Source organism: Oleiphilus sp. HI0067, from assembly GCF_001635735.1.
This window is the reverse complement of record NZ_LWFI01001487.1, coordinates 1-44,684: the sequence shown is the minus strand read 5'-3', so window position 1 is coordinate 44,684 and position 44,684 is coordinate 1. Positions and strand designations below refer to the sequence as shown.

Sequence of the window (44,684 nt, the reverse complement as noted above, 5' to 3'; positions counted from 1 at the left end):
TCCACGGGGTGCTTGGTATGGCTGAATGAATTCGACCGTCCAACTAAGAGAACTCGCCATGCATAGCTTTTTCATCATAGGCAGGGTTGTTGGGGGCCACGCATCAATCAAACCTAATAAATGCGCTTCACTCACGGATTCTGGCTCTTCAGAAAAACGAACATAGCCTTCGAGAGAGGTTTCATCTGAGCCCGCGAATGGAAATTTAGTCAAATACCTAAAATCAAAGTGCTTTGTAAATTCGGGAATCATGTCTTTGATATACGAAAGCTTCTGTGTCTGATCAACACCCCCTGTCAACACTAAAGGCTCTGCGGCGACATGAATTGCAGACTCTCTTGAGGCACCAAAGCTCCCTTGAATAAGGACCTTCACCTGACCATCCTGCACGCCTTTTCCAACGACATGCGACACGCTCTTACCTTCACGCAGAACTTCGGCAGAAACCTCTAGCGGACTGCTATCAACTGGTCCAACAAATGAAATTTGCAAACACCTCACCGGCACAGGTTGTGACAATTGCTTGCGCATTGATTCAAAGACCAATGCCGCAACGATTCCGCCGAACCCAGCTCTTCCTTGCATCCAATCTGGAATCAACTCTACAACGCTAGGTTCTTTATTTATCTGCGCCAAATACTTATCAAAATTCACCGACATACCTCTTATGGTTTCTTGACAGAGAAACGCATCTTAAACACTTATACCTAGGGCGCAAATATACGCACTGAAAAAGCCCGTTTCATAAATGGACTAAGTCAGAAAGTGGCACATATTTAGTGAACGACAATAACGCCGGCATGCAGAATTTATGTACGACTACCACTTAGTAACTAAAATCGTGGATATAGGAGAAACACTCCATAGCGCCGGTTGCCCGCCCTACAAGCTTGAAAAGTATGTTGAGCACTACGCGAGGAATAGGGGCATTGCAGTTACCATAATGGCATATGCGAACTTCATTAATTTTCAATTTCATGATGAAACGAATAGCGTCATCATGAAACGTCTAAAAACTCCGACTCTCGAGTTCACGCTCGTTGCACAAACAATAAACCGGATTGTGCGCGATGATGAATCCATTCTAATTGACAGCAAACCGCCCGGCAGATTTATGGAGTTTTTGTCATGCGTACTTGTACCACCTGCCTACCTGTTACTCGTTGGTAGCTCTTTAGAAGCACTAGCATTCAGCCCTCTTTTTGGCATAGTTGTATGGCTGTGCATGCAAGAGCTAACAGGCAGGCGCGCCGTCGCCATTGAGTTTTTCTCAACATTTTTCGTCGCAATCATCGCCGAGTATCTTAACTCTATTGGCTTTCATATCTCGGTCTGGACGATGGGTATCGCGGCTGTTCTGCTGTTTGTACCAGGCCTCTCGATATCCAACGCTTTAGAATGCTTCGCTTTCAACGATCTTGTATCGGGGATGAGCTTTTTAGGGCAAGCCATCTTGTCCGTCATTAAACTCCTCTTCGGCATATTTATCGGCATTAGTTTTGGCGATGCTCTGCTTAATACGAGTGCGGTGCCCTACACCAACGAATTACCTTTTTATAGCTCCGCCATCGGCGCAGTATTACTGGCAACAAGCATAGGTATTCTCTTTAACATTCGACCTAAAGATATTTGGCGAGGTGTTCCAGCAATCGCCCTAGGCACGTGGGGTCCCACTCTATTCAGCTTCGATCATGGCTGGGTCGCAGCAACATGGATCACTGCCACATTGATCACCTTGTATTCGACATAGGTGGCGAAGAACTTAAAACTCATTGGAAATATATACATGGTCCAGGGCATCATTTTGATGGTACCTGGCAGCCGTATATTAGTGAGCGCTGGGTAAAACTTTTATGAGGCGACAGTACTGCCGATATCAAGTGTTGGTGAGTCGGCAGCCCTCATATTTTCAGCAATTGTGGTGGGCCAAATTACTGCTCATGCAATTTATGCGCAAAAGATTGAACGGTAGACAATTGCTTAAACTAAGAACCCAGCTGACGACGATAAGGTGGCAAAGCATCAAGCAACAAGCTGCCGTAACGCTTGGTGATTAATCGTTGATCGAGAATCGTAATTTGCCCTGAATCTTGCTCTGTTCTGATCAAACGGCCACATGCCTGAATCAGTCGCAAACTTGCTTCAGGAACAGAGATCTCCATAAAGGGATTACGCCCCTGACTTTCAATCCACTCAGCAATCGCTTGCTCTAAAGGATCATTCGGCACAGCAAACGGCACTTTGGCAATAACAACATGCGTCAGATACTTACCTGGCAAATCGATGCCCTCGGCAAGTGACGCCAGACCAAACAAAATACTGCGCTTACCCTGATCTATTTTTTTCTTATGCAGCTGAATCAATTCCTGCTTACCCATATCGTCTTGGGTCAACATATCTTCACGCAAGTCACGATCGACTCCGTAAAACACGTCATTCATCTGCTTGCGCGAACTGAACAACACAAGCACTGCTTTATGATCTTCGATCCAATCTTCAAGATCATCGATCAACTCTTGCGTATGCGCCTGTGCTTGATTCGGCAATGAACGCATCGGCGGTACTCTTAATAGACCCGCTTGCTGAAAATCAAATGGACTTGGTACGCGATGATACACCGAGCCTTGAGGAAGCCCTGCCTTGTGTCGTAAATGATCAAACTTTCCGAGTGCAGTGAGTGTTGCAGAAGTCAACACGGCGCCGTAAGCACGCTTCCAAAGCGCAACATTTAATAAGCCTCCTGCACTCAGTGGGCTGCCAAACAAATAGATGTCTGAACCATTTTCATAGTCACGCAAGGTCGCCCATCGCGCATCTGGCTGATCATCGGGCTTAGAATCTTTTGAATAGAACTGCCACAAAGCATAGTGCCCATCGGCACGGTTAAAGTGCGAACCGATCACTGGGTACCATTGCTCTGCCTCTTCTTTATTCAAACCACAGTCAGATTTCTCGTCCACACTACGATTTAGTTCAGCACGAATCTCATCGAGATAACGACATAGCGATGCAAAATCTAGTTTGATGTTATAGGCCTGTTCTTTCACCTCATTGGGCAATATTCCATCTGTAAACCGATATCGACTTTCTGATGCGCCCTCTTCCTGATCCCAATCTAAACCTTCCGCCAAGTTCATATAAAAGGCATCAATCTTTTGCTGCAGAGCAATGCTCAAGGGAGAAATCTGTTCGATATTAGAGGCAACAAAATGACCGGCTTGAATGGCCGGCAGCATCTCTGCCAAAGATTTACTCAAACTCTTCAACCAAGACTGCGATGCTTTTAAACCACTTGTCACCATAAAGTGCCCAAGCGCTTTATCGGGTAGATGGTGCGCCTCATCAAACACATAAATACTTTGCTCAGGCGCTGGCAATATAACACCGCCGCCTAAGGCTAAATCTGATAGCAATAAATCATGATTAGCGATGAGAACATCCGCTTCGTCCCAACGATTTCGCGCTTCGTAGTAAGGGCAACTACTAAAATAGCTGCAACGTCTGTTAGAGCATTGCTGATTATCTGCGGTCAGCATCGACCAAGCACGCGAGTCGATCTGCTCTTCAAGCGTGTCTCGATCACCGTCCCATGCACCTGAGGCATAACGGCTAAAAAATCCCTGTAACTGCTCTTCTGATAATTCCTCGTCATTGCCCTGATCAAGCAAGAAAAGCGGGATAGTGGCATCGTTTGGATCGGCCGAGAACGACTCAATGCGTTGCTCTAGTTTGCTCAAGCACACATAGCGACCTCTACCCTTTGCTAAAGCATACGAAAAATCGATCCCAGAGTGTTTGGCGAGTTCAGGCAAATCTTTACTCAAAATTTGATCTTGAAGCGCTGTCGTTGCCGTAGATACAACGAGTTTTTTACCGAGTTCAATCGCGATAGGCAGAGTTGCCATGCAATAGCCAAGTGTTTTTCCAGTACCGGTGCCAGCTTCAACGACGCAAGTGGTCGGCGCGCTATTTCTTAAGCCTTCGGCATTACTTTTAATTGAGCCCAAATACTTAGCGATTTCAGCGATCATCAATCGCTGGCCATAGCGCGGACGAAAACCATCTCGGCCGGTGAACTTGCTATAACTGGATTGAATTAAGGCTTTTTGTTCTTGGCTTAACATACAACGGGGTCTTCAACGGTGCCTGTAGAGAAAAAAGAAAACTTGAATAACTCGGACACAAGTATAGAAATGCTGAGGCAGCAGCCCCTATAATCATGGCGCAGCGCAGTTTATCAGAGTTTGAATGCTCGCTGTATCAAGCGACAGACAAAACGAATAATAAATTACGTCGTACAAAAACAAGCATAAAAACGAAAGCAGTATGGAGCAACGCATGCATTTTGAACTAAGTCCCGATCAAACCGCATTCCAAGACACCGCACGTAAATTCGCTGAAAATCATCTTGCTCCCAATGCAAAACAGTGGGACGAAGAAGCCATTTTTCCGAAGGATGCTTTTATCGAAGCCGGCAAGCTTGGCTTCATGGCAATGTATGTGCCTGAGGAACATTTTGGTATTGGTCTGAGTCGCTTAGATGCCTGTTTAATTATGGAGCAGCTTGCGACTGGCTGTACCACAACGGCTGCTTTTATCAGCATTCATAATATGGCCTTTAAAATGCTCAGCACCTACGGCCAAGAGAGCTTAATAAATGACTGGGCTGAACCCTTAGCGAGCGGTGAGAAACTCGCAAGTTATTGTCTTACTGAGCCTGGTGCAGGTTCTGATGCAGCATCACTCACTACAAGCGCAGTCAAAGATGGCGATGACTACATCATATCGGGCAGTAAGGTATTTATCTCTGGCGCGGGGTCTACCGACTTACTGATCACCATGGTTCGTACCGGCGAGCAAGGTGCATCAGGCGTGAGTTGTATTGCGATTCCTGCCGATAGCGAAGGCATTAGCTACGGAAAAAAAGAAGACAAACTAGGCTGGAATGCGCAGCCAACGCGTCAAATAAATTTTGATCAAGTACGTGTTCCACAATCTCATCGCCTAGCAGAAGAAGGCCAAGGTTTTAAGTTGGCGATGGAAGGCTTGGACGGCGGGAGAATTAATATTGCCGCATGCTCAACCGGCACAGCAATCTCAGCACTAAGCGCCGCCACCAACTATGCAAAAGAGAGAGAACAGTTCGGTCAATCGCTCGCACAATTCCAAAGTACTCAAAACAAGCTAGCTGACATGCTGACGGATCTGACCGCAGCCAAGCAAATGATTCGCCTTGCAGCCTACAAACTAGATCAAAAAGACTCTGAACGAACCACATACTGTGCGATGGCTAAACGCTTCGCAACGGATGTCTGCTTTACACTATGTGATGAAGCCCTGCAAATTCATGGCGGTTACGGCTACATCAAAGAGTACCCCTTAGAACGTCACTTTAGAGATTGCCGCGTGCATAGAATTCTCGAAGGCACGAATGAAATCATGCGCGTCATTATTGCCCGCAAACTACTCAACGATCCAAACCTAGCCCTGATTCAGATGTAAGCTCGAGCATGAACCTAGGCATAAGTGTTTTATAATAAATCAAGTTAGGAGTGAACATGAGCATCAACAGCCCCACACCTCTTATTGCAACAGAGCAACAAGGCTCTGTTTTAGTCATCACAATCAACAACCCACCTGCAAATACCTGGACTATTGAAAGCTTAAACGGTCTGAAATCAGTCGTAGAACAAGCTGAAGAGTCTGGCGAAATCGTCGCCATTGTTGTGTATGGTCAAGGTGAAAAATTCTTCTCTGCAGGTGCAGATTTGAAGCAATTTTCCGGTGGCGACAAAGCTTATTCAAAAGAAGTGGCCGAAGCATTCGGTGAAGCCTTTGAGGCTCTCGCTTCGTTTAGCGGGGTGACTATCGCGGCGATTAATGGCTATGCGATGGGTGGCGGGCTCGAGTGCGCCCTAGCTTGCGACATTCGTATCGCAGAAGAACACGCACAGCTTGCACTCCCAGAGGCGAAAGTAGGACTACTCCCTTGTGCAGGCGGCACACAACGTTTGTCGTGGTTAGTTGGCGAAGCGTGGGCAAGTCGCATTATTCTTTTGGGTGAACGCATCGATGCAGAGCGCGCGTTAACAATTGGCCTAACCCAAGAAACCACTGCCAAAGGTGCGGCAACAGCGCGCGCAATAGAACTAGCGAAACAAACCGCAGAGCAAAGCCCCGATGCCATTCGCGCCTGTAAACGTTTAATGACTGCTCCTCGCGAAAAGGCGATTGCTCAAGGGCTAATTGATGAACGCAGCGAATTCATTGATCTAATTGGCGAAGCGAATCAGCTCGAAGGTACCAATGCCTTCCTAGAAAAACGTAGCCCATCGTGGTCGTAACTAAATATCATTTGAATACATAATAATAAGGGTTTTGGAATGTCATCTCCGCTAGTCATTGTTGAAGAAATTGAAGCCAAAAAAGGACGTATTGGCCGTCTTATTCTGAATCAAGAAAAAGCACTCAACAGCTTAAATCTTGAAATGATTCGCCTCTTGCGTGAGCAGCTTGATACATGGCGTGAAGACAAAACAATTGCCTGTATCATTCTGTCAGGCAGCGGAGAAAAAGCATTCTGTGCCGGCGGAGATGTGCAGGCTCTGTATGAATCTTCCCTTAACCCTAAAGATGGCGTGTGCGAATACGCTGAAACCTTCTTCTTAGAAGAGTACCAACTCAATTATTTAATCCACACCTATGAAAAACCAATCATCTGTTTAGGCAAAGGCATTGTCATGGGCGGTGGACTTGGGTTGATGGCTGGAGCCAGTCATCGTGTGATCACGGAAACTTCTCGCATCGCAATGCCCGAAATTACCATTGGTTTGTTTCCTGACGTAGGTGGTACTTATTTCTTGAGTCGAATGCCACGTGGTTTGGGAATATTCTTTGCGCTAACAGGAGCAAGTATTAATGCAACGGACGCGCTGACACTTGGCATCGCAGATCATTTCATTGCAAACGAAAAACTCGAAAGCTTACAAAGCGCTTTGGCTGCTGCATCATGGAAAACCAAAGATAACCATGCGCTTGTTAGCCAAATCATCGACGAACTTGGCTGCGAAAACTCAGTTGATTCGAACTTATCGCACCATGAGAGTTTACTCGAGGGCATATGCCAAACAGGAGGGCTTGGCGATATTGTTCATGACCTAAATAGCATCAAAGACGCAAGCCCTTGGTTGAGCAAAGCGATTGCCACGATGAATGCAGGCTCACCACAATCTATGTTAGTGATCTTCGAGCAACTCAGACGTTTCCGATACGCAAGTTTGAAAGAAGTATTCAGCTCTGAGTTAATACTTGCAACCAACCTTGTGCGCCACCCAGAGTTTGCTGAAGGCGTTAGAGCGCTTTTGATCGATAAAGACAAAAAGCCAGTATGGCAACACGCACACTTTAGTGCTGTAAGTGCCTCGGAAATGGAAGCCCTGTATACTCCCCCTTGGTCTTCCAACCCTATTACCGACTTACTTTAAGCATCTTAAAAGGACCTAAGGCTCAAACTATGGCAAACACTCTTTTCATTCTTTTGAGCCTTCTATTACTGAGCCAATACGCGCACAGTGAATCCGAAGCTCCTAAGCCAACAATCATTTCAGGGCATGCGCTTTCTCTCTATGGTTCTGCAAAATACGATGAAGGCTTTACACATTTTGACTGGGTAAACCCTAACGCACCAAAAGGCGGAACTTTACGTCTAATGGGCTTCGGCACTTTTGACTCACTCAACCCCTACACACTTAAAGGTACAAGCCCGTTCAATACGCCAGGTTTGTTTATGTATGAGTTTTCTGAGCTGAATGAACCGCTCATGGCAGGAACAGGCAGCTACGCCTCTTCTGCCGATGAAGTTCAAACCGCTTACGGATTAATCGCGCAAACCATTCGCTACCCCGACAACTATGCTTGGGTCGAATATGACATTCGAAACGAAGCGCGTTTTCATGATGGGCACCCTATCGATGCTGAAGACGTGGTTTATTCTTTCTACACACTCATTGAGAAAGGCCACCCACGCTACCAACAAAGCTTATTAGATGTAGAAAGCGTGGCTGCGATCGACACCGACACCGTACGTTTCACTTTAAAAAGCGGCGCAGCCAAACAAGCAATTTTCAGAACAGGCGAGCTCCCTGTTTTGCCAAAGCACTTTTGGGAAAGCAAAGATTTTGAGACCTCATCAGAAGTTACTCCCCTGCTGAGCGGCCCTTATAAAATAGGAAAGGTCGATATCGGATCAAGCATTACCTTAGAACGCGTACCAGACTTTTGGGGTAAGGACTTAAACGTTTACCAAGGCCGGTTTAACTTCGATCAAGTGCGCTTTGATTTTTACCGTGATCAATCCATCGCATTCGAAGCGTTTAAGTCAGACGAGTTTGATATCTTCTATGACTACACCGCAAAAAACTGGGCACAGGGGTATGACTTCCCTGCTCTCAATAGCGGCAAAGTCATCAAAGAAGCCATCCCGCACTCGATTCCATCAGGAACACAAGGCTTCTTTTTTAACACGCGTCGTGATTTATTCTCTGATAGACGCGTGCGCCAAGCGCTTTCACACCTGTTTGATTTCGAATGGACCAACGCAGCCCTTTTCCATAATGCCTACACGCGCAATCTGAGCTACTTCCCGAACTCACGATATGCAAGTTCAGGACTTCCCTCTGAAGCAGAACTTGCCTTACTTGAGCCATTTAAAACCCAACTTCCAGCGAGCGTGTTTAATAAGGAATTTGGCTTCGAGCAAAGCAAAGGCGACGGCAATATACGCAAGAAGATGCGTGCAGCAATGAATCTACTGAAAGAAGCAGGCTGGAAATTAGATGGTAAGCAACTGATTCATACCGAAACAGATAAGCCCTTCGAATTTGAATTCATTTATCGTCAAGCAGGACTAAAACGTATCATTCTGCCCTTCATTAAGAACCTCGAGCGTGTTGGCATTAAAGCTAACCCACGCCTAGTGGAAAGCGCGCAGTACAAAGCCAGACTCGATAATTTCGATTTCGACATGATGACCTTTGTGCTTAGCCAAGGTAATGCACCAAGCTACGAACAACGCGACTACTACCATAGCGATCTGGTCGATGTAGAAGGCAGCTTTAACTACGCAGGCATTAATAACCCAGCAATCGACGCGCTAATCGCTCAACTTCTCCAGGTAACTTCCGAACGAGAAGTTATTACCATCATGCATGCTCTAGATCGCGTATTGCTCAATGAGCATTACATCGTGCCTAACTGGCATATTGGAGTACACCGCGTTGCATATTGGGACCGATTTGAGCGTTTAACCGAACCACTCCCCTACAAATTAGGCGTTGAAAATTGGTGGGCAAAATAAGGGGTAGAACATTGTCTACCCCCCCCTTTATTTTACTCGTAGTCTGAAGCATAAGTATCTTCATAAGAGTGTGAATAGAACTCGAACAAGTTACCGAAGGGATCTTCCAAGTAAACCATCTGCGCTTGTTTTAGCTCGTCTTTAGGGTGGTAACGCATAATATCCATACGCACTTTTCCACCGTATTCTTCTACGCGTTTAATCGCTGTATCAAACTGCTCTTTTGGCAGCTGAAGGCAGAAGTGAAAAATGCCAAGACGAGAGAAATCTACGTTATGACGCTCCTCGCGATCAACCATCTCAAACAACTCAACACCAATACCATCATTTGTAACAAGATGAGCAATATTGAAGCCTTTAAATCCTTCCCCAAATACCGCAATACACATACGACCAATCGCAGACTCTCGCTCTTCGATGACCTTCGTATTGTTCATAACCACTCTAAGACCTAGCGCTTTGGTGTAAAACTCAACCGCTTGATCCATGTCGCCAACCATAATCCCAACATGATTCATTTTCATCACTGAATCCTAACTCTCTCTGACCCGTTTAATGTAGTTGATAAGAGAATGATAGAAAGAATGAATGATTGATTAGATAAAATTATCAATCATTATCAGATTAATAATATAAATTTATTTACTTAAATATGCTGAATCCGACCTGGCTAAAAACCTTTATAACGCTCGTTGATACGGGGCACTTTACACAAACCGCAGAAAAACTGTTTATGACACAACCCGGCGTAAGCCAGCACGTCAATAAACTAGAAGAAGCTTGCGGTCATGATTTAATCAAACGAAACAACAAGTCATTCGCAATAACGGAACAGGGTCGATTAGTCTATCGCTTCGCGAAACAACGCATGAGCGATGAAAGGTCTCTCTTTGAGTAATTGAACTTTGATGACCCCGACTCAGGCAAATGCTCCCTGGCTTGTTCAGGTTCACTGGCTTTGCTTCTATATCCACAGCTCTTAACGCTTCAACAGCAACAGCCGAATATTCATCTAAATCTCACAGCGGCTCCAAACCACCTAATATTGAGCGACATTAAGAACGAGCATGTCGATCAGGGAATCGTGACAGACATCCCTAACGAAAGTTTTTTTGAATTCGAAAAGCTAGGCCAAGAGGAGCTGTGCTTGGTACTCCCCAAAAAAACAAACATCAAGCAAAGCTGGAAGCAACTGCTCTTAGACTCCGGACTAATATCTCACCCAGATGCAGAACATTATTTGTCGCTGTATTTTCGAAAATGTGAAGAGCCAGAACTAAAGCAATTGGACATCGCTAAAATCCCCGTCGTCGGATCAATCAACCAAATCAGCCAAATCCTAGAACCCTTAACTCGCGGTATTGGCTTCACAGTGCTGCCTAAAAGCGCCATCGACAGTTTTCATAGCCCAGAATTACTGCAAGTTTTAAAGCCGAAACAAGCCGTGAAGGAAAACCTATATTTGATTAGAAAGAAAAATAGAGAGTTACCTAAAAGATGTGATGCGCTGAATGCAATCATAAAGAATATGTGGGGTTAGCGTTTAGGTTTTGAGGTTTTCTGATCGCACTCTATGCAATTTGTTGAGCCAACATCAGTCACTAAAATTTTTCTAATATAGCACTGGGCTAATTCTTCTTTTCCTGTCGGTGGCGACCGACAGCGCCTTGAGACCTTTGTTTCGCCAAAGGTCTTAAGATGGCACATGCCAGCCTCTCTTGCTTCGCAATTCACCTTCATCTAAAGGCGACCCGGATCGCTTACGCGCTCGACGGGATTGTCCCTTCGTTCGACTTTTGAGAATGAGGTAATACGCAGTGTTTACTATCAAGTCACTTCCGCGCAGGCAGCACAAAAGCGCTTTAGTGCGTTGAACGACCAACGGTCGACCCGAAGGGTAAGCGAAGCACATCATCTATTGTTTAAAGTGCAATGCACGGAGTTAGACAGAAGCGGACGTTGAGTACACTCTTAATAAAATAAATCTAGCGACTTTCTTTTCAAAACAAAGATCTGATCTTCGAGCGATTCTTACGTCTGTTCTTAACCCATAATGGTGTAAGAAAAACACCAACTAGCACAGACATAACAACCGTCGGTTTCATCCACTTATTTATCCGATCAGCATCAGAGACGGTTTGCTCGTATGTATAAATAACTCGATCATTTTGCTCTAGCTCCCATGCTTCGTTCCCCCGAACTCTAACAATGATGGGCGCCCCAACAACGATGGCGTTTTTCCCTGTACTGACACCAAATTTCAACAAATCAGTTCCTGTAGAAACGTATATGTATTTAGCCCCCATCCCCTTCGAAGATCCTGATGGTTGCCAGTGGTACTCTGTGACAGTTCCTTTCACAACCTTGAGTTCGTCGTAGCTAGGGTATGGTTGAAACAAAAATAACCCAGGAATACCTAGCAAAAGACATAAGGGCCCGAACCCTAACCATTCTTCTTTAATTTTCATTTAACTCGCTTATTAAAATATGACTACTCTAATTAAAGCCTAGTTTGATATTAACAAGATGCTTTTATTACCCATCAAGATTACAACGGCGCTTATACGCAAAGTCGACCTCAACCTATAAGCGATTGTTAGTAAAGATCAAAGTCCGGCATCTCCCTCTTGACGCAGGCATCGAGAATGAATAAACGCCAAGGTCTGCTCTTGTCTATTTGCGAATGGAAAACCAATGTCCGCTTTTCATTCTTAGTACTTATTAGCGCCGCCATTTGCGGAATTTTGTCAGCCAGCTTGCTGGCGAGGCAAAATGGCTTTGCTATAGCCATTAGTGGGCGCCGCCATCATGCCCCCCCAAATTATCTGGGTAGTCATCGCGATTTTTTGACCACTTACTTTTATCAAAGATAATACTTATGAAAGTGGCTGATACCACTAAACCTAATCCGATGTATGAAGCATATGGAAAAGGGTTTCCCATTTTATAACCACACCAAGCCAAAATAAGAAAACCAACTAACCCAAGCAAAAATGAAATCACCTGATAAATAGGATAACAGGATTTTTTTGACGATTTCTTCGTCTTTTTATCTCTATGTTTACGTACCCTTTTTCCCATTTAGAGTAATTCCTTTACCTATAACGCCGCTATTTGCGGCAGATAATGCGAAGCTTTAGCTGTCCAGCCCCACGCCTCGTGGGGCGATGCAAGATAGCCTTGTTATGTTTCTTATTTATGTTAATGTGTATATATACTTTATGTAATACACACTGGTGATTTATGAGAACGAATATTGTAATTGATGATGATTTAATGGCAAATGCCTTAAAAGTAAGTGGCTTAAACACAAAAAAGGACGCAGTTGAAGAAGGCTTGAAGTTGCTTATTAAATTAAACCAGCAGCAAGCTGTGCGGAGTTTAAGAGGAAAAATACACTGGGAAGGTGATTTAGACGAAATGCGAGGCGATAAGTGATTATTGCTGATACAAGCGTTTGGATTGACTACTTTAATGGTGTAACAAGCCCTTTTACTGATGAGCTAGATAAACAGCTTATGGAAGGAAACGTTGCTCTGGGCGATTTGATTTTGCTGGAAATATTACAAGGCATAAAGAGTGATAAGGACTACAGCAAGACAAAGAAACTGCTAAGCAAATTAGACCAGTATGAGATGCTAGGCAATAGGATGGTTGTTGAGTGTGCAGACTATTACCGTTTGCTGAGAAAGAAAGGTATTACGGTCAGAAAGACAGCGGACGTAATCATTGCGACCTTTTGCATAGATAATAAATTGCCGCTGCTATTTACGGATAAAGACTTCAAACCTTTTGTAGAACATTGCGGATTAATATCTGCTATTTCAAAAACATAACAGCTTATTATACGGAATTCCGTATAAACCGCAGACGACAACGCGTCTTCACGATCACCAAAACTCCATTTTTGTTCAATGGATTCAATCACTTAAAGAGCATCCTATCATTAGAAACCAAGATTCTCTTTGCGCAAAAAGAAGACTTGGGTTTACACGGGTCCGTATAAACCCAGAAGCAATTTTTTAAGTAATTGTTTTATAAAACAATATCAGAAGGAAGCGGCAAAAAGACAGACTTATCTCACGGGTTTCATAGGAAGCGATTACCCCAAATCTTCGTGATTCCATTACAACTGTTTATTTATATAGTTTTTTAGCTAATTATCTGAGGACCTTACTGTTAGGTCACAGCAACTATTTTAAGGCTTTCGCATCACTAAATGTCAGCCCCCCTATATGAAGCGGGCATTCGTCATGAAAGGGATTTGATGTCGGCTTTTGTCTAAAATCACCCTCTACTGCTACTCCATCGAAGACGCTCTAAACATATCGATATGTGGTATGCCATCTTCATCGTACTCATCCGACACATTTTCATATCCCAATGAGCGATAGAATTTATTCAGATAAAGTTGGGCTCCGATTCGGTTTCCTTGACCCGGGTATAAACGCTCACTTTCTGCGATAGAGCGTTGCATGAGCTTGACGCCACAACCATCTTTTCTATGACTTTGCGCGACCACAACACGGCCAACCGAAGGCTCTTTATATTTCAAACTTGGAGGAACAAGGCGTGTACATGCCACGACGTCACCGCCCTGCTCTTTTGCAAAAACATGCACCGAGGATTGGTCAAGATCATCAATATCAGGGTAAATACAATCTTGCTCGATTATGAATACGTCTTGTCTAAGTCTTAGAATGCCCAAAAGCTCTTCAACACTTAATTCGGCAAACTGTTTTACATACCACTGTAACATTGTATTGATACCTTTTGACAATAGAACAGGAAAAGAAAAAGTTTATAAGCATTAGGTTATGGAATAATATCTGCTTACGAAACAATTAAAACAAATAGCGCCAATATTTTAACGATAATCATAAGCGGCGTAGAATTTAATCAGTATGTAACGTGGCTCTGGTTAATTAAAATCAAATCCGTGTGCATCAGTATCTCGACAAGAACAATATGAATTTAAAGTCGTTCCTTAAAAAGCAACTGGTTTCTCAAGAACTGGATGAAAAGCTAGATCGCATTGAAAAGCCTGTTGGCTCCTTGGGCTATGATCCATGGGGGTTTAACACCGATATGAACAAAATCGTATTCTCATTGTTTAGCAACATTTACGACAAATATTTTCGTGTTGAAACAAGTGGTCTTGAACACATACCTAATGATGGCCCTGTTTTAATTATCGCCAACCATAGCGGACAGCTCCCTATCGATGGCACCTTAATTGGTTATGCCGTTGCGAATCGCGATCATGCACCGCGCTATCCTCGTGCAATGATTGAGCGCTTCTTTCCCACTGTGCCCTATATTGGAAACATGCTTAATCAATTGGGCGCAGTACTGGGTGACCCTACAAACTGCGCAAAAATGCTCGAAAATGGCGAAGCCGTTATTGTGTTCCCAGAGGGTATTCGTGGCTCAGGAAAGATGTACAAAGACCGATACCAACTGCAGCGTTTTGGCAATGGTTTTGTGCGTCTAGCGATGGAACATAACACGCCGATCGTACCAGTGGGTGTCGTGGGGTGTGAAGAAACAATCCCTGCCATCGCAAATATAAAGCCATTAGCAAAACTTCTGGGTGTGCCATATGTACCGGTTGCCCTGCCCTTTATCTTTCCTGCAAAGGTTCACCTTAATTTTGGTAAGCCAATTTATTTTGAAAACGAAGAGCTCACCGAAGATCAGGTGATCCGACGCGTTGAAAAAGTGAAAAAATCTATCGGGCAGCTCATCGCGAAAGGCCTAGAACAGAGAAAAAGTATTTTTTAAATGAGTAAAACAACAACTAAATCTCAAGCGAGTAAGCGCAACAAACCGATTGTTCTTGTTACCGGTGCAGCGGGGGCTTTGGCTCAACAGGTGATTCAACGATTGCGAAAATCCTGTCAGATCATCGCCGTCGACTTTAGAAAAGAAACCTTTCATAGCGATAATATTCCTAGCTATAAGCTGGACTATAACAAGCGCGTCTTTGAAGATTTATTTAAAACCTACAAGTTCGACTACGTCATCCACCTTGGCCGTATCCAAAGTAGCGAACTCACTATGCAGCGTCGCTATAACGCCAACGTACTGGGCACACAAAAACTCATGGATTTGAGTCATAAATACGGTGTTCGACATGTGCTTATTTTATCGACGTTTCATGTTTATGGTGCTGACGCATACAACCCAGCACTAATCGATGAGTCTGCACCACTCAAAGCAGCAGAGTTAACGCAGGATTTGGTAGATTCAGTCGAGCTTGAAAACCTCGCCAATATTTACCTTTGGAAATATCCTGATTTAAACATCACGATTCTCCGTCCTTGTAATATCGTCGGGCCTGGCGTCAATAACTCTATTAGTCGACTGCTTTCTAGTAAACGTCCGCCTAGCTTACTCGGTTTCTCTCCTGTCATGCAGTTTATTCACATTGAAGATATGGCCGATGCGATTGAGCTTGCGCACAAAAAACACAAGCGAGGCGTCTATAACGTAGCACCGAGAGATTGGGTGGCATTTCAGGATGCACTTGCTTTGTCGGGCTGCCAATCTATCCCTGTACCGTCAATCCCGCCAATGCTGCCACGATTAATTTCGCGCGTACTGAATTTAAAGTCGTTTCCGTCTTATTTGATTAACTACTTCCGTTATCCTGTGGTCATCGATGGAAGCGCGTTTGAAAAGGAATTTGGCTTTACGCCAAAACGACCTTTGAGAGAGATATTCAGAACGTATAAAGATATGAAAGAGAACTAAGTATATTTGATGAGGAGTAACACGGATTACTCCTCATCTGTATATTAGATTTTAAAGTTCACGCCAGCATATACCGTAACTGGGTCATCTTCTGGCTCAAGCGTGGTATTTGTGCCCAAGCCAATAATATCAATCGACTGCCAAGCGCGCGTTCCAAGGTCCACACCAAATACCAATTCAGTGTCTTGATTAAAGTTGTACTCTCCCCCAACACCTGCATCAATGCCGAAGAAGTAAAGCGTATCATCATCAAAATTAATAAACGGCGTATCATCGATTTCTACACTACCGTAAGAGAAACCAAGACGTACAAATGGTTTTATCTCACCTTCACCAAAAGACTTCGCTAGAGAGAAACCAAGTCCTGTAGTGACATTATCAAAGGCTTCAAAGTCTTCAACAAAAAAACTTCCCTGATAGCGCCAGCCCGAAGATTTTTTAGTACCTAGCTTAAGTCGAATACCGACAATATCACCGTCTTCGGTTTGGTCATAAATAGACCCTGAGCGAGAAGGCTCATACGACAAATCAGAACTACCCACATAAATGTCCGAGCCAATATAGGTCCATGAGTTATCAACCGCTGTCGCACTTGTGTTAGTAGACTCTTCAGCAAGGCTAATGCTAGAAGCACACATTAGCGCGCAAATCGGCAAGCAATGCTTTATTTTTAGATTCATATTCTTACACCGTTAATAACACACCAAAAACAAAAAAAGCCCCTTAACAGGAGCTTTTTCAATGCAATACTACAGAACGCTTTACTCTTTTCCGTAAACGTTATTCTCTTGTTCTTGCACACGAATAAAAGTTGTACGCTTCGAAAGCTCTTTCAAGCTATCTGCGCCAACATAGGTACATGTTGAACGAACACCACCAAGAATATCTTGAACTGTGTTATCGACCGGCCCTTTAAATGGCATTTCAACAGTTTTACCTTCTGACGCACGGTAGTTTGCAACGCCGCCAGAGTGCTTGTTCATTGCAGTTGATGATGACATACCGTAGAACAGCTTATACATCTTGCCATCGCGCTCGACTAGCTCACCACCAGACTCTTCGTGACCCGCAAGCATACCGCCAAGCATGACGAAATCAGAACCTGCACCAAATGCTTTTGATACATCGCCCGCACAAGTACAACCACCGTCAGAGATCACGTGACCACCAAGGCCATGCGCCGCATCAGCACATTCAATTGCTGCAGACAACTGCGGGTAACCCACACCAGTTTTCACACGTGTTGTACAAACAGAACCAGGACCGATACCGACTTTAACAACATCCGCACCAGATAGAATTAACTCTTCTGCCATCTCACCCGTTACAACGTTACCCGCAATGATAATCATACTTGGGAAATCAGCTCGCGCACGGCGCAAGAAATCAACAAAGTGCTGGGAGTAACCGTTCGCAACGTCAATACAAATGAAACGTAGCTTAGGGTTCGCTAAAACAATGGCCTTTACTTTATCGAAGTCAGCATCAGACGTACCTGAAGACACCATGATGTGATCGTAGATTGAATCTTCTTGCTTACCAAGCCACTCAGTCCACTCTTCAACGGTGTAATGCTTGTGCATTGCCGTTAACATTTTATAGCTGGCTAATCTTTCAGCCATTTCGAATGTGCCAACGGTGTCCATATTCGCAGCGATAACTGGAACGCCTGTCCATGTCTGACCGCTGTTTTTAAACTTGTACGTTCGTTCAAGACTTACTTGTGAACGGCTTTTTAAGGTTGAACGTTTTGGGCGAAATAAAACGTCTTTAAAACCAAGTTTGATGTCATTCTCAATACGCATTATGAAACTAGACTCACTATTAAATACTGGATTTCCACGGCTAAGGGTAGCAGTGCTCGCGGATTATAGAGAGGTAAATCACAAATTGGGAGAGTAATTTACCTATTTTACACTGCTTAAAATTTAGTCAATTTGACCGTAAACGCAAGAACTCTATATATATCAACCACTTGGTCAACTTTAAACAACAATCCATGGTCTAATCAAGAAGAAAATAGATGCTGCAAGTGCTGCAGAACATGGCACAGTCACAATCCAAGCCGTCACAATTTTCTTAATTGCTGAACGTTTTACGAGCTGCTCTTTGTAAACACTCTTCAAACGCTTACGGTCTTTTTTGTTGATACCAAGCTTTTCCTTCTTCGCTTTTGCTTCTTTAATCAAATCTTCCATTTCTTTTAGATCTGCATTCTGGAAGTCTTCCAAAAACTTCTCTAAACGCTGGCGTTCTTTTCCTTCATGCTGCTCAGCAATCTTGTGCAATTTCACAGCAGAGTTGAAGCGCAAGTACTCACGCAAGAAACCAACACCAAATACACCACCTACCGCAATGTGCGTTGAACTCACCGGCAAACCTAGTTGCGATGCAATAATTACAGTGATCGATGCAGCGAGAGCTACACAGAACGCACGCGACTTATCGATGTCAGTAATTTCAGTGCCAACCGTACGAATTAGTTTAGGGCCAAACAAAAGCAAGCCTAGAGCAATACCAATAGCGCCCACAATCATGACCCAAAGAGGAATAGCTGCCTTGGCAGAAACACCGTGGTTTTGAATCGCATCAGCAATCGCAGCGAGCGGACCAACCGCATTCGCTACATCATTTGCACCATGTGCGAAGCTCAATAGTGCTGCAGCAAAGATAAGAGGAATCGTAAATAAGTTGTTCACTCCATCGCGGTTATTCTTATTTTTCTTAGACGCTTTATCGACTGCTTTACGACTTAAGAAATACACAAAAATAGCGATGACTGCGCCCAAAATTGAAGCGTCAACAAATGACATTGGGAAGATTTTTTTCAAGCCTTTTAACGTAAGGTACGTTGAGAACGACCACGCCATAATCGCAAGCAAGACAGGCACGTAACTTTTAGCGGCCTGTAACATGTTCTCGCTGTGCATAATATTTCGCTTGATATAAAGCTGGAAGCCCGCTGCAATCAAACCGCCAAGAACAGGTGAAATAACCCAACTCGCTGCAATTGCACTCATTTGTCCCCAGTTCGCAATAGCAAAACCTCCTGCTGCGATACCTGCACCAAGCACACCACCTACGATCGAGTGGGTTGTAGAAACAGGCGCGCCAACGAAGGTTGCAAGATTAAGCCACAAGGCACCAGCAAATAATGCTGCAAGCATCAAGGCGATAAAGGTCGTGCTATCGTTGATAGCGGAAGGGTCGATAATCCCTTTCTTAATGGTACTAACTACGTCACCACCTGCGATCAATGCGCCTGCGGCTTCAAAGATGGCGGCAATCGCGATCGCGCCAATCAAGGTCAATGCCTTTGAACCTACTGCCGGACCCACATTATTGGCTACGTCATTTGCACCAATATTCATGGCCATATAACCGCCAATAGCTGCAGAAATTGCAAGCGTAAATCCACCCGGGATACCTTGCATTTGCATTAATACGTAACCTAAAACAGAAACTAAGAACACAAAGCTTACGCCCATCTTCAAAATTTCGTTGTTGGCGTAACCTAAAGCTGTATCGGTCTCAGATAGTTTTTTAGAACTCATTTGAGCACTTCCTTAACAATTAACTCGTCGATTTGGCGTCGCTACTGTCATCTTGCTGTAACAATCCGGTTGCGCATACTAACCACATGTATAAAAGATGCAAATTAACTTTCATCACTCAAATAAACTTGCCATGACAATTCTCCAGCACATAGGCTAGTACGGTTTTTACTAGGAAAGGTAAAGTTAGATAACAATGAGTAAAATTTATTTGATCAGACACGGCCAAGCATCGCTTGGCAAAGAAAACTATGACGAACTTTCTAGTAAAGGTGAGCAACAAGCTAAAATTTTGAATCGCTATTTTCGGGAGCTTTCTATCAGCCCTGACCTGGTGATCACTGGCGATATGAAGCGCCATCAACAAACAGCTCAGTTTGCGCTTGAATCAATAAACGGCCAGGCAAATACTGTGATAGACACCGATTGGAACGAGTTTGACTTTGAAACCTTGATTCGCGCCTACCTTTCACAATTAGGTCCAGATGCGTCAAAACCTCGCACCCCGAGTGAATTTTTTAGCGCTCTACGCGCGGCCCTCTTAGCGTGGTCTAAGAACCAAATTCAAACACAACTACCCGAAACATGGAATGCATTTGAGAGCCGCGTAGAACAGGCTTTGTATTCACTGAACACACAAGATCATAAAAACATTTTCGTTTTCAGTTCTGGCGGAGCGATTTCAATGGCGATCAAACACATTATGCGTCTGAATGCGGAGACAATGATTGATCTTAATTTACAGAGCAGGAACACCGGCGTTACAGAGCTATTTATTAAGGGCGATAAAAGATACGTTTCTAGCTTTAATCATGTGTCGCACTTGAGCAGCCCCGAACATTTAGATCTTATTACACATGCATAAGTGTGCCTTTAGCGCACACTCAACTGCTAACGCTCCCGAAGGCCTTTATACTGATATCGCAACAAGGGGGACATAAAAAACTCGATCAGTAGATGGAGCATATCGGCTGCGACTTGATAAAACCGCGCCAGCATCACTAAACAAACTAAACCCGAGTCGACCGACTGAGCGGTACTCGTCCACGAAGAATGACTCACACAAGATCCTTTTGTTGAGAGTAATTTATGATTTGGCATTCCTTGCCAATTAGATTTCTAGAGACCTAAAGTCTCAGCGCGAAACTATATCGGCTAGCACTTAGGTGAAGCAATCTAATTATTTTTATAGCCATTAATACAGCCTGTAAATTCGCGATTGAAATTTTTTATAAGGCTTTACTTTCTCACCATGACACATCGATATATTCGCGTATAATGCGCGCAAATTTCATACTCACGACCTATAGGTTTATCAATGTCGATCAAGAATGCATTTTATGCTCAATCTGGCGGTGTTACTGCCGTTATCAACGCTTCTGCTTGTGGCGTTATTGAAACTGCCCGCCAACATAGCGATAAAATTGGCAAAGTATATGCGGGACGCAATGGTATCATTGGCGCATTGCGTGAAGAATTGATCGATACAAGCATTGAATCTGTAGAAGATATTGCTGCACTCAAGCACACACCAAGTGGCGCATTTGGGTCTTGCCGTTACAAGCTAAAAAACTTTGAAGAAAACAAGCGTGAATATGAGCGTTTGATCGAAGTATTCCAAGCACACAACATTGGCTACTTCTTCTACAACGGCGGTGGCGATAGCCAAGATACTGCATACAAAGTAAGCCAACTAAGTGAAAAAATGGGTTACCCAATTACTTGTATTGGTGTACCTAAAACAGTGGATAACGACCTACCATTTACAGACTGTTGCCCAGGCTTTGGCTCTGTTGCGAAATACGTTGCGATTTCTACAAAAGAAGCTGCAATGGATATTAAATCTATGTGTGAGTCATCTACTAAAGTATTTATTTTAGAAGTAATGGGTCGCCACGCGGGTTGGATCGCAGCTGCTGGCGGGTTGGCTGGTCAGAACAGCGATGAAGCGCCACACATCATTTTATTCCCAGAAGTTCCATTCGACAGAGAAACTTTCTTGGCTCGCGTTGATGAAGCCGTTAAGAAGCATGGTTACTGCGTGATCGTAGCATCAGAAGGTGCGCAATATGAAGATGGCCGCTTTGTTGCCGATGCGGGCCAGAAAGATGCATTTGGTCACACTCAATTGGGTGGTGTTGCACCAACCCTAGCAAACATGGTGAAACAAGCATTAGGCTACAAGTACCACTGGGCTGTAGCAGATTACCTTCAACGTGCAGCACGCCACATCGCTAGCCGAACTGACGTTGAGCAAGCATATGCGATGGGTAAAGCAGCAGTTGAGTTTGCGGTTAGCGGCAAAAATGCAGTCATGCCAATTATCGTTCGCGAGAACTCTGCTCCATACAAATGGAGCATTGGCGAAGCACCATTAAGCCAAGTTGCTAACCAAGAAAAGAAAATGCCTATTCACTATATTACCGATGACGGCTATGGCATTACGGCGGAATGTCGAGAGTACCTATCGCCTCTTATTCAAGGTGAAGATTACCCACCTTACGACGATGCCGGTATGCCACGTTATGTAAACCTCGTGAACAAGATCATCGAGAAAAAACTTCGTACAGATTTTGAAATCTAAAACGAAAAAGGAACAGACGAAACTTCTGTTCCAGCTTCTTTAAAACAGGCGATAGGCTTAGTCGCTCATCGCCTGTTTTTCTTTCTGACGCGCAAGCCCTAAAGCCGGTCTTACTCCGAGGCGCCCAATATAGGCTTTAAGGTTTTCTTGCTCGATGCTTTGACCAAAACTCATTCCCCAAAACAAGCAATGCCCCAATAGTATGTCGGCGGCAGAGAATGAATCGCCCAAAATATAATCTTGCTGCCCTAAGCCCTTGCTCAGCAAATCCAAAGCTACCTGAAACTCATAGACCGACGTCGCTTCCATCTCGCGCACACGATAGTCTTTCGGCAAAGCAAACTTGTGCTTTCCTATGGTCCATAGAGGTTGCTCTAGTTCTGCAATTGCAAATACGCTCCATTGGTCATACTGAGCACGACGAAAAGCGCTGTATGTTGGAATCAGTTCTGCCTCGGGCTTCAATGTGCAGAGATAATTCATGATCGCTAAGGATTCAGTGATAATGCCTCCATCAACACGAATGGCAGGCACCTTGCCCCCTGCATTGAGCTCTAGAAATGACGTCTGTCTGGCTTCACCTTTCATGAGATCGACAAGTTGGAAGCTGTAATCCAAGCCCAACTCTTCGAGCAACCAAGTCACACGCAAAGTGCGGGTGTTTGGGTAACCATATACCGTTAACGACATTCATCACTCCTTAGTTTTTATTTTTCCAGCATCAAGACTAATCCCAGTCGCGAAAACAATGCAAGCATTACCAAACCCAAATACGCAGTAGCGCCCGTAAGGTCTATAATGCTTCATCGCAAAAGTGGAACTTTACTATGTCATTTAAACATCTTAGTTGTGCTCAGCTCGCATCTTGGCTGAGTGATTCAGAAAACACGGTCACCGTAATCGATATTCGAGACCAAATGTCTTTTGAGCAAGGCCATATAAACGGTGCTGCTCACATCGACAATTCAAATGTGGAACACTTTATTGCAAACACAGACCTTAACAAACCATTGGTAGTTTGTTGTTATCACGGCAACTCAAGCCAAGGCGCTGCAGACTACTTTAATGCACAAGGATTTAAAGAAACCTTTAGCCTAGATGGCGGTTTCGAAGAATGGCGTCAGATTGCAGCCACTCTCACGACGGATTAAGCACCTTTATTGATAAAAGGAAACACAATGCGCTCAGCTCTCATTTCAGGCCAAGCTCAAAACAATATTATTTTAGTACTCGAAGATAACTACAAAGATTGGCTTAGTGATCAACATAACAATGATCAATTGTGGTTAGAAAGTATTAAGTTTGAAGGAAAAGGACATTCGACTTTACCGTCTGAGAATAATTCCTTAAAGATCATTTGCTGTATACCAAGTCTAGATAACTTCTTTCTAGCTGGAGATCTCGCGAAACAATTGCCGCTGCATACTTATCAAATTGATCTAAGTGCACTGACACATTACGGCAATGTCGATCAAGAAACCTTAGCACTTACGCATTTTCGCTTTGCTGTTAGCTGGGGACTAGGCGCCTATGAGTTCTCTCAGTATAAAAAAACAACTAAAGAAAAAGCTTTGCTTGCCATCGATGATGAGAGCCTGTTGTCAGAAGCCAATAATATGGTCGAGTCTATCGTACTTACGCGCGATCTAATCAATACTCCCGCCTCAGATATGATGCCCGAAGATCTAGCGCAAACCATGCAAGCTCTCGCAAGTGCTTACGAAGGCAGCTTCAGTGAAATTATCGGCCAAGAACTTTTAGATCAAAACTACCCACTTATTCACGCTGTTGGCCGAGCTTCTGTGCATGAGCCTCGCCTACTCGAACTCGTTTGGGGCGACGAAGACGCGCCAGCTATTACACTAGTTGGTAAAGGTATCTGTTTTGATAGTGGCGGTCTGAATATTAAAACTGGCAACTTCATGCGTCAGATGAAAAAGGATATGGGCGGCGCTGCACACGTGCTTGGCTTGGCCAAGCTCATCATGGCACAAAACCTTCCAATTCGATTACGTGTTCTCGTTGCTGCGGCTGAAAACGCTATATCTGGTAATGCATTTAGACCCGGCGATATTATTGAATCTAGAAAAGGCCTTACGGTCGAAATAGACAATACCGACGCTGAAGGTCGTTTAGTTCTTTGCGATGCATTGGATGATGCATGTAGCGAAAGCCCCGAGCTGATTATTGACTTTGCCACATTGACCGGCGCATGCCGCGTAGCACTGGGCACAGAACTCCCTGGCTTCTTCTGTAACGATGAAGAAGTGGCTGCAGGACTCAACGAAAGCGCTCTAGATTGCTTAGATCCTATTTGGCGCCTACCGTTGCACCAAGCCTACAACGACATGCTTAAAAGCCATTTTGCCGATACCCTGAATTCAGCAGAAACCGGATTCGGTGGCGCTATCACAGCTGCACTATACCTCGAAAAATTCATTAGCAATGAAACCCCTTGGGTGCATTTCGACGTCATGGCTTGGAACCTCAGAGGCCTCCCAAGCCGTCCAGTTGGAGGTGAAGCATTGGGCTTACGAGCGGTATATGAATATCTAAAACAACGTTTCGCGTAACTCGAAGAACTTCATCAAAGAGGAAGCAGCATGGCTATAAAAAAACTAAAAAACGAAGCTGAACTTTTAAAAGAAGCTATTCGCATTGGGGTGATGTATTGCGAGAAGCGTGGCGTTGTAAAGTTTGAAGCGAATGATAAGCAAGACGATAAAATTGAATATATCTACAAGCTTTTGGTTCACGACAAACAAATTCAACCGCTGGCAAAGCAAGATATGGATACGCCACGAATGAAGCATAAGCTCGTTCTGTGGCTGCATAAACAATTACCCGAAAATCATCCTCTGAAGTAAATCTACTAATGCAAGATACGACTCCCAAGCTTTATTACGTTTATGACCCCATGTGCGCGTGGTGCTGGGGTTATCGGCCGACTTATCTCGCATTAACTGAATCGCTCAAAGAACGAGGTATCACACTCACAAAGCTACTGGGTGGTCTTGCCCCAGACAGTGATATACCGATGCCCTTAGACATGCGCGAAGCCATCGAAAGCTACTGGTACAAAATTTCTGATCTGCTAGGTACCGAATTCAATCACGCGTTTTGGCAACAAAATACGCCACATCGCTCTACCTATCCAGCCTGCCGAGCAGGCTTAATTGCACGGGATCAAGGCAAAGAAGAACAGATGAACCTTAAGATCCAAGAAGCATATTATTTGAATGCAATGAATCCTTCAGACACGAGTGTTTTGTGTCAGTTAGCTGAAGACATCGGTTTTGAGAAAGAACAGTTCGAGACTGATCTGCATAGCGATATAACCAGAAAACGCCTGCATGATGAAATACGATTCGCCCGCAGTATTGGAGGGAATAGTTTTCCGTCTTGGATTTTGGTGAAAGATCAGCAAGCCATGCAGCTGCCTCTTGATTATCAAGATCACCGCGCTGCTCTGACAATCATTGAGGATGCATTTGCGTCATGACATCTGCACCCGAACAAACTATTAGCAACAAGAAAGAACAATTCATCGAACTCGCAAAAATGACGTGGCCCATGTTGATTGGGATTGTCTCGCTAATGAGCTTCCAACTTGTGGATTCGGTTTTCATTGCGCGGCTAGGCGTTGAGCCTCTGGCAGTGGTTGGCTTCACCATCCCTATTTACCAACTTTTTATTGGTATTCAGGTCGGTATTGGCATTGCGACAACGGCGCTTATCTCGCAACTCATTGGTGCCAGAGAAGACTGTAAGGCCCGCGATTTAGCCGGATTAATCGTAATCGTTGGCTCCGCTTGCTTTGCATTTTTAGCCGTACTAACTTGGCTGTTTAGATACCCGATTATTCGAGCATTGGGCGCGACTAAAGAGCTAATGCCGTTTATTGATGCATTCTGGGCAGTATGGCTAGTGGGCGCTTTTGCCGGCGGATTTTTGTATTTCGGATACAGCATTGTCCGAGCTAACGGCAATACGCTCATTCCAGGATTAGGCATGGCTGGCACTAGCCTGCTCAACATTGCCTTAGACCCGATATTCATCTTCACCTTTGATCTAGGTTTAGCCGGCGCCGCATGGGCCACATTATGCTCTTTTAGTATCGGCTGCCTTTTTGTTTATCCATTTATTTTGAAAAAGAATTGGCTGCATTTCAGTGATGCATTTGAAAACGCTATTGAAAAGATCAAACAAATTTTAGCGGTTGCCCTACCTGCTATGACTAGCCAATTACTTCCAGCTCTCTCTTCAATGCTAGCCACGATGCTTGTTGCCCAACATGGGACGGAAAGCGTTGCTGCTTGGGGCCTCGGCATTCGTGTTGAGTTTTTCTCAATCATTTTAGTCTTGGCAATGACAATGTCTCTTCCCCCAATGATAGGAAAGAGCTATGGCGCGAAGAACTTTGATGACATTCAGATATTACTCAAGCTTGCTGTGAAGACAATCATCGCATGGCAACTCTTACTTGCGTTGATCCTTGTATTATTTGACTCCAGCATCAGCCATGCTCTTGCGGGCAATGAGGACATTGCTTCATTACTGGCGCTGTATATCGTCATCATTCCGTTTAGCTATGCATTTCTTGGCATTTGTATGGTCTTAGTGTCTGCCGCAAATGCTATTAGCCGCGCAATGGATGGCTTAAAAATTTCCTTCGCCCGACTATTTATTTGTTATCTTCCATGTTTGTTCATTGGCTCTGTGTTCGGCGATTTAATGGGCTTAATGATAGGCGCTGCCGTAGGCAATGTGCTGGCAGGCATAATCTCGATATGGATGTTTAAATCATCCTTCAGAAAAGCCAAAACTAGACGCTTACTTCCACCATAGTTTCTGCGGGTATTGAGTTATCGAACGCAGCTGACTTTTTAGCAGGCAAAAAAATACCCCTCAGTAGAGGGGTATTTTAATTCCACTTAGCTCTTAAGCCGTTTTTGCAAAACTTAAAGCCTGGCTATAGAAACGCTCCGGTAAGGTAATGACCGTCTCAAAGGCTCGGAAGTCATCGCCATCGTTACCACCTGTTAAACGAAGCTCGATTGACCCACCTTCGCTCTCTAGGAATTGGCGAACTGCATCCATTCCAACACCGCGGCCACTCAAGTTGCTCACCTCTTCTGCAGTAGAGAATCCTGAAGTGAATACCAAGTTCGCAATGTCTTGCGCGCTGAGTGCTGCATCTTGCTCAATAATTCCCTTGTCTACAGCTAATGAACGAATTTTCGCAATCGCGATACCTCGACCATCGTCTGAAACAATGAATTCGGCGTTCTGTTTATTCACTTGCGTATTAATCGAGATAAGACCGTTTTCGTTCTTACCCTTCTCTGCACGCTCTGTCGCACCTTCAATGCCGTGATCCATTGCATTACGCAACACATGCATAAAGATATTATTCATCATGCTGTGAACGCGGCCATCAATAAACAACTCTGCATCGTTTACACGAACTTCTGGTGCGGGCTTATCAAGCTGCTCAGCCATTGACGCGAGCGAACTTAAAGGCTCAGAGATCACCTCAGACAAGGTTTTAGATTCGATAGAAAGCAACATGCTATAGGCTTCTGAAACAACTTCTTGTACATCGTTGTCCATCGATTTTTCAGTAAGACGCTTAATGCTATCTAACCACGAAGCTACGCGTTCTGAGTCTAGATTTACACCTTGTGCTGCAACACCATCACGACCTAGCTTGTCATGATAAATCGTGTCGTACTCAGCAAGAATCTCCTGCGCTTCACGCAACTCTTCGAGTAATTCATTCTGCTTCCACTCACGCGAATCATCATTACGTAAAGCATCATAAGTAGATTCAACTTCATGCACTACGTCAGTCAAATAACTCAAACCATACGTACGCGCATTACCCTTAACGGTGTGCATATTTCTGAATAGCTCGGCAATAACATCCGCAGATTTTCCAGCGTTGTTCTTAATAGCCTGCTGACATGCCGCCATGAACTGCTTAGAACTACGGAGGAATTCAGCAAATTTCGCTGCATCGATCGCAAGCACTTCACCAATTAATTCCAACTCACGCTTCTGACCTTGCGCCGCTAGCTCTAGGGCACGGATTTCAGTTACGTCGCGCACAGTAATCATCAGACGCTCGATCACATCATCATTCACGATTGGATCCCAGTCCAACTCGAGAACTTTTTCACGACCATCATCGAAACCAATGGTCATCTCATTCACAAGACAATGTGAGTTGAACTCAAACATCATTTCGTCTTCACCAACAATCGCATCAACTGCTGTAATGTTCTGATCTCGCGCATCAGAGCCTAGTGTTGTATTCGCGAAAAGAAGATCATTTACATTTCGTCCAGCGATACGATCTGTTTCAAAAATCTGCTCCAGATACGCCGCATACTCTTTGTGCACCACACCACCTTCGGTCACTGTAAATAGGCCTTGGTGCATGTTTGCCATCATATTTGCGATGTCTTGGTTCTTTTGATGAAGCGCAGCCGTACGTTCCTCAACTTTCGCTTCAAGAGTACGATTATGCTCTTCGATCACTTCACGCATACGAATGTTTTTAATTGTTGTAACAAGTGACTGAGCAACAGAGGACACATACTCATAATCACTATCGGCAAAACTCACCTGCTTTACGTCTCCAGATAAATTGATCACACCAACTAGCATGTCTTTATCTATAAGCGGAACACATAAAAGTGCTTTAGGTGCTACTTCTTGCTCACCCTGAACATAAGACTTGTCTTTCTCAGTATTAGGAACAAAGATAATTTGCTTAGATTTTGCAGCCTTACCAATAATACCTTCACCAAGCTCAAAGCTTGTAGGCTCAACATCGGCTGAAATAGCTTTCGGTGGGAAATGCGCCTTAACGACTAGCTCTTGCTTTTCGTTAGTTAAATAAACCGAACCTGCACTCACGCCCATCTTTTCATGCATACTCTGAAGTACTTCTTCCAATGCAGTGTTTTGGCTCTGCGCACCGGCTAAGGTACCGCCGATTTTATTAAGTTTTGCGAGATCTGCCATCTTCTTCTGAATAGCAGACCGCATAGAGTTAAAGTTTTGCGCCGCGAGTAATACGAGAACAATTAAAAGAACAATGGATGATTTAAAGCCAAAATCTAAACTACCCAATACTTCACCTTGCAAGAAGCTGAACTGAACATCTGCACTCTTAAGCAGCTCATCCAGACCTTCAACGGATTGCGATACCGCAGCATCCGCTTCGCGAAGTTTTGCTCGAGCCAGTTCGATTTGCTCAAGCTCTGTCATCTTGTAATCGATAATTGAAGGCGTTTTATCGAAGTGAGCACTCAACTCTGCGTATGATTGTTCAACTGTATCAAGCAGGGTCACATCGCCGAATGTTTTAAAGACGTCTGCACCTTTGTCATACCAAAGTTTGGAATCTTGCAGTGCAAACTTAAAGTCATCCATGGTAGACAGAGCATTCAGGTCTGTCGTGCGCTGCACTTCTTCTACCGTCTTAAGGATTGAAAGAGCATTCGCATCTGCTTGGTTTGCGAATCCAGCAACGAGCTCCATATTCTCGGCATCTTTACCGTCTGCCATGAAGTACTGTAGATCGACTAATGAGCCACCTAGCGCATCAGCCATATCGAAAAGTGTCCCGGCCTCGTTATGCATTTGCTCATTAGCCAGCAAAGTAGCCGACTTTGCTTCGAACATTTCAGTTACTGCGAAACGATAAAAGTCATAATTACTCTTAATGCCGATAACAAGGGCTTTCATATCCGCATCATCTTTTGCAAGTTCTTCCAGGCTCTCATAAAGACCGCCAAAGTCTTTAACACCTTGATCAAACTTACGCTTATAAACGCGAATACTATCTGCATCTTCAGCGTTGAATGCTAAACCGCTTAATTTCGCGAGTTTTAGCAATTGAATCTGAACCTGATTACTTTCCTTTACGACCGGTACCGCGGTTTGGTTAACTCGCGACGTCGATTCGTTGATGTCATTTAAATTCCATAAAGATGAGAGTCCTGAGCTCAATATCAAGATAATAATGAACGCAAAACCAAATCCGACTTTCTGGTTAAAACTCAGCTGAAACATTTTAAATTTGCCTCTGTTTATTATTTTGGCCTTCAAAATTCACTCTAGATTAAAATTTGAGAAAGTCGAAATTTTGACCAATATTTTCATTATTTTTATAAAAATAACGTCGCGCCGTAGTAAAAAAGTGACGTAAGTCCTTGTTTTATCGTTAAAGCTTACAAAGAAGGTCAAAAAAAAGGCAGTTTGTATAGATAGTGCTAGGCTAATTTTATAACCGTAAAAAAATAAAAAACGCGCAAAATAAAAAACAATAGCTTCATTATCAGTTCAGCGAGTAACCATGACCACAATTCTAGTTTCTGCATTAGTAGTAAGCATTGCTCTTATTATTTTCTTAGCTGTAAAGAGTATCAAGACAAGCAAGCTGCTCTCAGCACAAGTAGCCGAGACCAGCGCACTACAAAACAGCATCAGCTCAATGATTGAGACCTCAGAACTCGATACCCTCAAACAAGAGTTCAAACTTGATCAAGCAAGTATGAATAGCAAGTATGCAGAGCTAGAGCACGAGTTAGCACATACCAAAGAACTTTCTCTAAACGAAAAGAACGAGCTCGCACAGAACTACGAAGCGCAGATTCAATCTCTTCGCCATGAACACGAACGCGAGCAATTCTTCCTCACAGAAAAATTAGAGCACGTAGAGAAAGACTTGGCAGAACTAACCAACCTTCTAGTGACGTTTGAACGCTGGCACGAAAGCCTGACACAGTTGATGGAACACAACGCCGAAATGCATCATCAAAACCAAGAGTTCTTCAACATTGTTAAGCAGATTGTGATTCTTGCCTTGAATGCCGCGATTGAAGCTGCGCGCGCTGGAGAGCATGGCAAAGGCTTTGCTGTCGTTGCTGACGAAGTACGAAGCCTTGCCATGCGCAGCCAAGAGCTCAGTGAGAGCTATAAAGAAAATCTTAACAAGAATGACTTTTTAACCACGACAACATTCCAAGACATTCAAGCTGGCGGAAAAATGATTCTGACAGATGTATCTGCAACGAATGAAATTGTGAAAGACCTCATTAGTCGCGTGCAAGTAGCATAACGAGAGGTATAGAAGATGAGTCAACTCGATTTCAACCGAGAAATTCAGCGATTATTCAAATCTGCGATGGATGAAACCTACTACTCAAGTGAAGGCATCGATGTAGTCAGCAGTGACACTAACCACTCAACGCACGAAGAATTCGAACAGTTTTATATGCTCACGATCTCTTCTCAGGAATTTCGTGTGCTCACGCTGATTCATCTCAATCACGACGATCAGAGCCGTGCTTACGTAGCGCAAAAGCTGAATGCTACAAGCGAAAGCCTAGGCGACGAACGCTTTTATGACTTTATTGGTGAGCTTGGCAACACCTTGTGTGGCTCAATCAAAAGAGGAATCAACGCATTTATTCCGAGCCTTGGCATGTCTACGCCGAATCGCTTAGAAGCTGGCAGCATGAAATACATGCTGTCTCAAAGACCAAGCTATGAAGCACACCAACATGTTGAGATAAATGGACAAACACTTTTTCAATGCAGCGTTTACGTATGCAACAAAGAAGAATTGAATTACGAGATTAAGCCAGTTTCTTTTGCAGAAGAAGAAATTGAAGACACCGAGTGCGGTGAACTAGAGCTATTTTAAATATAAGAAGAGGCAGTAATGACAAAAGAAACACAGATTGTCAGTAAAGTATTAGTACACGAATGCAATGATGACGCCCTAAGTGTATTGAAAGATGTATGCACAAAGCACAACCTTATTGGTTTAAAGGTTTGCACCGGCAACAACACAATTGGCCTGCGCGACGCCTCTAACGAAATTAGCGAAGTCATGGCATCAAACGTAGATTTAGGTGCTGTATTTTTATCAGAAGCCAAAGATTTAAATGGCGTTAGCGGCTTGAAGCTATGCACAAAGATCCATAGAGCACGCCCTGAACTTCCTATCTTTATGCGTCGTGAACATACCGATAGCATGGATGACCTTCCTCCATCAATTCAAGAAGCTCTAGCTGGCTGCTACCAAGTCGAAGAAGCTGACAAACTCAATGAACTTGTCGACAACTATATCTGCAGCATGTACTACCCTGCAGAGCTTGCTAGCGGTGTGATTGATCTATCTAAGGAAGCATTTGAAAGCATCATTCCGGGAGTAGAAGTACGTAACGATCTACCCTACTTGGTTAAAGATCAAATTATATACGGAGAGCTGTTTAGCCTAATTCCGCTAGAGAGCGACTGGTGCCGTGGCTATATGATGCTTCAAACAACAGAAAACGAAGTATTAGACCTAATTCGATCTGGCGCATCTCATATTGAAAAAACGCAACCAGATTCGCGCGATAGCAACGGCATTCTCAACGAAGCAACAAACCTGATCTGGGGAAGCATTCGCTCACGCTACTTCACAAATGAAGTCAGCAGCGAAGGCCTTCGCACACAAGTCCCTATCATGGTCAACCACCAACGCAAGCACATTTCATTCGGCTCAACAGAACCGCAGTTATGCTTCAAGTTTACTTTGCATGACCCGCAAATGCGCTTCCCGGACATTACTTTATACCAGCGCCTAATCTTCAACTTGAGCTGGTCTCCAGAGAAGTTCGCAGAGAGTGAAAAAGCGGTCGATGAATTCGTTGATAACGGCGAATTGGAGTTTTTTTAAACAATAACTTGCACTTACAGCGAAACAGCTATAATCAAAATTAAGCAGTACTAATAAAATTAAGAAAAAGAAAGGCTTGGCCTTTCAGCAGAAGCAAACGCGAGGAAAGCATCATGGCACAAATACTAGTAGTTGATGATTCAGCAACTGTACGTAACGAAGTAAGCAGCTTTTTAGCCGCTAATGACCTAAGTGTAGAAGTAGCAATAGACGGTAAAGACGGTCTTGATAAGCTACAGCGCGACAGTCAAATTAAGCTCGTTATTTCAGATGTGAACATGCCAAACATGGACGGTTTAACCATGGCTGAAAAGGTACGTAGCGACCTTAACAACCAAGGCGTAAATATTATTATGCTCACAACAGAAAGCGACCCACGCATGAAGGCTCGCGGCAAAGCGGCTGGCGTAAAAGGCTGGATTGTTAAGCCATTCAAAGGCGACAATGTTGTTGGTAGCATCAAAAAGTTAGTTGGCGCAGCATAACGAGCCAAACACCCAGACATAAAAAAACGGCGCTTTTAGCGCCGTTTTTTTATGTTCCAAATAAAGGGAAAAGTACTTAATCCCGTAACAATAAAGCTCTACTTCCCTGCTCTATATAGAGCACTATGGCAATGGATAAAACTCAAAGTAAATAAGCGGACCAAATGCCACAAGAATCAAGGTTGTCCCCATAACGAGTAATGGCAAGATAATACGCTCATGACGATAGTAGAAAGTGTCACCTTCTTGTAATGCCAATGTCACCTCTTTATCACCAACAACCTGTCTCGTTAACAAGTGATTCAATGACACTGGCGGACTCAAATAACCCAACTCAAACGCCATCAATGCGGTCATCCAGAAGTGAATAGGATGAATCCCTTGAGCATAAGCTACCGGCGCGATGGTACCCGTCACCAAAATCAACGCACCGAACGGATCCATAACCATTCCGATCAGCACTAAGAACAAGACCATAAAGATCATTGCAGCATATTGCGATTCAAATACTTCTGGAATTTCTAGTACGCCGCCCCCACGCTCGATGATGCCGCCAACTGTAAATGAACACGCCATCAGCATTAGCAAAGCACCAATCTGAATAGCAGAATTATCTACAGCCTTATGAAACGCCGACGACACTGTCGGTGCGGCCATAGCCGTTTTATTGCGCTCTTCAAAGTCTGAACTGAACTTTCTCTCCCAGATCAACACAATGGCTACCAGCACAGGTAAAACGATCGGCGCAGAAAATTCATCCAAATAGGTATCTAGCAAATAGGCGTAAACAACTAAGGTACCAGCCAAAATAGCAATATATGGAATCAAGGGCTTCGCAAGTCTTAAAGACGGCATCAATGCTTCGCTCACCGGCGCAGGATTCAAAGGCTCTTTTTTGGTAATCAATGCAAATACAGCAAATACCACCATGCTTAACAAGAACACCCTAAAGCCCCAATGGAACAGCTCGTCCGTCACGACCTCTTTGTTAAGAATCGCGATACCTACGACCAACAAACAAGGGCGTAATACAACACCAGAGCCAGTCATCGCGGTCACGGCAAGTGACAACTGCCTGCGCGTACCGACACGACGCATCTCCTGATAAACCACTGCACCCATAGCGATAATGATGATACCTGAGGCTCCTGTGTAAGCCGTTGGGTATGCCATCAACGCAATTGCCACAAATGCCATCATTTCGGGCGGAAGCTTCCAAGGACGGAATACATCAAACAACTTCGCACCTAGAAGTGTTTCTTTTAGCATCATGCCGGCAAGAATATAAAGACCAATCGCCAAATGAAGATTGGTGAGCTGGAAGATCTGCGTGAAATAAATAGCGATGCCCGGCAAATGACCTTCTGTAATAAAGAAATGAAAGCACGCTGCGAGTAACATGAAGGTTTGAATTGGAATCGTAAGTAAGGAGCGCAGCCATCCACCACCCTCTTCTAACTCATCACGACGCGGAGTGAAGAACTGATAGACGTTAATCGCAGACAACACCGCACAGCCTCCCATGAGCGCAAAGAACAACTCTGGATTGGTCACTTCGGTTCCTGAATTCAACGACCCGATGTAGAAGGCATACCCAGAAACGCCAAGGCCGACATGAGAAATAAACTGCGCCGTAGTCGAAATATAGTGATCTTTAAAATGGTGAACCGCTCTAAAAGCAATATGGCTGCGCTTAGCGGTTGCCACAATCGTGGCGAGCATTAATAGACTTATTAAGGTCAGCTTCTGATGCGCGATCGCAAACAAACTAATGTCAGCAAACACGTGCTCCAAGGAGCGGAATACCTCAACTGAAGGAGTAAGGTTTTGATCGTAAATAGCGGCTTCATCATGCTTCTTCTGACAAACCCTGAGCTGTCGCACCAATGACTCTCGTGCCGAGTCTCTATCAAAATCATCAACCAACAGTGAAAACGCTTCATTTTCAGCAATATGCTCTTGCTCTAGAACATCTAAGCGACTGTCTATGTCTTCTTGTGGGTCACACTCCGTAATCGGACGATCGCCTCGCAACACAAAATAGTCATCCCACAAATATGCACCAAGTTTAAGCATTTGCGCATGCATATTTTCACTCGTACCGGATGTAATGGTGCCGAGCAATAACAGCAAAATAATTCCTGTAAGAATAGCTTGAGATATCTTTTTAAATTTTGAAAAAGGAGAAGATGAAACTGGAGATGGATCTGAATTAGCTGAAATATCGCTCATCACTGACTCGTCATTATTTTTGTTAATACAAACGAAAGCTTTTTTGAATACTGCTAGCTATTGTGCCAACAAACTTAAGTAAGATGTTGATACATAAGGAAGAGCGAGTACTTCGTCACGTTTTAAAGGATGATAATTCTGGCCGAAAAACTCGCAACAGATGATATGCGTTGCGGCCAACTAGCGAAAATTATTCGTCGCCCAGGCGCCGTTTAATGCCGCAGATTTTGCCAACCTGTAATTGTCATGATCTTGAATTGCCTCAATAAAGCGCGCTAAGCCTCTCTCTGCCTCAACTCTCGTGCCAAAAGGACCAAGGTCTTCACCCTCTCGTGTGGCAATGTAATACTGACCATCAATAACTTGAAGGCGTTCAGAGCGAAAGTAAGTCGCTTCGCCTTCTCCTTTACGAAACTCCATTGCAATATTTCCTTGTCTACCTGATATTGATCTGTGCTGGCATCAAACAACACGAATACGAATACCACGCCACTAATCACAAACCTTATCTAAGTGAACCGCAAGTGCCGCGAATTATCTCTTATACTTCGGCCATGTCTCCTTTGGATTCAAGCCAAGACTTACGATCCGCTGCTCGCTTCTTACCAAGCAGCATATCCATGTTTTCGACAGTTTGAGCATGATCATCGATTGTTAGCTGAACTAATCGACGCGTGTCGCGAGCCATTGTTGTTTCACGCAACTGCATTGGATTCATCTCACCCAAACCTTTAAAGCGCTGAACATTCACCTTGCCACGTTTTTTTTCTGCTTCGATTCGATCAAGCACACCCTTGCGCTCAGCTTCATCCAAAGCATAAAACACTTCTTTACCCACATCGATACGATACAAAGGAGGCATCGCAACATAGATATGACCAGCTTCAACGAGTGGTTTGAAGTGGCGTACAAATAGAGCACATAAAAGTGTCGCGATATGAAGACCATCAGAGTCCGCATCAGCAAGAATGCAAATCTTGCCATAACGCAATCCTTCTAGATTATCTGATCCTGGATCCACGCCCACTGCGACAGCAATATCATGGACTTCTTGGGAGGCAAGAATTTCGGCAGAATCTACTTCCCAGGTATTAAGTATCTTACCGCGAAGCGGCATGATGGCTTGATACTCACGATCTCGTGCTTGTTTTGCGGAACCACCAGCAGAGTCACCCTCAACCAAGAACAACTCTGAACGCAATGCATCTGCCCCAGAACAATCCGCCAACTTGCCTGGCAGTGCTGGCCCTGAAGTCACTTTCTTACGAACAACCTTTTTACTTGCTCGCATACGCTTTTGGGCATTACTAATACACAGCGTCGCTAGCTGTTCCGCTTCATCAGTGTGTTGGTTAAGCCACAAGCTAAATGCGTCTTTCACTACACCCGAAATAAACGCAGCAGCCTCGCGTGAAGATAATCTTTCTTTGGTTTGACCTGAGAATTGAGGATCGCCTAACTTGGCAGATAAAACAAAACAGCTTTTATCCCAAATATCTTCTGGGCCAAGCTTTATGCCACGCGGCAATAAATTTCTAAACTCACAAAACTCTCGCATTGCTTCTAAACAGCCCGTTCTAAAGCCATTTACGTGCGTACCACCTTGCGCTGTTGGAATTAGGTTTACGTAGCTCTCTTGAGTGATTTCACCGCCTTCGGTTAACCACTGTATTGCCCAATCAACCGCTTCGCTATTGCCAGCCATCGACCCAGTAAACGGAACTTTCGGACAAGTTTCAAAGCCATCTGTCGCAGCAACCAAATAATCTTTTAAGCCATCCTCGTAATACCATTCATCCTTCTCATCCGTTTGCTTATTCTGAAAAATAACTTGCAAACCCGGACATAGAACGGCTTTTGCGCGCAAGACATGTCGAAGTCTAGAAATAGAGAATTTAACCGAATCGAAATACTGAGCGTCAGGCCAGAAATGCACTTTTGTTCCGGTATTTCGCTTACCAACGCTATCAATCACCTCTAAGCTATCGGTTTTATCGCCATCAGCGAATGCAATGCGATGTAACTTAGCATCGCGGCGGATAAAGACTTCAAGTTTTGTGGAGAGCGCATTAACAACCGACACCCCAACCCCGTGCAATCCGCCAGAGAAGTTGTAGTTATCGTTAGAAAACTTACCGCCCGCGTGTAATCGACTAAGAATTAGCTCGACACCCGGTAGTCCTTCCTCGGAATGAATATCAACAGGCATGCCACGACCATTATCGGTAACCGACAACGAGCCATCCTCGTGCAGCACAACCTCTATTTTGGTCGCATGGCCTGCTAAGGCTTCGTCGACGGAATTATCAATAACTTCTTGAGCAAGATGGTTTGGACGCGTCGTCTCGGTGTACATTCCGGGACGTTTTTTTACTGGGTCTAAACCACTAAGAACTTCGATCGAATCAGCGGTGTACTGCTTATTTGCGGATGAGCTTTCAGACATAATGAGAAGGACAAACTATTGAAATACAATTGCGCAAGAGCTTAAACAATTAAGGCGCTTGCGCCAATAGCTAAGGACTAAGATGGGGGATGTTTAAGAAACAAAGCCTATTGCGAAGAACGTAGGTTTCGATCTAATTGCGGATCAATTGTGTTAGCGAAGCCAGATTGTTCAGCAACGTTCTGATATGAAATCTCGAAAGACAGGCCGATTCTGTCGCGATCGACAACGAGTGATGAAGCATTATTTGATAAGCGATACGCACCCACCGCCTCTCCCTTGTCGAAGAGACGCGCATCACCATCACTATCCGTACTCGCCTCTAAGTAGTACTCACCTTCAGGAACATCAAAGAACTGAAAATTCGCCGTCGCATTCACATCATCAAAACGCTGCGCCCTGTATATGTCATATGAGCCCGCAGCCGCATTCACTTCTTGTTTGCGCAACAAATACACATAGACCCGAGACAATTGCCCAGCAACATCAGCGGCTGCTTTGAAAACAGGAACCGTTTCATTCAACAAAACCCCGCCATCCAAACGATACTCAACTTGTATCATTGCTTGCTGAGCTTGATCACTGACTTGGTCGGGATCAACAGTAATCACGTAACGACTAAAGCCCTGCGCATCGACACTATCTAAGGAAATGTCTAGCCAAGGAACATTTGCCGAAATCGACTCGATAGTAAGATCATCCGACCCTGCATTTCCTAAAAACAAACTTGCAGAGCTCGCATAGTTACCAAAGCTCAAATTAGACGGAAACACCTCTAGCTCATTCAAAGGATCAGCGCCTGCCGCATAAACCGCCTTCTGAGCATTAATCAAACCAGCACCATAAAATTGCTCAGGTACCCCTTGCTCAGTCAATTCACCACGTTCAAGTGCACGCAAAAACGAAGCGTTATCTAAAGATGGATCCAGTTCCTTCATTAACGCCGCAATCGCAGCAACATGCGGCGCCGCGAAAGATGTGCCGATCGACAACTCATACCGATCTAATCTACTTGGCGTGATGACGTCATCATCCACCCCATCAAAGTAAATCGAATTAATGTCTGTACCACCGGGAGCCATGACATCAACGTTGTCACCGAAGTTAGAAAATAATGATCTAAATCCCGTGTGATTGACGGAACCAACACCAAAAACCTCCGGGTAGTAAGCTGGGTAAAAAGGGAGATCAGATTGTTCATTGCCTGCGGCTGCAACAATAATCACACCTGTCGCTGCCGCATCACGTATCGCATCCTCAATGACAAAACTATTGATGTTAAGACCAAGCGATAAATTGATGATGTCAGCAGGATCATCAAGCTGACGACCATCTGTTGTGCGCAAACCCGCTGCGTATCGAATACCATCAGCAATATCAAACGCAGATCCTTCTCCCGAACTGCCTAGCACTCGAATAGGAATGATTTTCGCATTAAAGGCGGCACCGGCAATACCTTTAGCATTGTTAGTGTCTGCTGCAATCACACCAGCGACTTCCGCGCCATGAAAGGTTCCAAAAGCGACTTCTGTGGCATCCGCGTCACGACCATCACCATCACCATTCAGTACGTCCGATACAAAGTCATACCCGTCGCTGAACAAGATATTGGATTGAACATCTTCATGACTAGGTGCGACACCCGTATCAATCACAGCTACTCGAACACCCTGCCCCGACGCAAACTGCCATGCTTCAGGAAAAGATAACTGATCTAAATTCCACTGAAACGAACGCAAACTATCATTCACTGATAAGCCTGAGGCAGTCACTAAATAATCCGGTTCCGCATTAGCAACACCGCGCATCCCCTGCAACTGAGAGGCTAGACGCAGCGCTTTAAGCTTAGCTAAATCACTATGAATTCCATCATCAAGCTGCGACACCTCGCCAAATGCATTAACTATATTGACCCTAGCTGATGCGAGCTTGGCATAACCAGCTCGCGATAAACTCTCACCAGCAGCTAACGATCGTGAAGAGCGAAGGTGATAATTAACAGGAGACTGGGCAATAGAGCGTAAAGATACATAGTATTCGGCGTCTTCATCTGCAACAAATTCAACTTGTCTGGCCCAACGTATATCTTCACTAAAAACTGGCGCGCTTTGATTGCTCGATTTGAAGACTTGGAATCTTAAGTAAATAGACTGGTTTGTACCTGTGTCAGCCGGATAAGCCTCAAGCGAGAGTGTTTGTCCATTCAATAATGGCAAGGAATAGAAATCGCTATCATCACGAGCGAAAGAAAGCCCGTTGCTGTATGCGCCATTAGCTGCACTGACATAGCCACCAACAGAGCTAGGGTTGTTTAGTCTCTGCGCTTGGGAAAAGGAATTGTTATTGAGATTGATAGCGAAAGAGCCCGCGACCTGCGTGTCAGAATCTTGCGCCATAGATGATGTGAGTCGAAGGGTGCCTGAAATCGTTCGCGCTTGAGAAGGACCTCCTGCCACTAAACCGCCGTTGATACCTTGCGAGCCGTCAGCCTCAGAGCTACCGCCACCACAAGCAGTCAGAAGCATAGTAGCGAGCACTATGCACCACTCACCGATACGACCCTGTAAAGACCAATCCTTCAAAATCACAATCTAGTTCTACTCAAAAGACGATTGAAACAACATACATGCTGCTCATTATATTTTGAGTCTAGCAGTAGCAAGTAAAATATCTCTGCGGAGCATCGCCAAAACATCATAAATATCGCTCAATTAAGTAAATTTTCGTCAACTACAGTCTTGAGATCCCTTGAACACCATTGCTACTATGCATTGAGGCAAGGGAAAGCCGACCATAACACTATTTCAAGGATGAAATATGACAACGAAAAACACATTTCGTGCAGTTCTGTGCACGTTCATATTCTTAATTTCTGCCAACGCGCATAGCGCAATCATCTTTCAAGATGATTTTTCACGCATCAATAGCGACGATGTTGGGCCTGCATGGCTTACTAACGAAGCGCAAGACAACGATGTTGCAATCTATCTTGAACGACTTCGTTTACGAGACATACCTAGTGCCGGATTCACATTCGCTCAAATCGACATCGACACGCATAAGTACGCAAGCCTTGAATTAAGCTTTGATTGGCAAGTGCTAAGCAGCACTGAAAAGAGCGACACATTGCTAGTAGAACTTATGAATACGGCCGCGAAAAGCATTATCTTTGAAACGACCCTCGAAACTGCAGGAAGTTATAACGCCAGCATTTTATTATCAGATGCTGCCATTACATCTATCCGCTTTGCGCTTGACGTAAATAGCCAAACCGAGACGGTCTATCTCGACAATATTCAACTCGAAGGAATAAAGAACCCGGTGCAAAAACCTATCGCAAAGGTCGATGAATCGTCTTCATTTGGATTATTTCTTCTTGGACTTGCGGGGCTGATCTGCTGCAGATTACGAAACAACAACTTGGTTCAAAATAAAGCGCACAAGTAACGCGAGTGCAATCACAAACGATACGCCAAACAAAATACCAATAATGATGAAATGACTCGCTTTTCCCTTGCTGAAATCGCGTTTGGCATTTTTCGACTTTTGAACACCAAGCATTGCATACAAAACACTTTGCGTCGTCTGCCACAGGGTCATCTCATTCCCTTTGGCATCTGGGTCACTCGATATCTCTTTTTGCTTAGACATATTTAGCACCTATCGATTATCAACAATAAGCGACAAGCTACTGCTTAATCACCAAATGGAGTGCCTCTACCGACAAGGCATCTAAATCCATCGACCCTTTTGGATCATACCATGTCGTCGTCCAACTAATAGCCCCGGTTAATAGGCGTCTTAAGACAAATGTATCACCCTGCACTTTGCCATCTGATTTGGCAGCCTCAAGCGTCTGCATCCAAATGCCTTCATATTCACTGCGTAAGCCAAGAATGTAGTCTTGCTTCTCTTCTGAAAGACTTCGCCATTCATAGACGAGAACAGACATTGCATCGCCAGTTACGCCGTTGATCGCATCTATCTCACACTTGATGAGCGCGAGTAGTTTGCTCTCAATGCTGTCTGCTTCTTCTATACGGCGACGCATTAAATGCGTGTTGTAGATAACAACCTCTTTCATCATCGCTAACAGAATCTCTTCTTTCGATTTGTAGTGATGAAAAATGCTGCCAGATTGAATGCCGACAGCCGCTGCTAAGTCTCTTACCGTCGTACGCTCGTATCCCTTGACACGAAATAGCTTCGCCGCTTTTGCAAGCAATCGTCCTTTAGGCGTTCTAGGGTCTGTCACCTCACCTTGCTCGACAAGATCATCGACTAAATCAAGTTTTTCTTGTTCAACAATAACGGCCACCAGCCACTCCCTAGAAATAAGTATTTACAAAAAACTGATAATAACGAGCTTGCGAACTATTTACAAACCAAGCACTTGCTTGGTAAGGTGCTGACACCAAAAATGAGTAACCCATCTCATCTGCTTTTTTAACTCAGTTTCACGTCGCGAGTAGCGCCGTCTTAGACAGGAAAAAACGCACAATGGCAGAAGCGAAAAAAATAAGAATTGGTTGCGCATCAGCGTTTTGGGGTGACACCGAAACCGCAGCACAGCAACTCGTCGATAAAGGCAACATCGATTACTTGGTTTTTGACTATCTCGCAGAAATCACCATGTCGATTATGGCTGGTCAGAAAATGAAAGATCCGAGCGCTGGCTTTGCACCAGACTTCGTGAAGACGGTCATGGCACCTCTTCTTGAGAAAATCAAAACCCAAGGCATTAAAGTGATCAGTAATGCCGGCGGCGTAAATCCAGCAGCGTGCGTAGAAGCATTAAAAGCGATAGCAGAAAAAGCGGGTATCGAATTAAAGATCGCTATGGTCGATGGAGACAACGTCCTTCCATTAAAGAAAAAGCTCGCTGATCAAGGCGTCGTTGAAATGTTCTCTGGCACACCTATGCCTCCTATGTTCGTAAGTATGAATGCATACTTGGGTGCTCCAGCCATTGCGGCTGCTCTTGCTGAAGATGCTGATATTGTCATTACCGGTCGCGTAGTCGACAGTGCAGTCGTTCTCGGCGCCATGATGCATGAATTTGATTGGTCATGGAGCGATTACGACAAACTCGCTCAAGGCTCTCTAGCTGGACACATTATCGAATGTGGAGCGCACTGTACTGGTGGTAATTTCACTGACTGGGAACTGGTCAAAGATGGGTTTGATGACATGGGCTTCCCTATTGTAGAAATAGATCAAGACGCAGAATTTGTTATCACAAAGCCTGAAAAAACGGGCGGTTTAGTCACAACAGCAACGGTTGCAGAGCAAATCGTTTACGAAATCGGCGACCCAGAAAACTATATCCTTCCTGATGTTGTGTGTGACTTTACACAAGTGAAGCTAGAACAAGCCGCAGACAATCTCGTTCGGGTATCTGGCTCCCTAGGTAAAGCACCAACTGATCAATACAAAGTATCGGCCACCTACCCCGACGGTTTTAAATGTACCGTGACATTTTTACTTGCTGGCATCAATGCAAAAGCAAAAGCACAAGCCGTGGCCGAAGCCATTTTGTCTAAAACCTCACGTATGATCGAAGCAAAAGGCTTAAGACCTTATTCGGAAACCAGTATCGAACTACTCGGTTCTGAAGCCACATACGGCGAGCATGCCAAGGCTGAGATGTGTCGAGAGATTGTTGTGAAGATTTCTGTCGCTAGCCCAGACAAAAAGTCGCTTGTATTGTTTTCAAAAGAAATTGCTCAAGCCGCAACTGGCATGGCTCCGGGTATTACAGGCATTGTCGGAGGTCGCCCTACTGTTTGGCCGAAGATACGCCTCTATTCATGTTTGATTCCCAAGTCGACTGTCGATCTTGCAGTGAAGTTGGATGAGCAAACACTCGCAGTCAACCTGCCTCATGAAGACTTTGAAGCACTTTGCCCGAGCGAAAACTATGTAGGTGACGCACTCGAAACAGCAACACCTCACACCGTTCCGTTAATCAAGCTTGCTTATGCTCGCAGTGGTGACAAAGGCAATCATGCCAATATTGGCGTGATCGCAAGAGAGCCAGATTATATGCCATTTATTAAAGCAGCACTAAGCAGTGACGCTGTCGCGAACTTTATGCGACATACCTTAGATCCTAAAACCGGTAAGGTAACGCGTTGGAATATGCCCGGATTCAGCGCAATGAATTTCCTACTCGAAAACAGTCTTGGCGGAGGCGGTGTCGCAAGTCTGCGCATCGACCCACAAGGTAAAGCCTACGGCCAACAGTTATTAGAGTTCCCAATTCCGGTTTCCCAAGAAATATACGCAAGTTTAGAGAAGTAAATCGATGTCAGGATATCAATCAGTATTAAAAGAAGGCCTGTTTGAAGGCAAAACCATGATCGTGACCGGCGGCGGTAGCGGCATCGGACGTTGCACAGCCCACGAACTTGCGCAGCTTGGAGCTCACGTTGTGCTCATTGGGCGGAAAATTGAAAAGCTCGAAAGCGTAAAAGCAGAAATCCTTGAAGACGGCGGCAGCGCTGAAGCACATGCCTGCGATATTCG

The 44,684-nt window shown here is 44.4% G+C and carries 42 protein-coding genes and 1 pseudogene; 25 read left to right on the top strand and 18 right to left on the bottom strand.

The features are described from left to right. Nucleotides 1–660 (bottom strand): thioesterase family protein (locus A3739_RS24370; protein WP_068503124.1); only part of this gene is annotated, 660 nt, incomplete at its 3' end. Between the two features lie 151 nt (nucleotides 661–811). Between A3739_RS24370 and A3739_RS24365 the strand changes: the two genes are divergently transcribed. After that, entirely contained in the window at nucleotides 812–1,750 is a 939-nt protein-coding gene (locus tag A3739_RS24365) for a threonine/serine exporter family protein (protein WP_197472541.1), read from the top strand. Nucleotides 1,751–1,985: 235 nt separating this feature from the next. On the opposite strand, the gene dinG is transcribed toward A3739_RS24365, so the two are convergent. Beyond that, entirely contained in the window at nucleotides 1,986–4,124 is a 2,139-nt protein-coding gene (gene dinG, locus A3739_RS24360) for an ATP-dependent DNA helicase DinG (RefSeq protein WP_068481332.1), read from the bottom strand. Between the two features lie 214 nt (nucleotides 4,125–4,338). Here dinG and A3739_RS24355 point away from each other — a divergent pair, with 214 nt between their 5' ends. Genes A3739_RS24355 through A3739_RS24340 form a run of 4 tightly spaced genes read left to right on the top strand, consistent with a single transcriptional unit; the run spans nucleotide 4,339 to nucleotide 9,355 of the window. Then, nucleotides 4,339–5,502 carry an acyl-CoA dehydrogenase family protein gene (locus tag A3739_RS24355; RefSeq protein WP_068481347.1) on the top strand — a complete coding sequence of 388 codons (1,164 nt, stop codon included), beginning with the start codon at nucleotides 4,339–4,341 and terminating at the stop codon, nucleotides 5,500–5,502. A gap of 56 nt (nucleotides 5,503–5,558) precedes the next feature. Further along, complete coding sequence (locus A3739_RS24350) at nucleotides 5,559–6,344, top strand: enoyl-CoA hydratase (protein WP_068473156.1); 786 nt, start codon at nucleotides 5,559–5,561, stop codon at nucleotides 6,342–6,344. Nucleotides 6,345–6,383: 39 nt separating this feature from the next. Continuing rightward, on the top strand, nucleotides 6,384–7,484 hold the full coding sequence (locus tag A3739_RS24345) for an enoyl-CoA hydratase/isomerase family protein (RefSeq protein ID WP_068481335.1): 1,101 nt from the start codon (nucleotides 6,384–6,386) through the stop codon (nucleotides 7,482–7,484). Between the two features lie 29 nt (nucleotides 7,485–7,513). Beyond that, nucleotides 7,514–9,355, top strand: coding sequence for an extracellular solute-binding protein (locus tag A3739_RS24340; protein ID WP_068481338.1), 1,842 nt, complete (start codon nucleotides 7,514–7,516; stop codon nucleotides 9,353–9,355). 32 nt (nucleotides 9,356–9,387) lie between these two features. On the opposite strand, the gene A3739_RS24335 is transcribed toward A3739_RS24340, so the two are convergent. Further along, nucleotides 9,388–9,879 (bottom strand): VOC family protein, encoded by a 492-nt coding sequence (locus A3739_RS24335; RefSeq protein WP_068481341.1) that lies wholly within the window; start codon nucleotides 9,877–9,879, stop codon nucleotides 9,388–9,390. A 128-nt stretch (nucleotides 9,880–10,007) separates the two neighbouring features. On the opposite strand from A3739_RS24335, the gene A3739_RS31520 reads away from it, so the two are divergent. Beyond that, a complete protein-coding gene (locus tag A3739_RS31520; protein ID WP_068481344.1) occupies nucleotides 10,008–10,253 on the top strand; it encodes a LysR family transcriptional regulator in 246 nt (81 codons plus the stop codon). Next, the gene (locus tag A3739_RS24330; RefSeq protein WP_197472253.1) at nucleotides 10,254–10,895 is read left to right on the top strand and encodes a substrate-binding domain-containing protein; all 642 of its coding nucleotides are present in this window, start codon (nucleotides 10,254–10,256) and stop codon (nucleotides 10,893–10,895) included. A gap of 460 nt (nucleotides 10,896–11,355) precedes the next feature. Here A3739_RS24330 and A3739_RS24325 read toward each other — a convergent pair whose 3' ends face one another. Both A3739_RS24325 and A3739_RS24315 read right to left on the bottom strand, forming a co-directional pair. Continuing rightward, entirely contained in the window at nucleotides 11,356–11,823 is a 468-nt protein-coding gene (locus A3739_RS24325; RefSeq protein ID WP_068503121.1) for a hypothetical protein, read from the bottom strand. Between the two features lie 322 nt (nucleotides 11,824–12,145). Further along, nucleotides 12,146–12,436, bottom strand: coding sequence for a hypothetical protein (locus A3739_RS24315; protein WP_068474010.1), 291 nt, complete (start codon nucleotides 12,434–12,436; stop codon nucleotides 12,146–12,148). A gap of 162 nt (nucleotides 12,437–12,598) precedes the next feature. Here A3739_RS24315 and A3739_RS24310 point away from each other — a divergent pair, with 162 nt between their 5' ends. Beyond that, nucleotides 12,599–12,793, top strand: a complete 195-nt coding sequence (locus A3739_RS24310) for a type II toxin-antitoxin system VapB family antitoxin (RefSeq protein WP_068474007.1) — start codon at nucleotides 12,599–12,601, stop codon at nucleotides 12,791–12,793. Then, entirely contained in the window at nucleotides 12,790–13,191 is a 402-nt protein-coding gene (locus A3739_RS24305; RefSeq protein WP_068476046.1) for a PIN domain nuclease, read from the top strand. Before A3739_RS24310 ends, A3739_RS24305 begins: the two co-directional genes overlap by 4 nt. A 464-nt stretch (nucleotides 13,192–13,655) precedes the next feature. On the opposite strand, the gene A3739_RS24300 is transcribed toward A3739_RS24305, so the two are convergent. Next, the gene (locus A3739_RS24300; protein WP_068481259.1) at nucleotides 13,656–14,114 is read right to left on the bottom strand and encodes a GNAT family N-acetyltransferase; all 459 of its coding nucleotides are present in this window, start codon (nucleotides 14,112–14,114) and stop codon (nucleotides 13,656–13,658) included. Between the two features lie 209 nt (nucleotides 14,115–14,323). Between A3739_RS24300 and A3739_RS24295 the strand changes: the two genes are divergently transcribed. Beyond that, nucleotides 14,324–15,139 carry a lysophospholipid acyltransferase family protein gene (locus A3739_RS24295; RefSeq protein ID WP_068481256.1) on the top strand — a complete coding sequence of 272 codons (816 nt, stop codon included), beginning with the start codon at nucleotides 14,324–14,326 and terminating at the stop codon, nucleotides 15,137–15,139. Then, on the top strand, nucleotides 15,140–16,111 hold the full coding sequence (locus tag A3739_RS24290; RefSeq protein WP_068481253.1) for an SDR family oxidoreductase: 972 nt from the start codon (nucleotides 15,140–15,142) through the stop codon (nucleotides 16,109–16,111). 44 nt (nucleotides 16,112–16,155) lie between these two features. Here the strand turns inward: A3739_RS24290 and A3739_RS24285 are convergent, their stop codons facing one another. The 3 genes from A3739_RS24285 to A3739_RS24275 form a co-directional block, all read right to left on the bottom strand. Then, nucleotides 16,156–16,791, bottom strand: coding sequence for a hypothetical protein (locus tag A3739_RS24285; protein WP_068481250.1), 636 nt, complete (start codon nucleotides 16,789–16,791; stop codon nucleotides 16,156–16,158). 81 nt (nucleotides 16,792–16,872) lie between these two features. Further along, a complete protein-coding gene (locus A3739_RS24280) occupies nucleotides 16,873–17,916 on the bottom strand; it encodes a GMP reductase (RefSeq protein WP_068481247.1) in 1,044 nt (347 codons plus the stop codon). Between the two features lie 180 nt (nucleotides 17,917–18,096). After that, on the bottom strand, nucleotides 18,097–19,665 hold the full coding sequence (locus A3739_RS24275; protein WP_068481243.1) for an inorganic phosphate transporter: 1,569 nt from the start codon (nucleotides 19,663–19,665) through the stop codon (nucleotides 18,097–18,099). A gap of 196 nt (nucleotides 19,666–19,861) precedes the next feature. On the opposite strand from A3739_RS24275, the gene A3739_RS24270 reads away from it, so the two are divergent. Next, the gene (locus A3739_RS24270) at nucleotides 19,862–20,530 is read left to right on the top strand and encodes a histidine phosphatase family protein (RefSeq protein ID WP_068481240.1); all 669 of its coding nucleotides are present in this window, start codon (nucleotides 19,862–19,864) and stop codon (nucleotides 20,528–20,530) included. A 26-nt stretch (nucleotides 20,531–20,556) separates the two neighbouring features. Here A3739_RS24270 and A3739_RS28970 read toward each other — a convergent pair whose 3' ends face one another. After that, nucleotides 20,557–20,727 carry a hypothetical protein gene (locus A3739_RS28970; protein ID WP_156502807.1) on the bottom strand — a complete coding sequence of 57 codons (171 nt, stop codon included), beginning with the start codon at nucleotides 20,725–20,727 and terminating at the stop codon, nucleotides 20,557–20,559. 256 nt (nucleotides 20,728–20,983) lie between these two features. Here A3739_RS28970 and A3739_RS24265 point away from each other — a divergent pair, with 256 nt between their 5' ends. Continuing rightward, complete coding sequence (locus A3739_RS24265) at nucleotides 20,984–22,249, top strand: 6-phosphofructokinase (RefSeq protein WP_068481238.1); 1,266 nt, start codon at nucleotides 20,984–20,986, stop codon at nucleotides 22,247–22,249. Nucleotides 22,250–22,306: 57 nt separating this feature from the next. Here A3739_RS24265 and A3739_RS24260 read toward each other — a convergent pair whose 3' ends face one another. Next, complete coding sequence (locus tag A3739_RS24260) at nucleotides 22,307–22,939, bottom strand: glutathione S-transferase family protein (protein ID WP_068477751.1); 633 nt, start codon at nucleotides 22,937–22,939, stop codon at nucleotides 22,307–22,309. Between the two features lie 137 nt (nucleotides 22,940–23,076). Between A3739_RS24260 and glpE the strand changes: the two genes are divergently transcribed. The 5 genes from glpE to A3739_RS24235 are packed head-to-tail and all read left to right on the top strand — an operon-like array spanning nucleotide 23,077 to nucleotide 27,097. Further along, the gene (gene glpE, locus A3739_RS24255; RefSeq protein ID WP_068477749.1) at nucleotides 23,077–23,400 is read left to right on the top strand and encodes a thiosulfate sulfurtransferase GlpE; all 324 of its coding nucleotides are present in this window, start codon (nucleotides 23,077–23,079) and stop codon (nucleotides 23,398–23,400) included. Between the two features lie 27 nt (nucleotides 23,401–23,427). Continuing rightward, entirely contained in the window at nucleotides 23,428–24,822 is a 1,395-nt protein-coding gene (locus A3739_RS24250; protein ID WP_068481235.1) for a M17 family metallopeptidase, read from the top strand. 30 nt (nucleotides 24,823–24,852) lie between these two features. After that, the gene (locus tag A3739_RS24245) at nucleotides 24,853–25,116 is read left to right on the top strand and encodes a DUF5062 family protein (RefSeq protein WP_369819820.1); all 264 of its coding nucleotides are present in this window, start codon (nucleotides 24,853–24,855) and stop codon (nucleotides 25,114–25,116) included. Nucleotides 25,117–25,124: 8 nt separating this feature from the next. Then, entirely contained in the window at nucleotides 25,125–25,751 is a 627-nt protein-coding gene (locus A3739_RS24240; RefSeq protein ID WP_068475891.1) for a DsbA family protein, read from the top strand. After that, the gene (locus A3739_RS24235) at nucleotides 25,748–27,097 is read left to right on the top strand and encodes an MATE family efflux transporter (protein WP_068481232.1); all 1,350 of its coding nucleotides are present in this window, start codon (nucleotides 25,748–25,750) and stop codon (nucleotides 27,095–27,097) included. The genes A3739_RS24240 and A3739_RS24235 overlap by 4 nt, the downstream gene beginning before the upstream one ends. 93 nt (nucleotides 27,098–27,190) lie before the next feature. On the opposite strand, the gene A3739_RS24230 is transcribed toward A3739_RS24235, so the two are convergent. After that, nucleotides 27,191–30,334, bottom strand: coding sequence for a GAF domain-containing protein (locus A3739_RS24230; RefSeq protein WP_068481229.1), 3,144 nt, complete (start codon nucleotides 30,332–30,334; stop codon nucleotides 27,191–27,193). Between the two features lie 787 nt (nucleotides 30,335–31,121). Here A3739_RS24230 and A3739_RS28965 point away from each other — a divergent pair. From A3739_RS28965 to A3739_RS24210, 4 genes and pseudogenes are all read left to right on the top strand, one after another. Continuing rightward, a pseudogene (locus tag A3739_RS28965) lies at nucleotides 31,122–31,382 on the top strand (methyl-accepting chemotaxis protein); the annotation flags it as partial. 15 nt (nucleotides 31,383–31,397) lie between these two features. After that, nucleotides 31,398–31,970, top strand: a complete 573-nt coding sequence (locus tag A3739_RS24220; RefSeq protein ID WP_068480413.1) for a hypothetical protein — start codon at nucleotides 31,398–31,400, stop codon at nucleotides 31,968–31,970. A gap of 18 nt (nucleotides 31,971–31,988) precedes the next feature. Then, complete coding sequence (locus tag A3739_RS24215; protein WP_068481223.1) at nucleotides 31,989–32,993, top strand: chemotaxis protein CheX; 1,005 nt, start codon at nucleotides 31,989–31,991, stop codon at nucleotides 32,991–32,993. Between the two features lie 113 nt (nucleotides 32,994–33,106). Then, nucleotides 33,107–33,478 carry a response regulator gene (locus A3739_RS24210; protein WP_068481218.1) on the top strand — a complete coding sequence of 124 codons (372 nt, stop codon included), beginning with the start codon at nucleotides 33,107–33,109 and terminating at the stop codon, nucleotides 33,476–33,478. Between the two features lie 123 nt (nucleotides 33,479–33,601). Here the strand turns inward: A3739_RS24210 and A3739_RS24205 are convergent, their stop codons facing one another. The 4 genes from A3739_RS24205 to A3739_RS24190 all read right to left on the bottom strand — a co-directional run bounded on the left by A3739_RS24205 (nucleotide 33,602) and on the right by A3739_RS24190 (nucleotide 40,744). After that, on the bottom strand, nucleotides 33,602–35,710 hold the full coding sequence (locus A3739_RS24205) for a TRAP transporter large permease subunit (protein ID WP_082878589.1): 2,109 nt from the start codon (nucleotides 35,708–35,710) through the stop codon (nucleotides 33,602–33,604). A gap of 180 nt (nucleotides 35,711–35,890) precedes the next feature. Then, nucleotides 35,891–36,130, bottom strand: a complete 240-nt coding sequence (locus tag A3739_RS24200) for a DUF6316 family protein (RefSeq protein WP_068481215.1) — start codon at nucleotides 36,128–36,130, stop codon at nucleotides 35,891–35,893. Nucleotides 36,131–36,251: 121 nt separating this feature from the next. Beyond that, entirely contained in the window at nucleotides 36,252–38,156 is a 1,905-nt protein-coding gene (gene parE / locus A3739_RS24195) for a DNA topoisomerase IV subunit B (protein WP_068481211.1), read from the bottom strand. A 107-nt stretch (nucleotides 38,157–38,263) separates the two neighbouring features. Then, on the bottom strand, nucleotides 38,264–40,744 hold the full coding sequence (locus tag A3739_RS24190; protein ID WP_068481208.1) for a S8 family serine peptidase: 2,481 nt from the start codon (nucleotides 40,742–40,744) through the stop codon (nucleotides 38,264–38,266). Between the two features lie 229 nt (nucleotides 40,745–40,973). Between A3739_RS24190 and A3739_RS24185 the strand changes: the two genes are divergently transcribed. Then, nucleotides 40,974–41,603, top strand: a complete 630-nt coding sequence (locus A3739_RS24185) for a hypothetical protein (protein WP_068481205.1) — start codon at nucleotides 40,974–40,976, stop codon at nucleotides 41,601–41,603. Here the strand turns inward: A3739_RS24185 and A3739_RS24180 are convergent. Both A3739_RS24180 and A3739_RS24175 read right to left on the bottom strand, forming a co-directional pair. After that, nucleotides 41,562–41,807, bottom strand: a complete 246-nt coding sequence (locus A3739_RS24180; RefSeq protein ID WP_068481202.1) for a DUF2970 domain-containing protein — start codon at nucleotides 41,805–41,807, stop codon at nucleotides 41,562–41,564. The genes A3739_RS24185 and A3739_RS24180 overlap by 42 nt on opposite strands. Before the next feature lie 37 nt (nucleotides 41,808–41,844). Further along, on the bottom strand, nucleotides 41,845–42,474 hold the full coding sequence (locus tag A3739_RS24175; RefSeq protein WP_304439281.1) for a TetR/AcrR family transcriptional regulator: 630 nt from the start codon (nucleotides 42,472–42,474) through the stop codon (nucleotides 41,845–41,847). A gap of 182 nt (nucleotides 42,475–42,656) precedes the next feature. On the opposite strand from A3739_RS24175, the gene A3739_RS24170 reads away from it, so the two are divergent. Next, nucleotides 42,657–44,459, top strand: coding sequence for an acyclic terpene utilization AtuA family protein (locus A3739_RS24170; protein WP_068481199.1), 1,803 nt, complete (start codon nucleotides 42,657–42,659; stop codon nucleotides 44,457–44,459). Between the two features lie 4 nt (nucleotides 44,460–44,463). Beyond that, a partial coding sequence (locus tag A3739_RS24165; protein ID WP_156502806.1) for an SDR family NAD(P)-dependent oxidoreductase occupies nucleotides 44,464–44,684 on the top strand: 221 nt, incomplete at its 3' end.

Coding starts and splice junctions, on each gene's coding strand:
- A3739_RS24365 (WP_197472541.1), top strand. CDS start 812: ATGTACGACTACCACTTAGTAACTAAAATCGTGGATATAGGAGAAACA.
- dinG (WP_068481332.1), bottom strand. CDS start 4,124: ATGTTAAGCCAAGAACAAAAAGCCTTAATTCAATCCAGTTATAGCAAG.
- A3739_RS24355 (WP_068481347.1), top strand. CDS start 4,339: ATGCATTTTGAACTAAGTCCCGATCAAACCGCATTCCAAGACACCGCA.
- A3739_RS24350 (WP_068473156.1), top strand. CDS start 5,559: ATGAGCATCAACAGCCCCACACCTCTTATTGCAACAGAGCAACAAGGC.
- A3739_RS24345 (WP_068481335.1), top strand. CDS start 6,384: ATGTCATCTCCGCTAGTCATTGTTGAAGAAATTGAAGCCAAAAAAGGA.
- A3739_RS24340 (WP_068481338.1), top strand. CDS start 7,514: ATGGCAAACACTCTTTTCATTCTTTTGAGCCTTCTATTACTGAGCCAA.
- A3739_RS24335 (WP_068481341.1), bottom strand. CDS start 9,879: ATGAAAATGAATCATGTTGGGATTATGGTTGGCGACATGGATCAAGCG.
- A3739_RS31520 (WP_068481344.1), top strand. CDS start 10,008: ATGCTGAATCCGACCTGGCTAAAAACCTTTATAACGCTCGTTGATACG.
- A3739_RS24325 (WP_068503121.1), bottom strand. CDS start 11,823: ATGAAAATTAAAGAAGAATGGTTAGGGTTCGGGCCCTTATGTCTTTTG.
- A3739_RS24315 (WP_068474010.1), bottom strand. CDS start 12,436: ATGGGAAAAAGGGTACGTAAACATAGAGATAAAAAGACGAAGAAATCG.
- A3739_RS24310 (WP_068474007.1), top strand. CDS start 12,599: ATGAGAACGAATATTGTAATTGATGATGATTTAATGGCAAATGCCTTA.
- A3739_RS24300 (WP_068481259.1), bottom strand. CDS start 14,114: ATGTTACAGTGGTATGTAAAACAGTTTGCCGAATTAAGTGTTGAAGAG.
- A3739_RS24295 (WP_068481256.1), top strand. CDS start 14,324: ATGAATTTAAAGTCGTTCCTTAAAAAGCAACTGGTTTCTCAAGAACTG.
- A3739_RS24290 (WP_068481253.1), top strand. CDS start 15,140: ATGAGTAAAACAACAACTAAATCTCAAGCGAGTAAGCGCAACAAACCG.
- A3739_RS24285 (WP_068481250.1), bottom strand. CDS start 16,791: ATGAATCTAAAAATAAAGCATTGCTTGCCGATTTGCGCGCTAATGTGT.
- A3739_RS24280 (WP_068481247.1), bottom strand. CDS start 17,916: ATGCGTATTGAGAATGACATCAAACTTGGTTTTAAAGACGTTTTATTT.
- A3739_RS24275 (WP_068481243.1), bottom strand. CDS start 19,665: ATGAGTTCTAAAAAACTATCTGAGACCGATACAGCTTTAGGTTACGCC.
- A3739_RS24270 (WP_068481240.1), top strand. CDS start 19,862: ATGAGTAAAATTTATTTGATCAGACACGGCCAAGCATCGCTTGGCAAA.
- A3739_RS24265 (WP_068481238.1), top strand. CDS start 20,984: ATGTCGATCAAGAATGCATTTTATGCTCAATCTGGCGGTGTTACTGCC.
- A3739_RS24260 (WP_068477751.1), bottom strand. CDS start 22,939: ATGTCGTTAACGGTATATGGTTACCCAAACACCCGCACTTTGCGTGTG.
- glpE (WP_068477749.1), top strand. CDS start 23,077: ATGTCATTTAAACATCTTAGTTGTGCTCAGCTCGCATCTTGGCTGAGT.
- A3739_RS24250 (WP_068481235.1), top strand. CDS start 23,428: ATGCGCTCAGCTCTCATTTCAGGCCAAGCTCAAAACAATATTATTTTA.
- A3739_RS24245 (WP_369819820.1), top strand. CDS start 24,853: ATGGCTATAAAAAAACTAAAAAACGAAGCTGAACTTTTAAAAGAAGCT.
- A3739_RS24240 (WP_068475891.1), top strand. CDS start 25,125: ATGCAAGATACGACTCCCAAGCTTTATTACGTTTATGACCCCATGTGC.
- A3739_RS24235 (WP_068481232.1), top strand. CDS start 25,748: ATGACATCTGCACCCGAACAAACTATTAGCAACAAGAAAGAACAATTC.
- A3739_RS24230 (WP_068481229.1), bottom strand. CDS start 30,334: ATGTTTCAGCTGAGTTTTAACCAGAAAGTCGGATTTGGTTTTGCGTTC.
- A3739_RS24220 (WP_068480413.1), top strand. CDS start 31,398: ATGAGTCAACTCGATTTCAACCGAGAAATTCAGCGATTATTCAAATCT.
- A3739_RS24215 (WP_068481223.1), top strand. CDS start 31,989: ATGACAAAAGAAACACAGATTGTCAGTAAAGTATTAGTACACGAATGC.
- A3739_RS24210 (WP_068481218.1), top strand. CDS start 33,107: ATGGCACAAATACTAGTAGTTGATGATTCAGCAACTGTACGTAACGAA.
- A3739_RS24205 (WP_082878589.1), bottom strand. CDS start 35,710: ATGAGCGATATTTCAGCTAATTCAGATCCATCTCCAGTTTCATCTTCT.
- A3739_RS24200 (WP_068481215.1), bottom strand. CDS start 36,130: ATGGAGTTTCGTAAAGGAGAAGGCGAAGCGACTTACTTTCGCTCTGAA.
- parE (WP_068481211.1), bottom strand. CDS start 38,156: ATGTCTGAAAGCTCATCCGCAAATAAGCAGTACACCGCTGATTCGATC.
- A3739_RS24185 (WP_068481205.1), top strand. CDS start 40,974: ATGACAACGAAAAACACATTTCGTGCAGTTCTGTGCACGTTCATATTC.
- A3739_RS24180 (WP_068481202.1), bottom strand. CDS start 41,807: ATGTCTAAGCAAAAAGAGATATCGAGTGACCCAGATGCCAAAGGGAAT.
- A3739_RS24170 (WP_068481199.1), top strand. CDS start 42,657: ATGGCAGAAGCGAAAAAAATAAGAATTGGTTGCGCATCAGCGTTTTGG.